Genomic DNA, 57,671 nt, shown 5'->3' with positions numbered 1-57,671 from the left:
CATCGTCGATCGCCTCCTCCCCCGTCGGATCCGCATTGTAGGGATCGTCGGTGATGTCCACTACGTTGCTGAACCGGTCCTCGTAGGCCGCCGGGTCGATCACCGTTGTTACCCCCGTGTCGATGTTCGTCGCTCCAGCGTTGGCTGGGTTCCCTTCACCCATGGAGGACCCACCGTCAAAGGCCATACATCCTGCCAGAGACGCTATCAGCGCCACTGACGTCGCCGTACCACCTCGAAGAAAGTGACGACGCGTATATGAGTCTTTCATAAGACTATAATCATACCTCAAAGTGATGGTTCTTTCGGGATCTCAACCAATTTGTGAACTTGAGGACTGCAACAGCCACTACTGCTCGAGCCAGCGATCGACACCGACCGACCCAGTCAGCACCGCGCCACACCACTACCGACTGGCCGCTCGCACTCCGCTTCGCTCCGTGCTCGCTCTCCATGCTATAGCCAGAGTTGACCCCCAGACACTACCTTCAGATTACCCAGGATCGCATGCCTACACTCGAGGTGAGAGTCCACCTATATACCAGCTCGTTGATAGTCCACTTTGCTGGTGCTCAGTCAGATAGTCTCCCTTGCTCTCGAGGTGATAGTCCACACTGCTATTGCTCGTTGCCCTCCACTCCTTACTGAGCTCCTCGATGTCCATTCTGCTGTTGGCGCTCTACCGCTTTGGTTGAGATTTGACCTGCTATAGCTTAGTCGATGTTTCACTCTCTTCTCGCTTCGTTGATACTCCCTCGAGGCTATAGTCGCGGAGCCTCAACGCGGCCTGCTCGAGATTAGCGTTGTGGGGGTAGCCGGACTATATGTAGTCGGTAACCCGGAATTGTATGTAATCACATGTGGTTTTATAACTAGAGGTATTGATACGTAGGTATGGCACAGAATCATGAGCCGTGGGAAATTGCAAAGAATCTCTCGCCAAAGCGACATAGGATTCTCATGTCGATTCGGACTCGAGGTGGTACCGTCCAGAAGTCACTGATCACCCAGGACACCGAACTCGACTCGAGCCTGATCAACCACCACCTTCGCGAGATGATGGCACAGAATCTGGTCGATCGAACTGACACTGGACCCGACGGAAAAGTTCCACAAGAGGGATACACATACCAGATAGCTGATATAGGGAGAGACGTCCTCAGCGAGGCCCAAGAGAGATACGAACTGACCCCAATCGAGGAGCGAGCAGTCCGACGCAGATTCGACGACCTCGAAGCGCGTGTAGAAAAACTCGAGCAAGAAAACGAGCAGTTGCGAAGTATCCTTTATGACCCTCACGAGAAGTACGACACACTCGATGAATGGGTCGAAGCGATCCGCGACAACGTCCTCCTACTTCAGGAGCAGTGGCAGAATCAAGACCAAGGGTAGAATGAGTTTAGCGACTCACCGTTCGCCTGTCACAGCGATGTCGTGATCGGTGATCTCCTCAGGTCGGCTATGGGGTGCAATCTCGAAACGCCACGTTTCGCCCCCCTCGAGTTCAGGCGTTAGATCGCGGTGACTTCCTAACTCGTCATCGTCTTCGTCGTAGACTCTCACTTCAATCGTCACCGATCCGTACGCTTCGTCACCGACGTTCTTGACCGCTCCCGTATAGCTGACTTGCTCATCATATTCGAATTCCTCAATCTGCTCCTCGTAGTCGATGATCTGGAGAGCGCCGAACTCGAGGACATCTTCACCTGCGTCGCGCTGCTCAACCTCGTCGGGACCCAGTGACTTATCGCCATCCACCTCATCGTTAGCATCGGACTCATCATCCGCTCCAGTGTTCGAATCTACCTCGGAGTCGTCGTTCAGTTCGTCGGTCTGCTGGTCATTTTCGTGATTATCGGCGACCGAATTCTCCTCGATGCCGTTTGAGTCTTGGTCAGTATCCCTATCCGGACGAAGACCAGCGAAATCGAGACAGCCGGAGAGAGGCGTGATGATCGTACCAGCGGTGAACGTCAAAAGTGCATTTCTGCGATCCATTGTCAGTAGTTGGTAAGACCGTTTCTTCCTTCAGTCTTCCTCATGAATATGTTACTTAAGGGTTATTCATGGGTGGGAAGACATCTCCGATCAATGTAGGACCGACAGTACCAGACACGACTATGGAAATTCCATCGAGATCTGAGAACTGTGACCAGATCATTGACTGTTTCAGTAATCCACTCTCAATCGCAGCTCACTTCAATGTCAAAACGACTCGAAATGGGATGCCCAAGACCACTGGGCGACTTGGGTGATACTACTCGAGTAGACCGAGGTCCTCGAGACGTTCGACAATTACATCGATAGCTTGTCTAGCGTCGTCAACCTCCTCCCCACCAGTGACAACCAGTTTTCCGGAGCCAAAGAGGAGAGCAACAACATCAGGCTCGTCAAGTCGATAAACCAGTCCCGGAAACTGCTCTGGTTCGTATTCGATATTCTCGAGACCAAGACCAATCGCGATCGCATTCAAATTGAGGCTTCGCCCGAGATCGGCACTGCTGACGATATTCTGAACGATGATCTCTGGATCCTCTTCAACCTCAATGTGCAGGTCACGAAGTTCCTCGAAAACGATTTCCAGACTCTCGTGGACGTTCTCAACGCTTTTGGCACCAGTACATACGGTCTTCCCGGAACGGAAGATCAGGGCAGCAGATATGGGGTCTGTGGTACGATAAACAAGACCCGGGAACTGTTCAGGATTGTAGTCAGCTCCCTCAAGGTCCATTGCGACGCTCTGGAGGTCGAGTTCTTGCCCAATGCCGGATGATACGACTACGTTTTCAATCTCGATTGAGTCCTGTGGGCCTGTCATGTGTCACCAAGCACGTATGTAGGTACTATAAATGCCAATGTTTCTACTATTTCAGTCTTGCAGCCAAACGTAGTCTCGATAACTCGAGCACGACCGGATCCGTGTTGCCGTGATTTGGGATGTACAGACCGGGCAGTTATCGAGAGCATCACGCTCTCTCTCCGGGAGTTTGTAGAAGCGGTTGTTGAGAAACAGTCGATCCCATCAGTACCGGATCAGACGCAGGATCAGATTCCGGCGATTCACACGCCGCTTTGATCATCGGCAGGATTGCATCGAGCCACGACCACTCCTTGCACAACGCTTCGAGAGCTGACTGTCGATGATCGATAACCCCCTCTGGATCAGGGGGGAGCGAGAACCCCCAATAGAGAACATCATCGGGATCGCCGAATCGAGCAGGCTTATCGACGAGAGACGTTGCAAGTTCGTAGAGAACATCCATCGGTGTCCGGAAATCAAGCGACGGAAGGTGCGGTTGCTCCTTCGGCTCATCAACGAAAAGCCACGGAAGGACGTCCCTTCCGTATCGTTCATCAGCGAACGACAGCGATAGCCGCCATCCTTCGGGGACTTCGCGTAACAAATCGGCGAGGACGAACCCTTTCCGGTTCTGCCGGAAGCTTTCAGAGGAGATCCCTGCTCGACGAGCGATTTCAGCTCCGGAGAGCGGATAATCAGCCCCGAACAATACGCTCAACGCCTTTTGCATAGTGGGAGTCACATCAGTCTCTGATAGCAGCCGATCAGGGTCAAGATGGGCCAGCGAACGCCGAACTTCGTCGATGTGTATCTCCCGCCACCGATCCTCCTGTTCTAGTCCGTAGTACATCGCTCGAGCCACGTCGTAGCCACTTGAGAGAAGCCCGTGAAACAACGACACAGCTTCACGGGTCGGCTCCAGATGCTTTCGGTCGCACATTCGGCGGACAGTTTGAGCGACGATACTCCGCGTGGTGGCTGTCCGAACGGGAATCCGAACCGCGATTTCCGGGGCGTCGTCGTGGAGATTACTTGGAGAGCGGAGTGCCGATCGTAACTCATCCTCGAGACTGGAAACACCAGGGCCAACGACCACGAGCGAACCAACGAGCTCGCCGAGTGGATCGCGAGCATCAACCCGCAGATCCATCGCCGCTTCGCGACGGTTATCACGCTGTTCGTATAGATGCCGATACGCAACGTGATGACCGTACAGCGACTCGATCGCACAGCTGTGTGCGAGGGTTCGACAGAGTGTTCGCCGGCGCTTCGAGCCCGACCAGTTGCGCGAAAACTCGGGAAGGCGAACTTCACGACTCAGCTCAACACCAACGAGATCGAGCAGCTGTACAATCGAGCCAGCGAGTCCTTTAGCGAACTGCGTTATCTCGCTCCGTTTTGCTGACTCGTCCGTATAGTCTCCGGCTGCGAGTTCTCGAGTGAGTTTACACAGCAGTTCCTCCTGCTCTCTGTAGAACTCGATGAACCGCTCGGGATTCTCATAGCGTTCGTCGGTGAGACCGCCGATATTCCGAGCATCACTGAGGATGCGACGGCTGGTGTCCGCGAAGAGTTCCTCCAAGACATCCGCGGTAAGGATTCGATCCCACGTCCAGTGACTCGCTAACGCTCTTGCGATACACGTCGTGTACTGGCAGGGATTGACGTAGGTGGCAGAGACAGTGAGTTCACCAGAGCCATCGTAGCTCCAGCCTATTACTCGAGCGTCTGTTTCTCCGTCCCTCCCTTTCAGACTCTGAGCCGGAGCGTCGACGAGGGCAATTTCACCGGATTCTGCGGCTGCACGAGCGGCCTCGGCAGACGGTGTCTCCACATACACCGGCTGGACGTGCTTCGGGGCGTAGTCGTCGGCCGAAGCGACCGTCGCTGCTTCACCGGCGGGCCGGTCTCCAGTCGGTTGATCGGCCCTGCTGTCCTCCACCCCCTCGTGTGCGCGCAGGGTTACACGGCAATAGTCGGACGACTTTGGGGGTGACGTAACGTCGGCAGCAGTACCCGGAAGAGACTGCTGTCTACCGATCTCTTGATCGAGTGCGTCAAGATACGCGCGGCCAGCCGGTCTGAGCGATAATCCTCGTCCCCCGTCAGGATAGTTGATCCGTTCCGCGAGTTCGAGTTTTTTATCGAGCTTCAGGGCGATCTGTCGCCGGTTTGCTTCGGTAAGACTGAGCTCTCGTGAGAGAGCATTGTAACTGAGCATCTCAGCGTTCTCGAGACGGAGCGCACGCAGAACTGCCGTTGCTGTTCCGTCGGTGTCGAGGGTTTTGCGTGCAGTCTTGACCCGATCTGCAACTGATTGTGGCGTACCGGGAGAGGGTGTGGTACGTGGATCGAACGGCTCTGTAACGCTTACCGGGAGTTGGTTCCGATGGTCCTCCCACAGTATTCTCCCAACTTGACCGGTCACAACAAGATGAACTCGACAGCCTTCGGCTAATGCGAGACAGAGCTCAAGGACATCGCGACGATGTTTGGTCTTCCGGTCGAGAAATCGAGCGTCGAGTCGGATCGCAATCTCAGGCGTAACGCTGCTTGCAGCAAGGATTGGGATTGCCGCTTGCTCAAGGTCACCGCGAGGAGAACGGAGGTCGAGTGACGTTTGGCCGGAGCCGAGCTGTCGACTGATACGAAGGAGTTCCCACAGATCCTCTCTGTCCCCGCTCATCGCCCCGATACAGAGATCGGCGTAGGTTCCATCGAGCGCATGGACACCAATCTCTTCGAGTACGCGATACGGGTCATCCTGATTCTCGAGGACGGTCGCAATTGCATGGATGAGTTGTTGTCCCATCTTGGTGTGGGAATCGAATAACTCACGATGGAGTCGGGGTGCAGTCCAAGCGACATCAGGTCCAATCTGAGCGTCTGCCGAGATCAGGTCACTTTGACGAACAGTGATTCCCGCACTCATCGCGAGACCACCATCTGCTGCAGGTCATCACGACACCGACCTCGTTCCTCCAACACCCGCAATTGGGGTACGACACAGAGTCGGTTGACTGTGCCACAGACCGGGCCCTTGCTTTCACTTACCGAATGGCAGGTAACCTCTCCCTCAACATCAGGAGGGGACGGGAGGTTGCCACTATCCGTTTGCTGGTAATTGTTTGGTTGTTTGGGCTGTTCCGTAGCGGTATCGTCGTCTAATCGGCTGCCTCCTGTAGGGGCAAAGCCTTTGTTCCGTTGATACGAAAGGTTTGATGGCGTCATGATTGCAGGTCTTGGTGACGGACAGTCTCAGACGCAACCGCTGCCGAGCTGTCCGTCGTCGAGCTAATCGGTGTTCGAAATCGGTTCGTCTCAAAGGCGACTGATCGGACATCCACAGACCGAACGACGCCCTCCGTCGGGGGCAGTCACCGCTCAAGGTACCAATTTGAAGCGAGGTGACTGCACCCGAGTCCGGAGTAACGGCGCTTAATATCGAGAGTATTCGACAATATCGAGGATAGTCGCCAGTCAGCTTATCCAGAGAGGCTCCCAACGGCCGCAAGAGCCTTAATGAAGGAATTTGTCTATACATATGTCGTTCCAGGAAATCAACATGGGCGACAAAACCTGGACGTGTGCTTCACTCACACGTCCGATCTCACAGAGATCATTAGCCAGTGCTCTAAACGGACTACTCACTCGAGAAGTCTGAAAGGAAATATACCGAGGGCTGCACCCTCCTCTGGGTATAATTTCTCGATCGTAGGTTGCTGTCTGTCTTTTTCGATCCGTTACTGCCATCGTATCCAATGTCAATTCATACGAAGAGAAGGTGATAATTAGTTACCGGCGTGGACACTGTTCAGTGGCACTCACATCTGAGACAACCCTCTGACACGTAAGCAAATTTTTAGCTGGTTGTCTACGGTGGAAGGTCAAACCCGAGAGACCAGATTGTCCGTAAAATCTGCTGTCTTGGTGGCTTTGATTTTGACATATATGCCGCAAACAACTCGCGAGCCCACTCGATAACCTCCTGATCTTCTGAAAAAAGTGTCCCAGATTCAGAAACCGCACCTAGTGGCTGTCGAGGGTAGAAGACAACATAATCGCGATCGATGAGAGTGCATCCAACTGGGATAGACTCAGAACACAATTGCCAGCTCAGATTAGGTGCTTTGAGCGCATTTCGAACTAACCGTGCTTTGGGCCGTGCAGTAGGTACATTGTAGAGTGCGCTCTGCGGACTAATGATATCGATTTGTACGCCTTCGTCCAGAAATCTATCGAGATATAACTCGGCCATCTCGTGGTCGTAATATGCCGAAAAAAGGCAAATTTGGTCGGTCTCTGTTGGGTCAAGCGATTTCAAAAACGAGACATACTCATTTCGCTCCGCTCGTGGGTACTCTTTTGGTCCTGTAACCAGCCACGTTTCATCGATGGCGTGAACCGGAAAGCTAGCGCACGAAATTGTAGTGTGACGAAAAAACGAGATATTATCAAGAATTGTTTCGATCTGAATTAAGAGACGGCGCTCACATTCGATGGCAGTACGTCCATCATTCGTGAGTTCGTACTGTCGTGACTTATTGAGATGAATTAATCCTTTCTCGTGAAATTGGTCAGTAGCAAGTCGAATTGCAGAATATGAGAGATTCTGACACCAATCATTAAGTTCGCTCTTCGTCGCTGGCCGAGTTGCAAGCAGATCTAAGAGATCCCTCCGAGAAGAAGAAATTGGTAATCGAGCGAGTGCAGATCGTTCCTGTGTATCTAATCGCATAAAGAGACGCAGGACGATTGCACCAGCACCAGTCAGAAGAGACCCATCATTGGTCTGGTCGATGAGTCCAGCATCAACAAGGGGAGCAAGTATATCATAGACTGTACTGCGAGATACGTCACATTCAGTAGTGAGTTCGCCAGCTTTCATCCGTGTTTCTCGGACAGCTTTCAGCAAACGAATAGTCTTAGAGGGAACTTCATCTTGATCGGTTTTTGTCAGGTCTATTAGTAGCTCTCGTGAAATATTAGACATACGATTACAGTAACTAACCCGTAGCTCTTTCTAATTCTTTTTATTATATCCTGGTATAAGGTCTCTTATTAAACAGGTATGTACTTCACGACAATTACAATCGGAAGACTACAATACTAGGGACCAGATGCTCACACATGGAATGTGACGATTTGTCAACTGAAAATCAACTGAAGATTACAGTAGAGGGTATTGATTTTCCTAAAGATGAAGAGAAGCGTGATGCTGTTATCAAGGAGATCTCAGAGACTATTCAACGAACGGTAGAGGAGCAAAAGACATCTGAGCCGAATCGAATTACCGTCAGCGAAGGACATCAGTTCGCTCACCTTCCAGCGGAGTGTCCACGTTGTGGTGAAGAGCCACACATATCACATTTGACAATGATGTCTGAAGACAAGAGCATTGCAAACGCTAAATTCGAATGTCGACATTGTAGCTATACCGGAAGCGCAAAATACCGATTAGTAGATGTTGAGACAAACAAATACAATTCAAAAAAGGGGAGAGAAGAATACAGAAGTATTGTTGCAGATGGCGACGTGAAACCCCAATACCAACCCTATTGAAGCCCATGCTCAGTATATCCGGTTTCGTAGCAACTCATTCTCTTCACGTCTAATAGGCATGGTACAAGTGCGATGAGATCTATCGCTTTGGATCTACTGGCCGAATATATTCTGACTTGATTTTGTCTCCCTCACGCCACTGCCAGTAGTAGTACTGATTCCCGTTGATCTCCTTCGTGGTCAACGTCGCACTGGATGGTGCGTCGTCACGATCGAGATCCTTTGGCCGATCGGCAACCTCCTGTTCCTCGAGTTCTGCCTCGAGCTGGCGCTCTTTTTTATCCGCCATCTCGGTAGCGATTTGGGCGATCTCTCGCAGCGTCTCTGGTGACTGCTTCTCGAGGCCCTCGAGGATATACTTCGGCGGATCGGCCATCTATTGGTTAACCAACGGCGGGGCTTTTCTTAGCCTTGTTGGTTAACTCGCTATACTCTCAAGGATGTCCGACAGGTTCCCAGCCAGATAGATTCAGGTCGACTCCAAAATTACCCTCCAGATCTCAGAGAAAGGCAGATATGGATCATATCGCTGGCTAACCAATAAATACCTACCTACGGATCAATTGTCTACACCTATGAGAACAAGCCAGCACGCTACGGAACAATCTCCTCCAGAGCAGGCAAGCCTCTCAGTCAGTAATATCGGGGGCATCGATGAAACAGAGGTGTCGTTCGAACAGGGAGTGACCGTTCTCTCCGGTCGTAATGCAACAAATCGGACGTCGCTGCTCCAGGGAATTATGGCGGCACTCGGCAGCGACCAAGCGAGCCTCAAAGCGGACAGCAAGGAAGGACAAGCTACTCTCGAGTTCGGTGAGGAAACCTACCAGCAGACGCTTCATCGGCGGAACGGCACGATCGTTACTGAAGGCGACCCGTATCTCGATAATCCGGAGATCGCGGATCTATTCGCGTTCCTGCTCGAATCAAACGAGGCCCGCCAGGCTGTTGCTCGCGGTGACGACCTCCGTGATCTGATCATGCGGCCGGTCGATACCGATGCGATCAAAGCTGAAATCCAGCAGCTCGAGCAGCGGAAAACCCAGATCGACAATGAACTCGACGAACTCGATAACCTCGAGAATTAACTCCCCGACCTCGAGGCCAAGCGAACGCGACTGATTGACGAAGTCGAAGAACTCCGCGACGAACTCGAAACTGCTGAAGAAGAACTCGAAGCTGCGAATACTGACGTCGAAACCCGACGTGAGGAACAATCCGAACTCGATGAGAAACTCAATGAGCTTCGGGACACGCGTTCAGAGCTCGAACGAGTTCGAAACCGGATCGAGACCGAACGCGAGAGTATCGAGGCGCTGGAAAACGAGCACGAGGAAGTCGAAGCCGACCTCGAGGAGCTGCAAGCAGGTGGAGAAGCGAATCTCGGTCGCCTCGAAGCTGAAATCGAGACGCTCCAAACGGAGAAAAACGAACTCAATGAAGAAATTTCGCAGCTTCAGCGGACGATCCAATTCAACGAACAGCTGCTAGAGGATCCTGGAGAGTTCCTTGGTGGCGAGGCGGACAACAATGATGGTCCCGTTACCGACCAGCTACTCTCCGATGCCGATTCGGGGACCGTCACGTGTTGGACCTGTGGTTCCTCGGTCGCCACCGACCAAATCGAAACTACGATCGAACAGCTTCAGTCTGTATACGAGGACCGGCTCAACGAGCGTTCGGAAATCAATGACGACCTCGAGGAGAAACGAGCGACGCTTAACGAAATCGAGGAGAATCGATCCGAGTATCAGCGAGCCAATCGCCGTCTCGAGTCGATCGACGACGAAATCGAGCGCCGGCGTGACCGCGTCGAGGATCTTACGGACGATCGGGAAGCCTTCACAGAAGAGATTACTGAACTCGAGACAGAGATCGATGACCTCGAGACCGACGACTCCGAGGACATTCTCGAGCAACACCGCGAAGTCAACCAGCTCGAGTTCGAGATTGAACGAAAGGAAAGCGAGCGCGATGATGTCGAAGACAAAATCACGTCGATCGAAGAACGGCTTGATGACCGCGAAGGGCTTCAAGATCGGCGTGAGAAGACAACCGAAGAGTTAGCCGATCTTCGAACCCGTATCGATCAAATCGAAGACAGTGCGGTCGAGGAGTTCAACGAGCACATGGAGAGCTTGTTAGAGATCCTCGGGTACAGTAATCTCGATCGGATCTGGATCGATCAGACAACACGCGACGTTCGCGAAGGCCGACGCAAAGTGACGAAATCGTCGTTCGACCTCAAGATCGTCCGCAGTACTGAGGAGGGGACAGCCTACGAAGACTCGATCAACCACCTCAGCGAGAGCGAGCGCGAGGTTACTGGGCTCGTCTTTGCGCTTGCAGGATATTTGGTCCACGACGTTCACGAGACGGTTCCGTTCATGTTGCTCGATTCGCTCGAGGCAATTGATTCCGAACGTATCGCAACCATTGTAGAGTACTTCGAGTCGTACGCCCCGTATCTCACCGTTGCGCTACTTGACGAAGACGCACAAGCACTCGAGGACAGACATGAGATGATAACTGAAATTTGAATTCAAGTAGATAAATTAGCAGCTTCAGACACACCTCTATCGATTTGTTGTGTGAGAAGCTCCCAATCATCGGAGTCACCCCTATCGATTTGTTCCCAGGTTCGAGAGGACAGGGCTTCCACCACACACCCACCTCTATCGATTTGTTCCGAGGGGAGTTATTGCTATAGCTGGGTGTTTACCACTGCACGAAGCTCCTCGTCATGTACGTCATTAAGACGTGAGTCTTCTCGCAGTGTTTCGATAATTGTGTTTGGATTTTCACCAAACGTGAACTCGAGATAACTTCCAGAATGGGGCCCCTGACTCTTCCGCTCTGTCTCAACTAGAGAATACGTTGTGAGCTCTTTCATTTTGTTCACATACGTCTCTTGGTGATACTGGTCAGAACTAAGAGTGCCCGTAAGATACTGATATACTCGATACCCATGCGGACTCTTAGCAGCTCCAGTTCCAGTTTCGCGAGCAACTGCAGCCGTCGCAAAGAGACACAACTTTTTCTGAGTACTGATTCCACGAGTCACTTCTAAAACGCGATTCTTTTCGACCTTGTCCTGAGCCTTCCGAATATGTTCCTCACGAACCTGGTCTGCGCTCGCTTTTTCCGCGATGGATCCGGCTGTTCGCACGAGGTCGATTGCTTTCCGTGCGTCTCCGTTGGTCTGTGCGGCGAAGGCTGCTGCTAGAGGGATTACGTCGTCACTGAGCGCGCCTTCATGAAAGGCGTCCTCCCGGGCACGAAGGATTGCCCGAAGCTGATTGGCATCATAATCACTAAAGTGGACGTCTTCAGGCGTGAAGGAGCTCAGTGCTCGGCTACCTACGTTTTCCATCATTTTTGTGTCGTTAGTGATGGCAGTCACAGACACCTGAGCTGAGATTTCGTTTGTGCTATTGGCGCGAGAAAGCTGGTAGAGAAGGCGAGAAAAAGCAGGTTCATCCTTATCTCGACGACCGACAAGCATATCGAGCTCATCAAGTATGAAGACAACAGTATCATAGTGTTCATTGATCAAACGATAGAGTTCACGCCACTTTTTCTTGTTCGGAATTCCATGCTCTGGGACCTCAACAGTTGCTTCAGCATCGTTTGCAACTTTTCGGGCTAATTCGTAGACAGCAGATCCAAGAGTGCCAATGTTCTGGCAATTCATCTGAATTACACCAAATCTAATATCACGGCTTTCGCAGAGTTCGACGATGTTCGAACAGACTGCATTGATAATAAGTGATTTTCCGGTCCCGGATGGGCCATAGAGAAGGAGATTTGGCGGACGCTCGTTCCTTATAGCGACACGGAGATGCTGAGTGATGTCGGTGAGTTGGGAATCACGGCCGACGATACGCTCTTCGTCAACGATCTCGTTTGGTTCGAGAAGAGATCGGTTCTTGATGAGCGTTGCGGATTCTTCTTGCTCGAGGATTAAATCTTTGATAGAACCCGTAGACTCGGATGTTTCTTTGGGACCGGGATCTGTGGGCATATTCAATGACACTCAATCCCAGTACTAAAATATTCCCCCTGTCGATTTCTTTTCTATAGCTATAGGGCTTAAAGGCTGGAAACTAGGATGATCCAGTTATTGCTCAGTGAACCTCTGACGATTTGTTGTAGGGTGCTTTGTTGTATTGCTCGTAGAGATAACGAGACACTCTCACACCTCTATCGATTTGTTTTCTTCTAAGAGTGGGTAGGGGTGTCGACCTCCTCCTATCGTCTCTCTGCTAATGATTCTATAGTATCGTCGATCTTTGCTACTTACTTCTAGTTCTTTCTAGTTCTAGTTACTAGCCTAGCTAGAAGAACACACCCCTATCGATTTGTTTTAGTGGGACGAAGTCTGCTGGCTTGCCTTCCTTTTCTGATTTAATAGCTATCGAGTCGTGTATCGCCACTGGAGTTGTCGTCGTTTACTACTTCCCTAATGTCTCTCCAGATTCAGACAGACCCCTCTATCGATTTGTTCTATCTCAACGCTTGCTCTGGAAAGATGATGAGTATAGGTATATAAATGGGTACAGCACGAGGTATCAGACCTCTCTCCTCTCTATGAAATTTATTGTTTTCTCACGTCCCCACCTCCTTCATCCAGCGTAGAACAAATCGATAGAGGTGTGGGTGTGGTCTAAATAGTATCTGAAAATCATTTCTATCCTATCTCATCCTACAGCCGTATTGTCTTCCGGGTAGAACAAATCGATAGAGGTGTCTCTGTCTTCGGGGAAGGATCTGTCGCAGCATGATCAGATCATAGAAATCATGATTTCCGAAATCACGATTTCTAAAATCCGGTTTTCCAAAACCAGGATACTATATACTCTACACGAATGAACCCATACTATGGACTCGTTCGTTGATCGAGAACAGGAACTTGAGGAACTAACGAGCCGATACAATTCGGACCGCGCTGAATTCGTTGTCCTATACGGGCGACGTCGACTCGGTAAGAGCGAGCTCGTCCGTCAGTCGATTGCTGACCGGGATGATGCAGTCTACTACCAGGCGATCGAGTCGACTGCACAAAATCAACTCGAGCAGTTTGTTGACGTAGTTACAGACCAATTTCCTTCCCTCGAAAATATTCGCCGAGACTGGGAAGCACTACTCGGTGCATTAGGTGATCAGAATGCAGTCGTCGTTATCGACGAGTTTCCGTTTCTCCTCGAGGAAGATGATTCACTTCCTTCACGGGTTCAGCGAGTCTGGGACACGCAACTTCAGGAGACTGGAATAACGCTCGTACTTGTCGGTTCCTCAATTAGCGTAATGGAGGATGAAGTGCTTGCTGGCAACAGTCCATTGTATGGCCGTCGAACAGCAACTATTGACCTGAAACCTCTCTCTGTCGGGAACACAAAGGAGTTCTACCCACAGTACGACGATGAAGCCGTTGTTATAGCGTGGGCGATCTACGGTGGAACGCCATACTATCTTCAGACCATTGACCCCACTGAGGCACTTGCAGCAAATGTCCAGCAGTCTATTCTCTCAGAACGTGGTCTCCTGTACTCTGAACCGGAATTTCTTCTTCGAACAGAGCTTCGACAACCGAATACCTACTTCAGTATTCTCCGAGCCTTGGCGCATGGCCGCCGAACTCCCAACGAAATCGCTGGAATGGCTGGCGTCGAGTCCCAGTCACTGAGTACGTATCTTCAGAAACTACGTCGGCTTCGGCTTGTTGAACGTCACATCCCGGTAACTGAATCACCGACATCGTCAAAGCGAGGTCGATATCGTCTCTCTGCGCCACTGTTCAGGTTCTGGTTTCGGTTCGTCTATGGGAATCAGGATCGGCTTCGGTTGTTAGGCGACGACGCATACGACGAGCTTGTTGCTCCTGAGCTATCGGATTATGTTAGCCCACTTTTTGAACGACTTTGCCAGCGAGCCCTCCCTAATCTGATCGACCGCCCATTCCATACTGTCGGTCAATGGTGGTTCAAAGAGCACGAATTGGACGTCCTCGGATTGACTGACGACGGACTAGTCGCTGGTGAGTGTAAGTTCACGTCATCTCCTGTCAGTGAGGGTGTTCTTGCAGACCTAGAGCGAACTGCCGGACACGTTCGTTGGTCAGGCGAGCCAGCGGATGCGACGATACAGTATGTTCTGTTTAGCCGATCTGGATATACTGATGATCTTCGCCAGCAGGCCACGACTCGAGATGATGTTGTGCTCTACGACCTTGCTGACGTTGTGGATGCTTCTGCTGAGTGAGATGTTCGGTTTGGTAATTAACCTGGACAACTTCGAGACGATTCGCACAGATTAACCAACGCGCTACGAGATCTCATTGGTCATTTCATTGAGAAAGAGACCGCCACCATCTCGAAAAAGATTGAAACTTCGGTGTGGACGGTCGTTCCGTCGTGCTTGTCTCATTACTGCCTGAAAAGATCAACGCTACTTGGATCCGGTGATCTGACCCCTAATATGGATATTCGCTTCTAGAGGCTGTAACAGATGCCTATTACAGATAACTGTAGCAGATAGAAGGTACGGAGTAAGATAACAGACCTCTGTAACAGACATAAACCACAGACGTATGTTATGTACTATTGGGACAGATATGTATTATGTGTGTCTGTTAGTATTATATGACCCTATAATCTGCCCCAAATGTCTGACACAGATTTAAGTAATGAGTGACTGTACCTGGTACTGATGATAACAGCAGTCGTCTATTCAGAGTCAGGCGGAACGTTCAAAACAACGACGACAGCCAACCTCGCAGTCAGTTTAGAGCGAATGGGGCTGGACGTCTGCGCCATTGACCTCGATCCACAAGAGGGAAATCTCACAACCCTGTTTGACGTTGGCGAACACCGAAGTGATCCGGATGCGGACAATCTCGTAAAGCACGTCCTGGAAATGCCTGATGGGGCATTTGAAGACCTCATTGAAACTTCAGATGAAGGGGTCGATGTAATTCCAAGTCACGATATGCTTGGTGACTTCACGTCTAATCTTGAGCAGAAAATCGCCTATGAGACAGGGATGAAGAACATGACCAAAGAGGAGTTTCCACGGTACGAGTTGCTGTATGATCTGTTATGGAACGAGCAGCAACTTCATGAGCAGTACGATGCTGTTCTCATCGATCCAAACGCTCGAGCGGAAGATCTTCTGTACAATGCGATCTATGCTATGCGGACACTGGTTGCACCAGTCAAACCAGCTGGAAAAGGCAATCTGAGTCTCGACGGGCTCGAGGAACTCGTCACGAACATGGAGACGCAACTGGGAATTGAGGTTGGGCTTTCGTGTGTCGTTCCCTCTGGTGTCGGGCAGACCAACGCTCATCAACAGTACTCTAAGCGGTTCAAAAACACAGATAACTATGCGACTCCCGTTGCGATTCCAGACCGCGAGAGTTTGATGGATACGATGTGGGAAGCGCGTGGTTCTGCATACAAGGTTCTCGAAGAGCGCTGGAAAACCTTCGAAAAAGATGGAGAGATGGTAAGCGAGCCCGGTCAGCGACGAATTCGCGACCGCGAACTTGAGACAGCCCGGGACATCTATGAACTGGCCGCATTTATTGCAAGCGAGACGTTCGACGCTGAAATTGATCCTGAATTAGTACTTGATATCGAGGGGCACGAGAAAAGAACCTTCGATCTTCATGACGACGTTGAAACAGAGGTGACGGTCTAATGAAGGAAGGATCTGGAAATTTGGATTTCAGCCAAACAAGCGATGATGCCGAAACTGAATCAGAGTCCAAATCGCAGGCTAATGGCGAGAGCAGCGCTGAACAAGTGACGCCTCAGTCCCAGCAGGTACAGAGCACCTCAGAAACGACTAGCAGTCAATCCACATCTGTCACTGATTCTCAGCAGGACCCACAAGGGTACCCATACTTTGTCCGTCGGTCTAACGTTGGAGACGAACGAGACAATCGGCTCGAGGTCCATCTGAGGTCGGAAGTAAGCGATCAAGAGTCCGAATTTCGGAGTGCCCTTGCTAGCGCTCTCGAAACAGACGAAGTTCCAAAAACAGATGCGAGAGAATTCGCCCTCAAGTACGCATTTGAGAACCCAGAAGATGTTGCTGAACTAATGCGCGATGAAGGATTTGGATTACTCGACTGACTTTTGATAGCGGGTACATCGATTACCATCTTCTTCGTGATCGAACGCCTTAGCCCTGTTAAACCCTGGTTAGCATCTTCTACAGAGACAGGGAGTTCTATATAGCCACATATGATTTATGGCACTCTGGACATATCCGGCACCTATTCTGTGTATTTTGGTTGTCCAGGTTGCGACAACCAAATACACGATAGTTTTTAGTGAATGCCATGAGTAGCGAACCGTACGAAAATGATACGCTTAGAATTACCACAACACAGAGAAAACGGGTTTCTCGAGGTGATTTCGCGTGAGTAGCGAGCAGATCCGGTGGTCACACAAATCCCTTGAGGAACTCCGCGAGTTCTGGAATACCAAAATCGAATTCGAGCTGCGACGCGCTGGTCACGATCTCGAGGAAAAACCCAGCTACCAGGACCTACTCGACGTCGGCTACGGCGGACTCACCTACACGCTTCGAGAGCACCATGAGATGACCTTCTCCGAGTTTCTCGAGTCTGTGGGTTACCTAGATGAGTCTGAGGAAGGCTATCCGTGGAGTATCGATGATGAAACCACTACTGAGGAGCTCGAGTCGTTCATCCGAACGCTCGAGCGCCGACAAGGGCTCGCCGACACCACAGTTGCGACGAAACGCTCACGACTTGCGACCTACGCGCAACTATACGACGAACTTCACGGCCAAGCCAACCTCGTGGACCGTGTTGTCGATGCTGCCGAACGGGCTGCCGAGATTCGTCGTGTCCTGGCGGTATTTGACGAACTCGACGCCGATCTTGGGACTGATGCTTCGAAACAGCGCTATCTGAGCGACGTCAATCAGTTCTACAGCCACCTCGAGCGTCGAGCGATCGCGGCGTTCAACCCGACCTCGAGAATCAGCGAGGAGTACAACTGGAACCGTGAAGAGAAAGACAACCAGCCGCTCTCAAGTGCGGACGTCCAGCGGCTGTACGGAGCTGTCGAGAGTTCTGAGGAGGAACTGCTCGTGCTTGCGCTGTGTGCGTGGGGCCTTCGACGGAACGAGGTCGCATCATTGCACGTTTCTCAGGTGGTCCTCAAGGGCGAAGATCCACATATCTACTTTGAGGAACGAAAGAACGGCCCGGGGACGGTCGCGCTAGTCTACGGTCGCGAGCAACTGGCGGATAGAATCGACATGCTCGGCGCTCGAGATGATGGGTGGAACGGGTATCTGTTCCCTTCGACGGCGTCCTCAAGTGGCCATATCGTCGGCGAGACAGTCCAATTGCGGTTTCAGCGGCTTGCAAACCGCGCTGGCGTCACCGTCCGTGGCGAGACGCCGACCTCGAAAATGGGTCGACGGTTCTGGTATACGACGTACATGGATGCCCAAAAACAGCTACTCGAGAATCTTGACGTGATCGCGGGCGACCAGGGAAGCTCCGACGCGAGCGTTGTCCTGGAAAACTACCTCTCGGAAACCGAGCGTCGGAAGTATCGCCGGGAGTTTATGCGCGAGCGGTTAGCAGATGCGTTCGAATAGGACCACAACCGGATAAAATCCGAGAAGACACTCCATGCGCACGTTCAATGCCTGATCCGGGGTGAATCATGGTTGTCTCCCGAAGAGGACAACCGGCTTGGTAGGGGCGGATGGTGAACGTTTTAACGGGTCTCCCCCACGGCTGTTCAAGAGCGAGTTCGATGCGATTGTCGACTCGTTGACCAACGGCACGATCGATACTTACCTGTTTGTAACCGATCGGATCTCACTCGAGAATCTCGTTAAAGATGGGATCATGCCGCTGCTTGACCCTGAAACGGAACACATCAAGATTCTCGTCGAATTATAAGCTGAATTCGGGCTTATAACCCGATGCACCGACTGCCGAACCGAACAATAGTGTGTCTCCCCGCCCGATGCCCGACAAGTACAACGGGGTCGTATCAACTACTGTGCGAAAGCGCTAATGATGATACAGGATGTCCGTTAGAGCTCGTGACAACACCGGCTGTTCTCAGGCCTGTACTAAACTACGATGACCAACGGGTGGACAAACGTCTCGAATGTTACGCTGGTCAGTATGGCACCGACTGGATTCGTGGTGTGACTTCAACAGCGACTGATGTCGGTTCGCCTCTTCTGGTTCAGCGTTGTTATCTATTTCGCGGTTTTGTTGAACCAGCACGATACTACTGGTCATAGTTAGTTATTTACGCCCGACTGCTGTCTCTTTCAGCTATATGGACACCAGTTCAGACACCAGTAGTGAAGACAAACCTACACTTGAAACGGCTGTTCTTGCCGTCGGCGGACGTGACGAAGAGCGTGTCGCCGACCTTGTCGATACCGTTAAAGAGGTTGTCACGGATAACTCTCAGGTTATCGTTGTCCACGTTTTCGATACGGAGTCTTACACCGAAACTGTCGAAAACATCGCTAATAAAGGAGGGGAGTACGTCGATCCTGATAAACTGGCAGCCCAAATGTCCGTCATCCAGGCGATCATTGGTCTATTTGAGGAAAACGCGATCAATTACGATGTGCGAGCCACGACCGAGAATAAAGGGGATGGTATCGTCGAAATCGCTACTGAGAGTGACGCTGACCGCGTTATTATCGGCGGTCGGCAACGCAGTCCGACTGGAAAAGCACTCTTCGGAAGCATGGCACAAAACGTACTACTGAACGCGCCCTGTCCCGTCACGTTTGTCCGTGATGCGAAGTGAGAACCGGCGAACCAATTCAGACAAGCGATAGATATTCTCCTACTATCGCAGGCTCTTTGCACAGGTTTTGGATTTCCCTGTAGCAGCGAATCGGGTGCATTCGATCGTTTTCATTGTCAATTTTCGTCTCGGCCAAACCTGCGATTCAGCGAAAAAAGCGACATCAGTGAAAGTGATCCTTCTCAAGCCCACGATGACTATGGATTTTATGGCAGGATACTGTTTGGATCCTTCAAACAGTTCCGCCATCACAATCGCCGTAGTGACTCTTTTCATCGGGGCCTTTACGATTATACGAGTGTAAAAACAGGCCCGCCACGATCGCATGACTCTAACGACCCGGAAAGGGGTAGGCGCTAGAATCACAACCTGATCGGCCGATTACTCTGTGAGATTTGGAGCGTTGCTATCGGTGTCAGCACACGCATGTATTTGAAGCACGCAAACAGATATGACTGAAGCAATAACGGCGAAGTCGTACTGTTGGTAACTTGAAGGGTGCTGTAACGCTCGTACTTTCGAACTACAAGTGTTCTCATCCACCTTCGAGGTGCCTCGTAGGCAAGTCGATTAGCGGTTCGGTTCCGTCCTCATGCCTGATCGGTACTATGGCAAATTCGGGAACAAGGTGGGTAGAACAACTCCTGATCGTTGAGTCACCTACTATTTCTAGTGCGTGATTCGACCGGCTTACTGGGCCTGTCTACTATTCGAGAAGCACAAACACAATCGCGTGATTCGGTTCCAACCGTACCTGAAACAAGCCGTTGGGTAATCGAAGTCTTTATTAATGATATCCCCTTGGTCTGACAACATGGGCCGCCGACTCGCAGCACAAGTATTCAGTAGCGTGTGGAATGTGGGTACGAGTAACGATGTAAGTCTCCTTTCGGGCGATGTAAGTCTCCTTTCGGGAGGTCTAGCCAAACGATGAATTTGATCCAACGGCTCCTGCCGGACGCAGGTGATGAGACCGGGCCGTTCGTTATCATCTTAGCTGCGCTTGCTGCATTGAACGGCTTGTTGTTCGGATTCGATACTGGCGTTATCTCCGGAGCGCTATTGTACATGACCGATACGTTCCCTCAGCTTGAGACGGATTCCTTCTTGCAGGGCACCGTTGTCAGTGGTGCGATGATTGGGGCGATCGTTGGTGCAGCTTTCGGTGGCCGGCTCGCGGACCGGTTGGGACGGCGGCGTCTTATTTTAATGGGAGCCGTTCTCTTCTTCGTCGGATCACTCATCATGGCGATCGCCCCCACGGTTGAAATCCTGATCCTCGGGCGAATCCTTGATGGAGTCGGAATCGGGTTTGCCTCTGTAGTTGGGCCGCTATATATCTCAGAGATTGCGCCAGCGAAGATCCGCGGTTCACTCGTTACCCTCAACAATGTCGCAATTACGGGTGGAATCCTCGTCTCGTACATTACGAACCAGATCATTGCAAGCACAGCTCTCGGTGCCGGTGTCTCATGGAGATTAATGCTCGGACTTGGCATGTTTCCCGCTGTAATCCTCTTCGTTGGGATCGCTTTCATGCCGGAGAGTCCTCGGTGGCTTGTCGAACAGAACCGCGAACAGCGAGCTCGATCCGTTTTAAGCCGGATCAGGAATGGGACGGATATTGAGGATGAAATAAATGATATCGTTCGAATGTCGAAACGCGACGAGGGGCGCTTCCGGGACTTGCTTCAACCATGGCTTCGTCCAGTTCTGGTTGTTGGTCTCGGCCTTGCGGCTCTCCAGCAAATTGTTGGGATCAACGCAGTAGTGTACTACGCCCCAACAATCCTCGAGTCAACTGGATACGGCAACATCGCATCACTCTTCGGAACGATTGGCATCGGTTCGATTAACGTATTGCTCACGATTGCTGCCGTGTTTCTGGTCGATCGAGTCGGCCGCCGACCCTTGTTACTCGTTGGTCTTGTCGGTATGTTCACCTCGTTGAATATCCTCGCCCTGGCGTACTACTTGCCCGGAATGGGAGGGATTATTGGTCCCGTCACGATCGCGAGTCTCATGCTGTTCGTTGCCTTCCACGCAGTTAGCCTCGGTTCGGTCGTCTGGCTGGTCATCTCTGAAATCTTTCCGCTCAACGTTCGGGGAGCTGCAATGGGTGTCACAACACTGGTTCTCTGGTTCTCGAACTTCCTCGTCGCACAATTTTTCCCAATGCTGTTCGATCTTGGCCCCATTGTCGCCTTTGGCGTATTCGCGGTGATCGCAGCGGTCGGATTCGTGTTCGTGTACGCATTCGTCCCTGAGACGAAAGGACGGACCCTCGAGGAAATCGAGGACGACTTGCGTAAAAGTGGCGTCGGTGGCAAAGAGATGGCGATCAGTGAACAGATCGACCAGTCCGACCGTATCGATCGCGTAGACGATTGATCTCTTCTGGGATTACAGTGATGGCCAAGATTTGCGGGCCTCGTTCCAAGAGGTGATGTCGGCGATCCAGCGAGCGGCAATAAGTTTCTTTAGATGCTTGGCAGGAGTGCCACCGAAGGTGTTGACCGGCAATGAGACACCGAATGCGGGCTTGACACCGTGAGCGACGGCCTTTTCGCCAACGGAGATAACGGTCCCTTTATTTTCGAACTCCCAGGTCTTTAGCGGTCGGTTCTCAATAGCACGGGCAATGTTCTCACCGGCAACCTCCGCGGCCTGCCATGCAGCCTGGGCTGTCGGAGGGGCGATCTGGTCGCCCTGATCGATAATTGCTGAGTCGCCAATTGCGAAGACGTGGCTGTCGTCGGTCTGGAAGTTTGACTTCACATCGACGCGGTTGTGTTCGTTCTCGAGGTCGGCGTCATTGAGTGCATCGCGACCTGTAATGCCTCCAGTCCAAACGAGCACATCATGCTTGAGGGGTTTTCCTTCGTCGAATTCGATGACATCTTCTTTGGCCTCGGTAATCGGATTATCCGTGTGAATCTGGACACCGGCGTCCTGGAGCAGGTCGCGTAGCGTCTGCTGAACCTCGGATTCGTTTCCAGGGAAGATTTCCTCAAGCGCTTCGACTAGGTGGATTTCGATCGGCGCGCGGTGGATATCACGGAACTCCGCGATTTCGCCGGCGGTCTGGATACCTGAGAGGCCCGCGCCGCCAATAATGACCTGTGCAGGCTCATCTTGGGTCGCTTCTTGACTGGCTTTCGTAATGGCCTGGTTTATTTCGAGGGCATCGTGGAGGCTCTTCAGCGTCAGAGAGTGCTCTTCGAGGCCGGGAATACCGTAATATGCGGTCTTAGTGCCAAGTCCAATAAGGACGTAGTCATACTCCACGTTATCGCTTTCAGCGAGTTCAACGACTTGCTCGTCAACATCCAGATCGACAACTTCGTCCTGAATGAATCGGGTTGACTGATCTGCGATCTGGTCAACGGGGAACGTGATGTCCGAGCGAACATCAGGGTCACGGATCGCGCGATGGGACTCGTGAAGGACCAGATGGTAGTCCACATCTGAAATCCAAGTTATTTCTACATCATTCCCGACCATCGACTGAAGCGATTTCACTGTACCGGTGCCAGCATATCCAGTGCCGAGCACAACGACATTTTCAGTCATGGACTGCAATTAGAGCCGCTGTATTACAAAGCTATTGAAACACGGGAGCCGCTGTTCTTCCGGTGGCACCGCGCTCTGGCTGTCCCGCACCGAGTACGAAACCTCGAGATAGCCGACGCGGAGCTACGCAAGTGCTTCTTCCGGCCAGCGAGTACTAAAGCAGGCCACTAACTTGGTCGAGACGAGGGGCAGCACAAAACACTCACGGCCGCTGTGGCTACTAATCGGGAGATTCCGTTAGGTGTGAAAATGACCGGATAGGCTAGGTACCGCGCTCTCCACCGAACAACGGAACCATCTTATTCGACCTCCATATGCTCATTCGTTCATACAGGATTCGAGCAGCAGCTTCTGTTCGATGCGTTTGACCTCGTGTTGGACGTCGCGGACGGCGTCGATGTTCGCCGAGATGGAGTGGATTCCCTCGTTGACGAGGAACTGGACCATCTCGGGTTTCGAGCCGGCCTGGCCGCAGATGCTCGTGTCGACGTCGTGTTCGCGACAGGTCTCGATGACGTCGCCGATCAGCCGAAGCACGGAGGGGTGGAGCTCGTCGAAGCGGTCGGCGACGTGCTCGTTGTTGCGATCGACCGCGAGCGTGTACTGGGTGAGGTCGTTGGTCCCGAAGGAGGCGAAGTCGATCCCCGCGTCGGCCATCCCCTTGACGGCCAGCGCCGAGGCGGGGGTCTCGATCATCACGCCCCAGGTGCGCTTCTCGGGGTCGATCCCCGCCTCGGTCATGAGCCGCTTGGTGCGGTAGACGTCCTCGGCGTCGTTGACCAGCGGGAACATGATCTCGACGTTGTCGTAGCCCATCTCGTACAGCCGGCGGAACGCCTCGAGCTCGTGGGCGAAGACGTCGAGTCGATCGAGCGAACGGCGGATGCCCCGGTAGCCCAGCATCGGATTGTGCTCGTGGGGTTCGTCCTCGCCGCCCTCGAGCTGACGGAACTCGTCGGTCGGGGCGTCCAGCGTTCGAACACGGACAGGTCGAGGGTAGAACTCGTCGGCGACGCCGCGGACGCCCTGGACGAGTTCCTGGATGTAGGCGTCCTCGCCGTTCTCTTCGATGAACTTCGCTGGCGTCTGGTTCAGCGAGAGGATCATGTGCTCCGTTCGCAGGAGCCCGACGCCGTCGGCGCCGGTCGCGGCCGCGCGCTCGGCTGCCTCGGGGATGGACACGTTGACCTTGACCTCGGTCGCAGTCATCGGCTTAACTGGCGACTGCGGGCGCACCTCCTCGACGGGTTCGACCTCTTCCTCCGATTCGGTCGTCTGACCCTCGAGGACGGCACCCTTGTCGCCGTCGAGCGTGACGACTTGGCCGTCCTCCAGCGTCGTCGTGGCGTTGGTCGTGCCGACGATTGCGGGGACGCCGAGTTCGCGGGAGACGATGGCTGCGTGGCTGGTCATCCCGCCTTCATCCGTAATAATCCCCGAAGCCCGCTTCATTGCAGGCACCATATCGGGCATCGTCATCTCTGTAACGATGATATCGCCCTCCCCGACCTTGGCCAAGTCGTCGAGCTTTTTCACGATTCGGGCTGCCCCGCTGACCGTCCCTGGACTCGAGCCCAGGCCGTCGACGATGACCTGACCTGTGGAGTCGGTATCAGGTCCGGTATCAGCTATGCCGAAACTGGTACCGTCAGTAGTTTGAACGCTGCCGCTACCATCGGTGATCTCCTCCATAGCGTCGATAGAGCCATCGACCGTGTCGGCGACTTCAACTTCAGTACCGTCCTCCTCGATTGTAGTGATCGGCCGTGATTGGAGCATGTAGACGTCTCCCTCGGCGATAGCCCACTCGACATCTTGAGGTTTATCGTAATGGTCCTCGACGCGTTCGCCGAGTTCGACGAGACCGTCGATCTCTTCGCCGTCTATTACGCGCGCGTTCCGTTTCTTTTCCGGAACCTCACGTTCGACAGTTTTGCCGGTCTTTCCGTCCTTGACGTGCATTACCTTCTTTTCGGCAACAGTGGTGTCAACGTCGCCGTTGTCGCGGTCAACGATATAGTTGTCTGGGGAGACGGCACCGGAGACGACAGCCTCGCCTAATCCCCATGCGGCTTCGATGATCATGGTTGGGTCACCGGTCGAAGGATGGCTTGTAAACATGACACCGGACTTCTCGGCGTCGACCATCTGCTGGACGACAACCGCGATATTCACGGCGGAATGATCGAAACCCTGTTCCTGGCGGTAGTATATTGCCCGTTGTGTGAACAGCGAAGCCCAGCATTCGCGCACGCGATTGAGTAAGTCGTCCTCCGTCACGTTCAGGAACGTCTCTTGCTGGCCTGCAAAGGAGGCATCCGGCAGGTCCTCGGCCGTCGCTGATGACCGAACGGCAACGAATGCCTCGTCTTCGCCGACTTCGTGGTACGACTCGAGGATTTCCTCGCGGAGATCGTTGGGAAACGGAGTATCGAGAATAAGTTCTTGGGCACGGTCAGCGGCGTCGGCCAACGCCGACGTGTTTTCTGCGTCGACATCAACGGCCTCAAACAACTCCTCGTCGATTCCAGCCCCCTCAATGAACGAGCGGTAGGTCCCGGCAGTCACAACGAATCCCGGCGGGACTGGTAGATTTGCGTCCGTCAATTCGCCCAAGGAAGCACCTTTACCACCGACCTTTTCCAGATCGTTGGCATTAACCTCGTCTAACCAGAGTACGGGCATCTCTACTCGATAGAGACGCTCCTGTATGAAGGTTTTTTCGGCTTTTGGGTTCGTCGTAGCTGGAGTGTCACTGTTGCAGACCGATTGCTTACACCCCGTTACTGTCGATAATGTGGTGGACTGCGCCCACCGTGTTAGCGTTGTTCGTCTCATCATGTCGCTCGCTAGTCGTACGATTCTCGATGTGATCGGAAGCTCTCCCTCCAAACTTAATACTCCGCAAAACAACGGTGGGACTATCTAGCGATGTCCGAAACATTACCACCCGTATATGGGGGCGAGATCCTCCACATCCACCTCGATACTGGGGAGACGGAGATCGAAGCGATAGACCCAGACGACGCTCGGCGATTCCTTGGCGGGAACGGATTCGTATCCAAGCAAGTCGCCGCGCATGTTCCCGTCGATGCTGACCCGTTCGACCCCGAAAACGTCCTCGCCATGGCTGTCGGTCCAATGAACGCGACAGCGTTCCAGTCGACGTCGCGTGGCGTTCTCGGGTTTATTAGTCCGTTGACTGATGGCTTCTTTGACTCCACGTTTGGCGGTACGCTACCCAGAGCTCAGAAAACGACCGGTTTCGAGGTGATCGTTCTTCATGGTCGGGCCGAAGAGCTCACGTACGTGTTGATCACCGAGGATGGCGCCGAGGTAAAGTCTGCCGAAAACCTCGCAGGTCAGGAAACTTACGAGACGTGTCAGGCGATTCGCGACCGGGAAGGTACCGGCTACGACACACACGTCCTCGCGGCGGGGCCGGCTGGAGAAAATCGAGTCCGGTATGCCTGTTTGCTTCACGAGTCTAAACTTCGGGAGGGTGTTGCCGGTCGTGGCGGAAGTGGCGCCGTCCTTGGATCGAAGAACGTGAAAGCCATCGCCGTTCAGGAGGGAGATTTCCAGCCGGATCCCGAGGGCGACTTACGCCAGCGGGCGGTCCAGCAGATGGGTCGGCTGATGGCCGATACCGAGATGCTCCAAAACTACGGAACCGCAGGCCTGGTCAATCCCGTCAATGAGATGGGCAAACTCGGCCAGCGTAATTTGCAGTACGAACAGACCGATCGCGAGAACGCAGAAGCCATCAGCGGCGAAACCCTCCGGGAGGAGTACGTCACCGACGATACGACCTGCGCCAACTGTGCCGTCAAATGTGGTAAGCACGTCTCGATAGAGGCGGAAGGGCTCACTGAGGCGAAGATTCCGGAGTTCGAAACGCTGTTCGGGACAGCCACGATGCAAGAGGTCTACGACCCCGAGTACGCGATCAAGGTGAACGACCAGTGCGATCGCTTAGGTCTTGATACGATCTCTTTCGGTGTCACGGTCGCGTTCGCTCGAGAGTGCTACGAGAAGGGTTTGCTTGAGAAGGACATCTCACCGCATCTCGAGTTCGGCGATGCTAATGGATTGATCGAACTCACCGAGCGAGTGGCCCGTCGCGAAGGGTTCGGTAACGAACTTGCAGAGGGGTCGTTCCGGCTCGCAGCGTCACTGGCCGACGAAGCCGAGCAGTATCTTTACGGCTGTAAGGGCCTGGAATTCCCGGCTCACTCCGCCCGCGGCCTAAAGGGCATGAGCATCGGCTACGCTACTGCGACCCGAGGTGGCTCCCATCACGATACTCGTCCGACGCTCCAGTACGATGGTGAACACGACGAGACCATCGAGGGAACGGCCGAATTCGCGGCTCGAATCCAGCACTTCACCGCCTTGGGCGACTCATTAACGCAGTGCCGATTCGTCAGCGAGGGTGGGTGGGGCGGCCGGGTTAACGAGAACTACGCCGAGGCGGTCAGTCTCGCAACCGGATGGGACCTCTCGGTCGAGGACGTCGAGCGTATTGGCGAACGTGTCTATAATCTCGAACGGCTTATCAACACCGCTCGTGGTATTGCTGATCGCGACACGGATACGCTGCCCTATCGCGTGATGAACGAACCGATTCCGGCTGGCCCGTCAGAAGGAATGTACTGTCCGCCCGAGGAACTCGAGGACATGCTCACGGAATATTATGAATTCCGCGGGTGGAACGACAACGGTCACCCGACAACTGAGACGGTCGAGCGACTCGAGTTAGAAGACATGGCCGAAGTCCTTTCCCATCAATGAACCTTGAACTCCGCTTTTTCGCCACGGTCCAAGAGGTGATTGGTACAGAGACGATGACCCGCGAGTTCGAACCCGGGACGACAGTCGAGGACGTTCTCGACGGACTGGAAGCGGAGTATCCCGATCTCAAAGCAGTGCTCCGTAACGAAGACGGGGATTTCGCGCACCACATCACCATCCTCCGAAACGGAGAGCAGGTTACGAATCTCGATGGCTTTGACACCGAACTAGCCGACGGTGACGAGATCGCCATCACACCGCCGAGAACCGGTCCGTGAGACGAGCGCAAATGAACATCGAACTTCGGTTTTTCGCCACGGTTCGCGAGGCGGTCGGTGAGCGAGCGATAACACGTAAATTCGAGGCGGATACTACGGTCAGAGACGTCCTTTCCGTGTTGGAGGGTGAATACTCCGCGCTCGACGGTATGCTCCTCGATGACGGTGAGGTTGCATCGAGCATTACAGTGTTACATAACGGTGTCCACGTAACTCACCTCGACGGTAGTGGCACCGAACTTGTCGACGGCGATCGCCTCGCGATCACGCCGCCAGTGACTGGCGGATAGCGAAGCGGTCTCGTCGTGAAGCCGCTGCTCGTCACGGCGGATCGAACCGGACACTCGCGGCGCCGATCGTCCGTCCCTGCTGATCACACCACCCGATGCGAGTTCGCTCGAGCGCGTTCCCGGCACTATCGGGTCGGACGGTAACCGGCTATGGAGATCCCGATTGTTCAGCGCTTCGCCGAGTGCCCGGGGATCTCGAGAACCTCCGCTTTGACGGTATCTGCGAACTGTACGACGGATTCATTAGTGGATTTCTGCTCCGGAACTCAGACGTCGACTAGGACCTTCCCCTCAACACGCTCGGCTGCCCGCTCGATAGCCTGATCCGCCTGCGAAAGAGGGTACGTGGAGGTGACGATAGGTAGATTATCGATCTTGCCGGCCCCCATCAGCCGGATAACGCGGGGGTATACTTCATTGCTAGTATGCCCTTCCGATCCGTACACTTGGGCGCTCGATCCCTGGTACTTCCGCGTCCCGAACTCTGGCTTACTGGCAGCATTGCTGATATGGACGACATTAGCTTCCTCGGCCAGCGAGTTTTCGATCACGGGATAGGTTGCTTGGACAGCGCCGGCCGTCTCGAGGTGGACATCTGCACCTCGCCCGTCGGTGGCCTCATAAATAGCTTCGACAGGGTCGACCTCACGAGGATCGTACACGTGCTCAAACCCGAGATCTTTAGCGATCTCGCGACGTTCTTCGCCTAGTTCGAAACCAATAACATCTGCCGCACCGGAAGCTCGCGAGACGTTCATTCCAGTGAGGCCGATAGGCCCCAACCCGTGGTAGACGTGATAGTCGCCCGGCTGAATGCCCTCGGCTCGCCCAAACATCCCGTAGAACGTGATGGTACTGGGCTCGATGGTCGCGGCCGCTCTAAGGAGTTCGTCCTCGTCTTCGTATGCCTCCTCAAGCGACGCAACGCTCCAGACGATTTTCTCGGGGACGGTGACGTATTCAGCAAACGCGCCAGGAACGGTGAATCCCACTTGCTCAAAGTTCTCACAGTGGCCATGGTGACCTCGTCGGCACTGTTGACAGCGACCGCAGTAGTCGACTACCTCGGAGGTTACCGGTTCTCCTTCTTCGAAGAGATTCGCGTCGTCGCCGGTCTCAACGACAACGCCGGAGAACTCGTGGCCGGTAATATTTGGGAACTGTGTATATGCCGAATAGTGCATGTACCCCTCTTCGTCCGTCTCGATCATCGAACAGTCGCTTCCGCAGATACCGACGTACTCGACTTTGATGAGGACCTCGTCGTCATCGGGTTCAGGTTGATCAGTCTCCTCAACTGATAGATTTGGGTGTTGCCATACCTGTGCGCTATTGTGTACTTTCTGCGTCTCTCGTTCGTTATCCGTGAGATCGTACTCCGGCTTCGGATTCCACTCCGCATCAATCACTAAGGCTTTCATGGCCGTATATAGCAGTATTAGTAGCATCACGTAAAAATCTATGGTATGTTCCTACGAACCCTAACGACTCGTCTCTGGTCGCCTTCGAAACACGGGACTGGCAACAGATCAAGATAGCCAAAGTTTTAGTAAGTAGTTGCTGATGGTCTGATCATGGGTATTGGGTATGCCACACTCACATACGATCCGGAGAGTATCGTTACGGAGGGTATCGGCGACCTCGCCGCATGCGGCTACGACGGTGTCGAAATCGGCCTTCCGAAGATAAGAGAAATCGGTCGCGACCGCCTTGTGACAGTCCTCGATGAGCACGACATCGATCTGTACTGCGTGATGGCTGGCTGGCTAAACGAGGAGGCGGACGTACGCGAGGCGGTAGATGGCATCAACGTTGCGGCAGATCTGGGGGCGAACTTTCTCGGTATCCTCCCTCCGCCGCGTGGCGTCGTCGATGATGCGACGTTCGGAGAGTGGCTCGACGATATCGGGAGGGCTGCCGCGGATAATAATGTGACGCCAGTTATCCACCATCACGCTGGAGCGCACGTCGAACAACCGGATGAGATCCAGCGGTGGCTTGACGATGGACCGACCGAACTCCAATTGTTGTTTGATACCGGCCACTACTACGCTTACGGTGACGTCACAGACGGTATTGAACGGTTCGCTGACAACATTGCCTACGTTCACTACAAAGACATCGCCCCGCCATCGGACTTCGATATCCACGTCGAGAACCTGAGTTCGGGCAAGGTCGATTACGATAGCATCATGACGTACTTTGGAGCGTTCACCGACCTCGGCAACGGCGTTCTGGATTTCTCCCGTATTACGAGGGCGCTCGACGAAATTAATTACGACGGCCATCGAACGGTTGAAGTCGACACGGTTGACGGACCAACACTCGTCCATGCGAAACGAAATCTCGACTCTCTGCGAGACGCAGCCGAGCGATCAGCTATGTCTCGATAAACATTGCCAGCACTCCAAATGCGGGACAGAGACGTGAGTGATTTTCAACACAATCTATTTACACGTGTAGCTCGGCATTCTATGCGAAGTATGGGTATCGGCTACACTACCATCATGTATGACGAAGGATCGTTCGAGGAAGGGCTCCAGGAAATCGCGGCTTGCCGCTACGACGGCCTCGAGATGAGTCTCGGAGAGGTGAACGCTTACGGAGCAAATTATGTCGGCGAAAAGTTGGACGAACACGATTTGGACCTCTACATGCTAATGGGTGGCTGGCTCGAGTCCGAGGATGAAGCTAAGACCATTGCCGAGGGTGCGTACACGGCGGCTGACCTTGGTGCAGAGTTCATCGGGATGCTCCCGCCACAGCGCGGCCTAGTCGAGGACGATTCAGTTGAAAAATGGATTACGCGTGTTTGTGACGCTGCAGCGGACGCGGGTATTACGCCGGTGTTGCACCACCACAGTGCGACCCACATCGAGCGTCCCGAGGAAACGGAGTCTTGGCTGGCACGGTGTCCGGACAATCTCGGACTCCTCTGGGATACGGCCCACCAGTATCCGTACAGCGAACACTACCCAGAGGGAGATGTAACCGATGGCATCGAACGGTTTGCCGACAGCATCGAATACGTTCACCTGAAAGATGTTGAACCGACGCCCGGGTACAAAGACCACATTGAGGCGCTCACGTCTGGGAATTTCAACCTCGCGAACGTGGCACTTTTGTACTACTCCTATACCGACCTCGGAGAGGGACGTATCGACTTCGCTGGTGTCGCGGACGCTCTCGACGCTATCGGATACGACGGCCACATTACCATTGAAATGGAAAAGCAAACGATGGATACACTAGTCCACGCCAAACAGAATATCGATTATTGGCGGAGGGCAAGCGATAGTCGATAGTCGTCGATGCACCGGTAGGGACGAGAACTCACGTCAATACCTTGTACGTGTAATTCACTAAAATCGGGTACCAGAAATGAAGGCTATTGAGATGCTCTGACGCTGTTATTCAGCGATCAGCCGATAGCGACCATCCACATCGACGAATTGCCATTTCTCACTGGTATTCACGGAATAAGTTGGCAATGAATTTCAGATCCTTGCGAGCGTCTGCGAACGTTGTCAGCGGTTCGTCGTTCTCCTCGATACACCGGATGAATTCGGCCAACTCGCGTTTGAACGGCGTCTCGTGGGCGTACGTCGATCGGGTCTCGTCGATAGGTGCTTTTCCTTCTTTGATGCGAACCTCATAGTTCCCATCCCTAATGAACGGGTTCGTGAAGGAAATTTCTAGCATAGACTCGGGTGTATCGGCGCGAATCGTCTCGTCGTACCAGCCGCGGTCCGTTGCGGCCGACTCAAGGACACCAAGTTCACCGTTAGCAAATGTGAACTGTGTCGTCAGGAAGTCGCCGTCCTCGCGAAGTGCGACGTGGTCAATCTCCTCGATCTCGCCGAACAGTCCTCGGAGCGCGTTCACGTCGTGGCAGATACTCTCGAGGTGGAAATCGAATGCTTTGATGAGAGTATCATCATCGGTATCTAGCGCCTGTGCAGCGTCGTCGCGGCGCTGTTTGTTAGACTGTTCAATGAACTCCTCAGAGAGGTTGGGGTGAATGATATCATACGTCTCGTTGACCATCGTGCCGACATCAGGTGCGAACACGAAGTTGTTGACCAGCGTCACATCCATATCAGTGACGCGGTCCGCTGCTGCCTGGAACCCTTGCTCGTAGCGTTTCATGTATCCGACCATCGCCGTCGCATCACTGTCCTTCGCCGCCTCGACCATCCGATCAGCGTCCTCGAGCGAGAGTGCGATTGGCTTCTCCACGAACGTATTGATGTCTGCTTCCAAGGCTTGGACGGCTACGTCTGCATGCGTGTGCATCGGCGTGCAGATAACGATAGCGTCGAGTTCGTCACCGATCTCTTCGATGAGAACGCTACCATCCTGGTACTGGTGGTCAATATTATATCGGTCACCGAGCTCGTCGGTCACATTTTCTCCGGGATCAGCGAGTGCGTGAACCTCTGCTGCTGGCAGTTCAGCCAGCGACGGGAGGTGCATAATCTGTGCGATCAAACCGCCACCAATGACTCCGAACCTCATATGAGAAAGAATCGCAGTAGGGTATCATAAACATTTGGTTGAATTGGTCGTCGTTGACATATTGTTTCACGAGATCGATATACTACGGAGAGTCGTCTCGCAAGGGTGCCAGTTCGGTGAAATCTGTACTTTTACTCCAAATACGCCTTGGTGGCTGACTTGTGATATAGGCAGTTCTATAGAAACCCATAGCTATTTGTAAGACGGTTTCAACCCTTCATACGCCTATGGGAGATGTAAACTTCGACTTCAGCGATGAAGCTGTCATTGTTACCGGTGGTAGTTCGGGTATCGGTCGTGCGATCGCTCTCGAATTTGGGAAAGCTGGCGCGACTGTTCTGAACGCAGATATTCGATCGGAACCGAAGGACACCGACGCTGAATTACCTACCCACGAACGTATCGAGGCTGACGGAGGGGAGGGGGTCTTCGTTGAAACGGACGTTTCCGAACCGAACGCATTCGAAGCAGTCATCGCAAAAGCACGCGAGTTTGGCGGTGTGGATGTGATGGTAAACAATGCCGGCTGGTTCACACGAGGCCCCATTGAATCGGTGTCTCCCGATGAATTCGACCGAATTCTCGATATCAACGCAGGTGGCGTGTTCTTCGGTAGCAAAGCTGTGGCGGCTGATATGCGCGAACGTGACAACGGCGGTGTTATTGTCAATACCGCCTCGATCAGCTCGACCCACGCCCAAGCTGACCAGATCCCCTACGACGCGACGAAAGGAGCAATCAAGATGATCACTCAGGGTGCGGCACTGGAACTTGCTGACGATGATATTCGTGTTAACGCTGTTGCCCCTGGTCATATCGCTACTGAGTTCGGGGCAGGTGCCGAACAGAAAGAGGAGTCCGTAGCTGAGGGTGACTTAGCTAAGCCGATTCCGCTTTCCCGGCCTGGATACCCCGAAGATATCGCGCCGGCCGTCCTCTATCTAGCAAGCGATGCTGCAGACTATATTACCGGCGAGATGTTGTATGTTGATGGCGGCTGGCAAACGTTCTGAATACAACGTTATTAGAAAAAGGACGACTCGAGAGGATAGATTCCGTGTGTCTTGACTCGGTGTGCCAGATATTCCCGTGTCTGTGCCAAGGTAAGTAGGGGAAAAGAGCACCCGAAGGGGTGTAGGACCTACGCATCAACTTTCGGAATCAGTAGGGCTTTCCGAACGGATCAGGAAAGAAAAAGAGATGAGTTGGTGGAACTATCGATCGACGGTTCTCACATTATGCACACTTGCGTTCTTTGCGACAATGGTTGCCCGTCTTGTGATCAGTCCAGTAATTCCCGCGATTGAGACGGAGTTTGGGGTCTCCTCGTCGGTCACGGGACTAGCGCTCACAGGACTCTGGATGTCTTACTCTCTTTCGCAGTTTCCGTCCGGTATTCTTGCCGATCGTTACGGGGAGAGAGAGGTTATTCTGACGTCTATTAGCTTCACAGCGGTTGTGGGTGGATTGCTCGCTCTCTCTCCATCAATCTGGATATTCTTTGTGTTAACACTCCTACTGGGAGCGGTTGCTGGATTGCACTATAGCGTTGCTACTACGCTATTGACCAAGCAATTCGAAAATATTGGTCTGGCAATCGGCATTCATAGTTCGGGCGCTCCCCTTGCAGGTCTTCTTACACCGGTCGCTGCCGCTGCAGTTGCCAGCTGGATGGGATGGCGCTATTCTATCGCTCTCACCACTCTAGTAGCTGTACCGGTTTCTGTAGCGTTTACCTGGAAGGTCCGAAAAGTACGACCTGAACGGCCGAACCAGCCAGTACGTGAGCGGGTTGCTTTCGAACCTATTAAACGACTACTGCTTCGCCCGCAAATCGCCTTCACTGCTTTACTCGCGATCTGTTTCGAATTCGTCTGGCAAGCGACGGCGTCGTTTCTTCCCGCATTTCTAATCGCGCATCATGACTATTCTATTGGTTTGGCGAGTGTATTGTTTTCGGCCTATTTTGTGGTTCAGGGAATCACCCAGCCGATAATCGGCTCTTCATCTGATCGATTCGGACGTGAGGTCGTCGCGGCGGCGTGTGCGTTATTGGGAATTTTTGGGTACGGCCTCCTCATCGTTAGTTCAGAGATGGTTCTCATTGGAATTGCGATCCTTCTCATCGGAACCTCTATGAGCTGGGGGGCGGCGATCCTTCCTCGCTTTATGGATTATCTCTCTGACGACGAACGGGGGACAGGATTCGGCCTCGTGCGAACAACGTATATGATAGTGAGCGCGACCGGTAGTGCTGTCGTTGGGACTGTCGCAACGATCTCATCGTGGGGTATCGCTTTTTCGCTATTTCTCCTTCTGTTAACAGCCGTCCTCATCGCTCTTGGAGTGAACCGGATATTCGAACTTGGACTATAGAATCGGTAGCGAGACCGACCGACTAACGCGTTTTGTGTCGTCGTGTTCGAACTCCCGTTTCTATATGCGGACTTCTAACCATGTTTGAGAGATACAAATATACATCATAGTTATGATCGTGAGGTAACTATCGGAGAGGATCGTGGTCGATTCATGAAAACAGATTTTCAAAATACACCAGTACTATTGTAATCTTGTGCCCGACGAACTCGCAGGACTTACTAAATAGACGTTTGAACCTCTCAAACTATCAAGAAAACTTTGTGTTTATCTCGATCACGTTTGCAGAGCGGGTGACTTTGTCCGGAAGTTCTTCGCGATAGCGTTCTCCAGTCATTCGGCTCGAGGGACCGGAGATACTTACGGCACCGAGAACCTCGTCCTTGCTAGCTTTGACGGGGGCTGCGACACAACGAAGTCCCTCTATTTTCTCTTCGTCGTCGAACGCGTATCCGCGCTCACGAATCGTCTCGAGTTGGTCGAAGAGTTCCTCCCGATTGGTGATCGTTTGGTCCGTGTACCCGGGGAGCCCGTATTCGTCGATGATCTCTTCAACCCGCTCGCGGGGATAGTATGCCAGGATGGCTTTTCCGAGCGAGATACAGTGAAGGTACTCCCGCTTCCCAACCGACGAAGCCGTCTGAACTGCGCGTTCTCCTCCCTTCTTGTAGAGATAGACCGCACGTCCATGTTCTTCCGTTGCAAACTGAACCAGCTCATCACACTCTTCGGCCAGATCGTCCAGTTCGTCGGTAACGACGTCGTAGACCCCAAGTCGCTCTTTGACGCTTTCTCCAAGCTCGAGATACCGGAGTCCAAGCTTGTAGTGTTCACCGTCTCTGACCACGTATTCGTTCTCGAGTAGTGTGGCAAGGTGGCAGTGTATCGTACCCTTGGTCCACTCCAGCTCATTCGCAATCTCGGTAATTCGGGCACGCTCGTGTTCATGGAGGAAGTTGATGATATTGAGATTGATCTCGACCGCTTGGATCGTCCGTGGCGAGTCTGGCTTTGCCATACTTCTTGCTCCGTCTGCACCCCCAAAATTGTTTGCATCTTCCAAACAATCACGGCTGAGATGATCGACGGTCCCATGCGGCTTGTACCACCGACTCCCGCTGAGCTCGATGGAAGCCTCAGCCAGTCTCCTCTCCATTACTGCTATTACGAGTTCGCTTGTCAGTCTCGCAGTGAGCGTAATATATTTATATGGGTGCCACAATCGGCTATATGTATGTCCGAGCAACAAGAGCAGTTTGCCTTGCCAATAGCAACGGATAGCGTCGACAACTATGTCGGCGGAGAATGGGTTACCCCAAGTGGTGGTGAGTCACAGCCCGTTGTTGATCCCGCGACTAACGAGGAACTGACGACAGTCCCGTTTTCGACGGAAGATGCGGTCGATGAGGCGGTCCGGACAGCCGACGAAGCGTTCAAGAGCTGGCGTCAGACTCCGGTTACCAAGCGAATTCAACCCCTCTTTGACCTCAAGACGGAACTCGAGGATCGAATCGACGAGATCGCGGTCGCACTCTCCCATGAGCACGGAAAGACTGTGGAGGAGGCACGAGGGGAAGTCCGTCGTGGTATCGAAAACGTTGAAGTGGCGTGCGGAATGCCCAATATGTTCCGCGAGGGGAGTGGAAACGTTGAGGATGTCGCACCCGAGATGGACGAATACGCTGTTCGGCAGCCACTGGGTGTCTTCACCGCTATCACCCCGTTCAACTTCCCAGCAATGATTCCGCTGTGGTTCCTGCCGTACGCGGTTGCGACCGGAAACACGTTCGTACTCAAACCGAGCGAAAAGGTACCTCTTAGTTCACAGCTTATCTTCGAAGCCGTTGATGCGGCCGGATTCCCTGACGGCGTCGTTAATCTTGTCAATGGTGGCGCCGATACGGTCAACACCCTGCTCGAGCACCCCGACGTCGCTGGTGTCTCATTCGTCGGTAGTTCACCCATCGCCAAACACGTATATGAAACAGCCGCCCAGAACGGTAAACGTGTTCAAGCTCAGGGTGGAGCGAAGAACTACGCTGTCGTTACCGAGAATGCGGAAGTCGAAGCGTCCGTTCCGAACATTATCGGCTCGGTCTACGGAAACGCCGGTCAGCGTTGCCTCGCCAACGACGTCGTCGTTGGAGTTGGCGACGCTTACGATCCCCTTCGCGAGCAGCTGATCGAAGCCGCCGAAGATCTGACTGTGGGTGCCGGCGTCGATGAAGAGACCGATGTCGGACCACTGATTACTGCTGATTCGCGGAATCGAGTTCTCGACCTGATCGATAACGCGCTCGACGAAGGCGCAGAACTGGTCCTCGACGGCCGTGATTTCGATCATCCCGACGCCGAACTGGACGGCCACTTCCTCGGACCGACGTTGCTCGAGGGAGTCACGACCGACATGGAGATCGCCCAAGAAGAAATTTTCGGGCCGGTTCTCTGTCTCGCGTCTGCCGACGATCTCGACGAAGCGATCGAGATGGTCAACTCCACCAAGTATGGGAACGCCTCGTCGCTCTACACGGAATCCGGAAGCGAGGCACGCCAGTATAAATACGAGGTCGACGCCGGAAATATCGGGATCAACGTCGGTGTCTGTGCACCAATGGGCTTTTTCCACTTCGGCGGTCGGAAGGAGTCGTTCTTCGGCGATCTTCACGCCCAGGGGGAAGACGCGGTCAACTTCTACACGGAGAAAACGATTCAGATCGAGCGCTGGTACAGCTAAGCTGCTACCCGTCTATTGATAGCTGTCCTGATTTTTACGTAACCTTCGGTCGGATTTCCGTCAGATACGCTTGGCCACGTAGTCAGGGACTCTAAAAGAGGCCAAATCCGCTACTCGTTTTCAACGACCGGTCCGGTATGTTCTGCGACAGCCTTCTCGTAGCGCTCCTTCGCACTACGGCTCCCGTCGGCGAGATATGACGTATCCTTGCCTACGATAAGAAAATCGAAGCCAGATTCGACGCGGCCCTCGATCTGTTCTTGCGAGACAGTAAGGGTCCCGACCGGTGTATTGTGTTGATTCCCAGCCTTCAAAACGCGGTCGATCGCATCCTGGAGCTCGGCTGCCCCCCACTCAGCAAAGACGCCCAGTGCACCGGATAAGTCGGCCGGGCCGACGAACAGTGCGTCAATCCCGTCGACGGCGGCGATTTCCTCAACGTTTGCCAAGCCGGTCTTGGATTCGATCTGTGCGATCGTAACGATCGAGCCGTTGGCTTCAGAGACGTAATCGACGAACTCCATACCGTACTCTGTTGCTCTACCGCTCGCAATGCCCCGATTCCCTTCTGGCGGATAATTAACAGCTTCGACCAATTGTTCGGCTTCATCGGCTGATTCGACCATCGGAACCATCACGCCAGCGATGCCGATATCGAGTACGCGCTTAATCCGTGCCTGATCGTTGCAAGGAACCCTGACGATCGCTTCAGTTGGTGCATCTCGTGCGTCGATCGCTCGAGAAATATTCTCGACCGTCTCGAGACTCATCGTCGTATGTTCCGTATCAACGAGAATGAAATCGAACCCGAGAACGGCACTCACCTCTGCAACGGCGGGGTCTCCGATCGAAAGCCAGTTGCCGACGGGATAGTCGCCCGTTTCAAGAGCTTCTTTCAAATGACTCATTTTGTACCTCCAAGAGGGATCTCAGCAGTTGTTCGGGGACAGTACGCTCCACTGGTCCAGCGGAGGTTTTCCAAGTAGGGGTGTTGTGCAGTCCCCCCTTCGCCGGGGTAGACGGTCGTCGTCATCGTTGAATCGTATACTCCTGTCCTTTCTCGACACGTATAAAAATATCGGCGGCATGATTAGTACGTGTTTCTATCGGAGTGAATCCGATCTTTTGAATAAAGCAACTCCCACCGAACACTACTTCACCGGAAACTATAACATCCCCCTTCTCAATTGCTATGATAGTGCGACACGCGATCACAGAACGATCGTGATAGTCGTAAACGGATCCAACCGAACTACCACGATACAATCCATGTACGAAGATTTCGCATCCACGCTCGCAGCGACGATGTGGTCTGATCTCGACGAGACGCCGAATCGAGACGGACCAACGGCGGAGATAACTGATATCGAAACGCTCGTCATCGACGGGAATTTTCCGTGGACGATCGTTCTTCTCAAGACCGATGAGGGCGTTACGGGTATCGGCGAAGCGTATCCTTCACCCGGTGTTCACGAGATTATCACGGACTATCTCCGTCCGGTTCTCGTTGGCGAGAACCCGCTTGACGTTGAGCGGCTGTATCACCTCATGCGAGAGAGCCTCTCCGGACGGGGATCCCAGTGGGGTGTTGGAACGATCGCGATCAGTGGTGTAGAGCTCGCACTTTGGGACGCTGCCGGAAAATTGCTTGACCAACCGGTGTACCAACTGCTGGGTGGCAAACTACGTGAGGAAGTCCGTGTTTATGCTGACTGCCACGCTGGGGAGGCGATGGTCGCCTCTGCTGAAGAGGGACAGGAAGAAGCCACCTACGAGCCCGAGGCGTATGCTCAGGCTGCTCGAATGGCAGTTGACGATGGGTTCGACATTGTCAAGTTCGATCTCGACGTTCCCTCTGGCCGAGAAATCGATACTCTCTCCAGACATTTCGACCCGCCCGAAGTCGAGCACAAGCGACGGATCGTCGAGGAGGTCACCGAGGAGATCGGGCATGACGCGGAGGTTGCAGTCGACCTCCACTGGAACTTTAGTCCGTCGACGGCACGTCGCCTCTGTCGCGCCATCGAACCCTACGATCTCGCTTGGGTTGAGGACCCGCTCCCGCCCGAAAATACCGATGCAATGCGGGAACTAAAGCGTTGTACAGACGCGGCACTTCTAACTGGAGAGAACCGATATGGTCGCCACGGCTTTCGCGACCTCATTGAGGAGCAAGCGGTAGACTTCCTTGCACCTGACGTTCCCAAAACGGGAGGAATTGCCGAAACGAAGAAAATTGCAGATATGGCGGAAGGGTACTACCAAGCCCTTATTCCGCACAATATCGGGAGTCCAGTTGCGACAGTCGCGACTGCACACGTCGGTGCCACAGTGCCGAACTTCGTTGCTCTCGAGTATCACGCCCGCGAAGTTCCATGGTGGGATGATCTCGTCGCACAGGATGAACCACTTATCCAAAACGGCCGTCTCGCAGTTCCCGATTCGCCTGGTCTCGGAATCGAACTCGACTGGGATGTAGTCGAGGAACACCGGAAGCACGCCGATCGATAGGCACCAACGATTGCCTTTCGAGGAGTCATTCGGACAACAACGATTTTGGTGGTGCGATCCATTAGAGAAAACGTATCAATGGTCAGTATCGATTACATGGCCCATCAAGAGCAGTACAGTCCTCCTGAACTCCTCGAATACGGTGCTGCTGCCGAACGCAACGGCTTTGATTTCGTCTGGACGTCGGATCATTTCCATCCATGGTTCCACACCGACGCCGAAGCTGGATTCGCCTGGTCGTGGCTCGGTGCCGCGACAGAACGGTTCGATGTTCCGGTCGGGACCTGCGTAACACCGACAGCCGGTCGATATCATCCAGCGGATATCGCACAAGCGTTCGCGACGCTTCAGACGATGCACGATGAGCGTGTAGTACTCGGTCTGAGCACCGGTGAAGCGATGAATGAGACCCCCTTAGGATTCGATTGGCCGGAGTACACCGAACGGCGCGACCGACTCGAGGAGTCGCTCAAGTGTATTCGCGCCCTGTGGGGCGATGAGGAGTGGGTCGACGCTGCTCTTATCGGCGAAGACGGGTTCGTGAGTTTCGATGGAGATCGATTCGAACTGAACGAGGCGAAATTGTACACGCTTCCCGAGCAATCTCCCGAGATTCATGTCGCGGCAAACGGACCGAGTACGGCGCGACTCGCCGCCCGGTACGCCGACGGCTTCATCACCGTCAAAAAGGGCGAAGAGTACACTGAGAGACTATATCCTGCGGTCCGAAGATACGCTGAGGAAGAAGGGAATGATCCGGATGCTATCGAGACGACACTGCTTGTGATCGCGTCTTACAACGAGGACTACGAACGCGCCGTTGAGTCAACTCGCCCTTGGTGGGCGACTACGCAGAACGTCTTCGACCGCGCGATGGACAACCCAAAGCGAATAGAACAGGAAGGTCAAAAGGCCACCCGCGAACAGATCGAAGAGAAATTCCTAATCGCCGATGATCCCGCAACGATCGCGAGCCAACTCGAAGAGTACGCCGAAATGGGATTCGATCGGATTGCCATCGGGAACACGAGTCCGAATCCGAAGGAGTTCTTCGAGATTATGGGCGACGAGGTAATTTCGTCACTGTAAGCGGAATTTTGCTAGATCGGAGCAACCAGGAGAATTCAGGAACAACGACTGCGCAGGAAGCTAACGACCGAATGGGGAACTCCCGGCTCTTTATTTTGGTGGACTTTCGCGCTTGAATTGTATTAGACGCGATGTTGTCTCTGACGAAAGTACACCAAGTTAATCGGCACTTCTTTATCGTCCAATATCAACTGTACTCTGACTGAGGCGAGACTCGATTAGGGGTAGAATCGACTCACTGCCTCTCTTCTGGGCGGTGTTTAGCAGAACAATATCGCTGCTCGATGGACCCTATATTATTTACTAAAGGAGCACCTCTAATAACTCGTAATGCCAATCAACACGATTCTCGTAGCACTGAAACCAGACGGTGATCACGAGATACTGGTGGATAGCGCGCTTGATGTTGCCGTGCCTTCGGATGCGACCATCGTTATCGGCGTAGCACACACCGAAACCTCCTATGATGCGGCTCTCGCTGATTTCGATGGGCAGGCCTCACCTGACGAACTTGCTGAACGTAACAAGGAAGTTCGTAACATAAGTAAACGACTTGATGAGAAATCCATCGACTATGAGATACGTGGTGCTGTCGGCGAAACCGGCGATCCGTACGTTTCGTTAGCCGAGGACGTTGATGCTGATATCCTGTTTGTTCAGGGTCAGAAACGGAGCCCGACCGGAAAAGCCCTGTTCGGCAGTACAGCACAAGATCTCTTACTTAATGCCCCATGCCCGGTTACCTTTGTTCGGCAGCAGTCTAAGTGAGCTTGACCATCGAAAATTCGCTAATCGACATTGTCCTTCACCCGTAACTGTCGGCCCCGATCAAATACGCTTTGAGAATCCATCTGACCTAGTTACGGATCCTTCGTGGGTGCGTCGGTGATCAGAGACAGAAGGGGTACGCACAATCCTCATTGATTCCGCCTGTTCGACGATCTGCGAGGGCAAATATTTATGAGCTACCGTATCAACCTATCAATAGAGACGATGCCAAGACTTACTGGTGGCGAAATCATCGCCAAGTATCTGGAGAAGGAAGGTGTAGAGTACCTCGTTGGAATTCCCGGGCACGGAAGCACGAACCTCCTGGACGCTTTCAACGACTCGGCTGTCGAGGTCATTCAGCCTCGCCATGAGGAGGGAGCGACCCACTTGGCCGACGGCTACGCGCGTGCGAGCGGTGACCCGCTCGCAGTGTTTACCTCGATCGGTCCCGGAGCAACGAACACGGTAACCGGTGTGGCGACCGCCTACGTTGATTCCATCCCGATGGTTGTCTTCACAGGCGCACCTCAGACACATGAGTACGGGCAGGGGATTCTGCAGGAGATCGAACGCCAGAAACCCGGCGACTTCCCGAGCGTGATGGAGCCGGTTACGAAAAAGAGCTTCGTCGTTAACGATGTCGAGCAACTCCCCCGAGTGCTCCGCCGAGCCTTCCAAGTCGCAACGACAGGTCGGCCAGGGCCAGTTCACGTCGATCTCCCGATGGACGTGCAGGGTGCCGCTGCGGACGTTGAGATCCCTGAACCAGCGGAGACACGTACCCACAGCCGCCCCGGCGGCGATCCTGAATCCGTCTCGGAAGCCGCCGATCTGCTTGCCGAGGCCGATCGACCAGTTATCGTTCCTGGCGGCGGCTGTATGCTCGGTGAAGCTTGGGACGAAGTGCAGGATCTCGCCGAGCACCTCAAAGCGCCGGTTATCCCGACGTTCCAGGCTAAGGGAATTATTCCCGAAGATCATGATCTCTTCGTTGGTTATGCGGGGTGGATTGGATCAACCGCCGGGAACGAACTCGCAAGTAGCGCGGATGTCGTTCTCGCGATCGGCTGTCGGTTCTCCGACCTCCATACGTCGTCGTTCGAAGACGGCGTGAGTTTTGACATTCCACCGAGTAAACTGATTCACGTCGACATCGATAATGAGGAGATCGGCAAGAACTATCCGGTTGAAGTCGGTATCCTCGGCGATGCGAAGGTCGTTACGCGGCAGCTCCACGAGGGTATTGCCGACCGGACCGATCCAGTAGACACCGAAGATAATGAGTACTACGACGAGATCCAGCAGTTGTGGGCTGAGTGGCGCGAGCTCGTAGAAGAGCGCCATACCGACGAGGTGCCAATGGGGATCTCCCGCGCGCTCGCGAGCCTGCGAGAGGCGCTCGATCGGGACGGAATTGTCGTCACGAGCGCCGGTCAGCCCCAGGAGGTGACGAATCCGGAGTTCCCCGTGTACGAACCCCGAACGAACATCTCCTGTGGTGGATTCTCGACCATGGGATTCGGCGTATCTGCTGCAATCGGCGCAAAGCTAGCCCAGCCCGATAAACAGGTCGTCGACGTTGAAGGTGACGGGAGTTTCCTAATGTGTAACCAGGAGGTCGACTGTGCGGTCGAGCACGATGTCGATGTTACCTGGCTCGTCCTCAACAATGACGGTTGGAAGTCGATTCGGAACCTACAGGTTAATAAATATGGCTGGGATCGCGTTCTGAACACCCCGTTCGAGGAAGGGACCGACTTCGTACAAATGGCCGATGCCTTCGGCGTTGAGTTCACCGAGCGCGTCGTCAAACCTGAGAACCTTACCGAGACGCTATCCGATGCGCTCGAGTACGACGGGCCCGCCCTGGTCGAGGCAGTCGTTGAGCCGGATAACCCTGATTCCGGAGCGATCATCACCGGCGAATGGGACCTCGCCGATCTCGAGCGAGACGAGTAACGCACCTTCGACTTTTTGGCTCTCGGTTTAGCAGCAGTTCGAGTATCGATTACTGTTGACCACAGGGATCGTCTTCGGTACGTTCATCTCGGTTCTAGCCTATCGTACTGCTTCTCTTCCGAATAGTTCGATGATCAACCGCTATGGTCGGTCTTCTTGAGGTCGATTAGGAACTCAGCAAGCAGCCGTACGCCCAATGGGAAGGCTCTCGGCAAAATAGACGTTGAAGCCATCGGTAACTGCATTGTGTACTGTGTGCTCTCGCGCCAAACCAAATGTTTATATTGCATGGTGGGGATTGTTGTTCCATGGCAAGCGAGGGAGCGACTGTCCCCGTAGAGCGGAGACTAGCATCCATAACCAACCTCTTCCAATACCGCGAATTCGGCGCGTTACTCGCGGTGATCGTGCTTATCGCGGTTGGTGGACTCGTTCGATCCGATGTGTTCTTCACCTCAGACAATATCCTTGGGATCGTACGAAACGCCGCAGTGGTGTCCATCATCGCGTACGGTATGACGCTGTTGATGGTCTCCGGGGAGTTTGACCTGTCCGTTGGTTCGTTGATGGGGGTCGCCGGTGCACTTGTAGTGACGATGTACACAGATGGATACCCGTTTCTGTTGGCTGTCCTCCTGGTTTTGTTCGGTGCAGCAATATACGGTATCTTCCAGGGCCTGTTGGTCACGAAGTTTGGACTTCCATCGCTGATCGTTACGATTGGTACGCTCACACTTCTACAGGGGGTTCTGTTAGTGATCCTCGGCAATATGACTCAATCTATTCCGTCAGCTGATTATCCACAATTACTGTTCTACTTTGGGGGTGTTTGGGAAGCAGGTTGGATACCTGTTATCAACCAGTTCCCCGTACAGATTGTCTGGGTCGGTATCTTTCTAATTGCTGGTTGGTACATCTTGAATCGAACTCCATTCGGTTACCGCTCCCAGTTTACCGGCGGCAATCCTGACAGTGCGAGTCGAACCGGGATCGATACAGATCGAGTCAAGATCGCGAACTTCATGATTGTCGCTGTACTGGCGGCGTTCGCCGGTATTTCGCAGGTTGGGTTTACGCAGGCTGTCTCGCCGACAACCGGACAGGGAATTGAACTAATCGTTATCGCTGCGGTCGTCATCGGTGGCACGAACCTCTTCGGTGGTGAAGGTTCCATGCTTGGCGCTCTTCTTGGCGCTCTCGTGTTCGCCTTAACGGAGAACATTCTGGTATTAGCTGGACTCGGTACTCAACTATTCGAGATCTTTACGGGGGTCTTCATCATCGCTGCTGTCTTCATTGAGGCAGCCAGCCAACGGACGCGACTCTCAGTGGTGAAGCAACAATACGTCGACCCAGTAGGATCGATCGTCACCTCCCCCGTTTCGTTCTTTAAAAAGGTCCGGACCGACGTTCGGGGAGTCGAGATGCCGCTGACTTTCCTCGCAATCAATACATTGGTTCTTACGGCTCTTGCGCTGGTTGCAGTCGGTGTCACCTCCCTTATGACCGGATGGGAATTCTCCTTAGCGTTTGTCGATGCAGGCCCAGGAATGATTGGCACGATGCCTGTCCTAATGTTCGGAATTGTCTCGGGGCTCACATTTCTCACGGCTGTCTTCGTTCACACGGTCGGTAACACTCTGGAATCGATCGAAGACTTCGATATTACGCTCCAAGCAGTTATGTTCAGTTTTGCACCTGCAGTGTTATTGTTCGTTCCAGTCGTGCTCGCTGGCTTTGCCTTCCTGCTGGAGGTCGTCTTTGCGGCGTTCGTAGTTGCTTCCTTACCTGCACTCTACTTGCTCTACAGGGCAGCAGAATCGCTCTTCGGATTCTCGAGCCAAAACGCTCTGTTCACCGTTGCTGGCACGGTCGTCTGCTGGGGAATTGTTGGCGGCTTCGTAATCATCCAGCTTCTGCTAACCTGAGATCCTTCTTTTATTGATTAGTTTTGCTGAATTCGATTCGTGTCGGTGTCTGGTGCCGCTCACCATCACCTTGAGATAACACTTGGCTGATTCTCTACTTTGCAGATGGTACTCTACGCGCTCATCCCGAAGGCTCAATTCGGCCGTTTCCTCTGATGGTGTATTGGGCACGAATGAACCCAGTCAATGTATTAAGAAACCCTTCGGTGTTTGTACTAATATTAGAATTAAAGAAACAATGAATGTACAGTATACATCTTTAGACGCAGATTCGAACATAACTTCAGATGCTTTTCCGATCTACCAGAGGCAAGAACCCGAACACAATAGGAAAACCGTGATGCGAACCTACAGCATTTCATTTTACGCTTAACGACAAACGAATAACCGTGCACCTCTTCTCGACACGACGGCACATTTAATATGATGGACCACGCGTGCTAGACCATGTCGAAGGCCGAAGATAGCGACTCAGACGAGACAGTTACCGGTTCGGACTCAATTAGTACCGCCAGGACGATTAACAACGAGGACGTGCTCATCAGGGCTAACGATATGACGAAACATTACGGGGGTATCGTCGCACTTGATGGGATTGACATAGAGATACAAGAGAACGAAATTCTCTCGATCGTCGGTGATAATGGTGCTGGGAAATCGACGTTTATTAAGCTCCTTTCGGGGGTCATCCCGGCTACGCGTGGTGACTTTTTCGTCAAAGGAGGCAATGGTGAACTCGAAAAAGTCATTCTGGGATCAGCAGCTGATGCACAAGATGCGGGTATCGAGACCGTCTTTCAGGACATGTCGCTTTCAAAACAACACGATGTTGCTGCAAACGTCTTTATGGGTCGCGAGCCCCTCGAAGACGGACCCACAGGGAAACTTTTGCGACGTATTAATCGCGAATATATGAACGAAAAGTCGGTAGAAGCACTTGAGGAAATTGGATTCGAGATTGATCCAACTGCTACGACCGGCGACCTTTCAGGTGGACAGCAACAGGCGGTTGCTGTTGCTCGTGCTCTAATCTCTGACCCCGATCTCGTGATTCTTGACGAACCGACCGCTGAGGTCTCGGTTGATGGCTCCCAGAAGATTTTGGATCTTATCAATAGTCTTCAAGAATCTGGAAAGACTGTTCTTTTTGTCACCCACAATATGGAGGAGGTCCTGGATGTAGCCGATCGGATCGCGATCCTTCGGCAAGGTAACCTCGTCACTATACTAGATAATGACGGTAATGTTGATCGTGAGGATCTTGTTGCCTACATGACGGGAGCGTTGACACCAGACGATCATTGATGCTTGTTGTGGGATCGGGGCTGACCTCGTAAATTTTGACGAATAGCTCCGTTTTATATACAATGGGTATTCGGACAGCGGTCAGCAACAAACTGGGATGGTACTCGACAACTAAAATGCAAAACATGGACTCGAGTCTCAATGGATGTGCGTGTGCTTCAGGAATCAAATGAAGAGACAACAAATTAGTTCGTGTTTTCCCTCCTACTCCCACTCCATCCACGATGGGTCTTCGTATCGTTTCTGCTGGTCGAGGCTGTCAATACGTTCAATGTCTTCGTCGTCAAGTTCGAGATCAAGCGCACCAAGATTACTCCGAATGTGTTCGGATGATTTCGACCGAGGGATGGGGATTACACTGTCTTTCGATAGGAGCCAGGCAAGACTGACTGTCGCTGCGTTGGTGCTGTGTTTCTTGGCGACTTCCGTTATTTCCGGGACGTCAAAAACTTCGCCCTGAGCAATTGGGGAGTAAGCAACAAAATGTGCATTGCGATCCTGCACAGCCTCGCGGAGGTTTTGTTGAGGCAGAAGAGGATGCATTTCGGCTTGGAGAGCAGATAGTGGCACGTCCAGTAGGTCATCGGCTAAGTCCAGATCGTTCGGCGTATAATTGCTTACACCGACCTGACTGGCAATGTCTTGGTTGACAAGCTCGTTGAATACGGGTAGCACCGTCTTGATATCGTCTTGACCGCGAGGCCAATGGTGATAAAGTAAATCGATCGTCTCGATACCGAGTTTGTCGAGACTCTCTTGCACGCCGGATCGAATGTAGTCAGGAGTCTTTTCGGGTTCTTCAAAGTGGGCGATCTTTGTAGCGACGAATAGTTCGCTGCGCTCAACATTCGCACGACGTATTGCCTCACCCACTTCCTCCTCATTTCCGTACAGACGAGCAGTGTCAAGATGTCTATAGCCGGCGTTGATTGCGGCTGTGATTGCATTGATTCCCTCTTTGTCTGTCAGACTATACGTTCCGAAACCGAGCCTGTAGGAGTCTTGATCGAGCACATACGACAATTTGAATGCACCTTCTTAAGTCTAGCTATCTTAGAGGGTAATTCGTTCTACTCCTCACTTGCGAACCGTTGTTTGAACCTCTCAAACGAACACTGTATATTGATTTGCAATCTTCCTTTTACCATTTTAGAACTTTACAATAGTACCTTTGTATACAAAGGCCGTTTGCCTCCATCCTATCTGTATACATAAGTACTATTGTAAAAGGATTCAGCGTGGGGCTCAAACACGACCGTGGCCCGTCGAAGTAGTGGTTTCCACTGCGTCCAGATATCATCTCACCTCTGATACAGCTATACGGGGGTAGAAACTGTTAACACTAATCATTTTGTCTGAATCTTTGATGATTCAAAACCTTCTGAAGGGGTACTAAAGTCTCTAACCGAATTGGATATATTATGGAAGGGTAAGCAGCTGCAATATTGTCTATTTGAGACCTACAAACTGAATACGGTTTATCGCTCGAGTTGATAACACGTGATCCCCGTCCGTACTTCTTAGAAGGCCGCTTCGACGGATCGTTTGGCCTTATTACTACTATGCTCGCTCAGGTGTTTGAGGGCCTCAAACAAATTCCAATCCTGTAATCACTGTCCTAGTATCGAGCCAATACCGTTTTGGAAGCCGTCAAATGTGAACATTTATTATGCCCGAGTCTGTTTAGGGAGATAGAGTATGCCAGAGGATGTCAAGCCTAGGCAAGAAGACGGAATTGTGTCGATAGAGCTAGGGGTTTCGCGACGAAAACTCATGAAGCAGCTCGGGGCAGCTGGGATGATTGCCGGGTTAGCTGGCTGTAGTGACCTTCGTGCAGAAGCAGAGGCAGAAGGCGACACCGGTGGTGATCCGGTCGACGATAGTGGTGAACTGCCGGAAGCATTGCGAATTCCATTCGTTCCCCCACCAACTGAAGATGATATCGACTTTGAGAATCCGCTCGATGAAGAACGAGAGATGGTGTTCGTTAGCCATGTAGTCGACGAATTCTTCACTTCAGTGATCGCTGGGGTCAATGATGGACTGAATCAGATTGGTTGGACAGGTGAATTCCTTGGTCCAAGCAGTCACGATAACGAGGAGCAGGTCGAAATGCTGAACACTACGGTTGATCGTCTTGAGGCAGGCGAGTCTGTTCTAGCGACGAGTGTTCAGGATGGACCAATGTATGAATCTCCAGTCATGCGAGCAGTCGACAATGATATCCCGGTTATTCATTTCAATACGACTGTCGATGACTGGGACTTTGATTTCATGGTAGAAGAGTTCGGATACGTCCAACCTTATGTTGGACAAGATATGGTCTCAGCGGGGATGGCTGTTGGATTGGAAGCCCATGAACGAGCAGAGGAAAAAATAGGTGATGAGCAGCTGGTGGTTCAACCAACTATTGGTGTACCAGGTCATCCAGCGCTTGAAGCGCGCGCTGAAGGGATTCGGGCGGCACTTGAAGACCAAGATGGTATTGAAGTTCTCGAAACACTTAACGTAAGTGAGGATCTTTCCGATGCAACGAATCGGATTGACGACGCTTACCGTTCCAATCCAGATATCAACGTTATTGCTGGGACTGGTCAGTGGGGTGGAATCGCAGGTGCCACACTTGTCGAAAACGAGGGTCTTGAGGATGAGATGGTCGTTGGTGGCTTTGATCTTAACAATGCTACGCTCGGAGCTATTGAACAAGGTTATCTCGACTTCTCATCCGGTCAAGATGGGTATAGCCAGGGATATATCCCAACTCAATTAGCATGGATGTATATGGAACGCGGTATCCCAATGAAAAACTTCGATACTGGAGTCACAGTCGTTGACGAAGAAAACGTTGACTTCGCAATGAGGCGCGACGGTATGTGGGACGATCTTATTGATTATCAGGATTCTGAGTACGATGTTTAGGGAAAAGCAATTCACCCCTAAGGTAGTGTTAGCTAAGCCGGCTTGAGAAAGCAACAGGCAGCAAAGCAACCCTCATCACGTTAAGGAACTCGAGACCTATTATGAGAAGGAGATCCACCACGGTCGTCTGTATCCAAACCTAGATACAGTCATTGACAAAGGATTGATCGATAAAGGATAGTTTGATCGGCGAACGAACGTCTACTACCTCACCCGGCGTGGACGTTGTGAAATCAAAGCTCACCGAGAGCGGGAGAACCAGTACGTTGCTGATCTGTTCGACTGAGGTCTCTTCTAGTAGAAAACTCAAGAGCTCGGATTGCACGAACCGTATTGGCCGTATATCTGCTATTGATAAAACAGGGGTTTAAGACTCTCTGGACATAGATTCTTTCGTATGGAGCGTGCTACGCGTCAGCGCGAATCAAGATCGGTCGAAAAAGATCGGGAGTCGGCGAATGAGCAAACGTGCGATGAGTGCGGTTCAAGCGCGCTTACGACGAGTGATGATCAAATTGAACTGGTCTGTGAGAACTGTGGGTTAGTTGTTGAGACGAGAAACATCGATCACGGACCGGAGTGGCGGGCTTTCAATCACTCGGAACGAAACAATAAATCTCGAGTCGGAGCGCCAACGACACAAACAATGCATGATAAGGGCCTCACGACAAAGATCGACTGGAAAGACAAAGACGCCTATGGCCGCTCGTTGTCCTCGGAAAAGCGCACCCAGATGGGACGCTTGCGCAAATGGCAGGAACGGATTCGAACAAAAGACGCTGGTGAGCGCAATCTGCAGTTCGCACTCAGTGAGATTGATCGGATGTCTTCGGCGCTTGGCGTACCACGGTCGACTCGTGAGGTCGCCAGCGTTGTCTATCGGCGGGCGCTGAACGAAGATCTCATTCGTGGGCGTTCAATCGAAGGCGTTGCGACAGGCTGCCTGTATGCTGCCTGCCGACAGGAAGGTATCCCACGTAGTTTAGAAGAAGTTGCCGACGTCTCACGAGTGGGCAAGAAAGAAATCGGACGAACGTATCGCTATATCGCGCAGGAACTCTCTCTCGAGATGCAACCAGTGGATCCGAAAGAATACATCCCAAGGTTTTGCTCTCAGATTGGTTCAGGTGAGGAAGTCCAGTCGAAAGCCAGAGAGATTATCGATACCACCGCAGAGCAAGGGTTGCTCTCCGGAAAGTCTCCGCCTGGGTACGCCGCTGCTGCGATCTACGCCGCCAGTCTTCTATGCAACGAAAAGAAAACACAACGTGAAATCGCCGAGGTCGCGCAGGTGACTGAAGTAACGATTCGGAATCGATACCAGGAGCAGATCGAAGCAATGGAGCTTCACTAACTGTCTTTTGAGATCGTAACTGTTGCTCTGTACTCTGACTGTTGGTGCCGTGCTCATCCTCTCTCACAAATCTATGTGGTTGAGGAAACGGTGATATCACCGTTTTCACTGATGGTAACAGTATAGCCATCGTACTGGAAAGTAATCGACTCAAGTGTAGAGTCACAGCTGTCCGCGATGAGCGCGTTCAGGGCATCGGGATCAATTGCATTATAGAGCGGTGGCAGATCAATTGGATCCGTATTCGAAACTCTGGCGACTTCGTAGACAACATCGGTTGTGAGCTCGTTTCTCGGAGTAGTTCCTGTCGGCTTGCTCCTGTCGGTAGGCGGTGTCTCAATCATTGTCCTTTCACACGCTTCCCCCACTGATATTCTTTGGCCATGGTGTCATTGCTTGTGTTTTTGATCGTTGCGGTATACTCACTACAAGACGAGACGGATAGGCTACAGGCAGTTCAATGAGCTAGTTTTCCGTTGGTGTCTCCATATTGTCAATTTGGAGAATAAGCACGTTGTTCGTGTCGTCCTTGCCGTCGATGGTTCCTTCGAGGGTAAGATTCGAAAGTGGAGTCGGACCGACGGTAACCATCTCTCCCTCGTGAAAGTCCTCGATCGAGTCCTGGATGTGGATTTCTGCCCGACAAAGCTCGGGATGGTGAACACTCGAGAGATTGATCTCTTCGATGACAACGTCCTCGAGGGACTCGCCATCATGCTCGAGCGGAACTGATGCAGGTTCGTCCATCTGCTGGATCTCGAGGGCTTCGTAGGCTGCTGCGGTCGGTTTGTAACCCCCTTTCGGTCCAGGTACTCCCTCAACCAGCTGAAGCGCCTTCAGACTCTGCATTTGGTTGCGAATCGTTCCTGGATTGCGATTAATCTGCTCGGCGATATCCTCACCTTTGACTGCACCTTCGGACTCATTATGAAGGTTCATCTACTACTATCGGTAGTTCCGGTACTGTAGTAATCGTTAGAACTTTCCGCCCAAAAACGTTGAGTAGTCAAATGGACCATCTTGACGAGATATCTGTCGATGAACTCCAGGATGCTCTCGACATGTCGAGGGAAACAAGCCGACACAACGGTTGTTAGAAGCAATTGCGTACAAAACGGCGTCACACAGACCGAACTTGCTGAGTGGCACGGTACCGGTCGAAGAACAGGCTGTGACCGATGTACATTGGTCTGGGAGAAAACGAAAGCTCTCAGGGCACTGTCTAGTTCTGCACCTCCTCGATCGGCGTCTTTTCGTCGAGAGTTTGGTGCGGTCTCTGGCGGTTATAGTAGTGCATGAATTGTTCAAACCATTCGCGTGCACTCGCCCGACTGCCCACCCACGAGTTGTGGAAGCGGTCGATGCGCATTTTGAGGGTGTGAAACCACTTTTCGATGAGGTTTCGCTCGGTATAGTTGACCCGACCGCACAACCCTAATCGAGCAAGGGCAGTCCGATAGCCGAATTGATCGACGAGAAATACGGTGTCGGAGAGATCGTATTTCTCGTCGAGTCGATGCAGAAACGCAGCTGCCGGATCGGTTCCGTGCCGACCAAACAACGCGACATCGAGAATCAGCTTCGTTTCGGTGTCTATTGCAGCGTACAACCAAGACCACTCGCCATTGATCTTGATAGCGGTCTCGTCAACCGCGACCCGCTTCGGCTGGGCCTCAGGCGGGTCGTGCCCGCTGTCAGCCAACCGATGTACCCAGTTCCAGACCGCTCCGTGAGAGCGCTCAACGCCTAATTCAGCGAGAATCGTTGTTGTCTCCCGAAGAGAACAACCGGTCTGATGGAGACGGACGGCGAATACCCTGACGGGCGTCGCCGTCCGCTCGTTCTCCCAAGATTCTTCTAAATCCGCATCGTAGCTCTCGCTGAGCAGGTCTGCGAGCATTAATCCAAATCAACTCAACGGCCTGCTCACTTCTCAAACTGGCTCAACTAGACAGTGCCGGTTCTTTGATTCGCTTGCTGAACTGACAACAGCGATCGATACCGCTCTTGGTCAATCCTCTATTTCAGAAATGAGCAACCATTTCTAATGTCTACGATGGGTGTGAGACCAAACGGTTCCTCGGGTTGCTCACCGACAACGAGAAAGATCGTTCAGCGAACGACTAGCGATTTGGAACGTATTACCTGTTAGTTCGGTAGCGTCTGGATAGCGAAGAACAGTCCACTAATTCGCGTTAACATTCTCTAATTTGGCTCCACAATCTATGCGTTCAATATCCCTTCAGGCCATGATATCGAGTGCCCGCAAGGGCATAGGTGCAATCTCCAGTTGCCAGTCAGCTGAAGGAACGTCTCCCCCCTTCCTTCGCTGCTGAGTCGTTGCACCAGCATCCCACCTACTGTTCCCCCACCCTGTCGTTTTGTGATTTGAGCGGGAGAATATCTCGAGATGACTTTCGTTCTGAGCACGCTACGCATCTCGAGCTATAGGGACTCATCTCTGGGCAGTAAAGATGGGAGCATCACTGCTTCTTAACCAACACACGAGGGGGAGTCGTCACCCTTTGTTGGTTAAGGGCTTTCGCTAATTCGATCAGTAAATTGCTACCTGAGTAGCAACGTTGTCGAGACTCTCGAGTATCTTGCTTCGGACTCCTCGAGGAGCCACACGGCCTGGCAATCAAAGACGAGCTTGAGGACTACTATGAGAAGGAAATCCATCACGGCCGGCTCTAACCGAATTTTGACACGCTCGTCGACAAAGGATTAGTCGAGAAAGGCGAGGCCGACCGCCGCACCAACATCTACTCGATAACGCAGCGCGGAGCGCGAGATATCGAGGCCCGCCGCGACTGGGAAGACCAGTACGTGGACGACCTCATCTCTGAATAACCGTTATGTGCTATTCCAGCTGGCCGACTGCCGGAGAACCACTCGGTGATCGAACGATAACCTGGCGACGGTCCGTGGAAAGGTAGCACCCCATGACTTACCTGTGTGGCGGCCCGCGGATACACGATGGCATCACCTGATGTCCAGCAGTCGCTGTCGGCTATCGGATGTAAGGCGTGCCAGTCTGCCGTCCAATCTGGCGGGGGGCAAGAGGTGTCGTTTCTCCTCCTGGATCAGCTTACGATCCCTGTCCTCAGCTGCGATGAGCACCTCGAGCAGTTCTCATCGGTCTGTGGGTTGACGTCCGAGGACACTGCCGATCTCCTGCATCATCGACCGGCCGGCGGAGTGTCGTGCCCTAGCTGCCGTCTCGCTCCGTACAATGTGCCGCATCCTCTGGTCCAGGTTCAGGACGGGGTTATCCTCCCGATGGCGTGTCCGAAGCACCAGTCCGAGATCGTGCAGCGATTCTATACTGGGATTCAGACACAGCACCAGTTGACAGTCGGACTCGATACTAGCACATCCCTCTGAAGAGGACAGCGGGTGGACTGCAGACCTGGAAGAATCGGAAAGTCAGGTTTCGGGGTGGTCATACCGGTTCCACCGGTACTTGCCTGTCCGCATCACCCAGTACCGGCCGTCTGCCTTGAGAAGATCGTCATTGCTGACCGCCGTCGAGACGAGGTCCGGGACACTGGTGCTGGTGATACTGCGGTCACGTGCGAGGTCCGTGATTTCCTCGAGAGTGGCACCTGGATTCTCCGCGACAACCTCCAAGAGCCGGTCGTAGTCCTCAGTCATGGATCAGGATATCCGGTACATAGCGATTGCGTCTGATCCGCAGGTAGGACAGGCTTCGGTGTCCTCACTCACGGAGGTTCCGCAGTGGCGACATTCGTACACGACTTCTGGCTGCTGTGTCCAGGACAGCACTCGGTCTACACGTTCAAATAGCATAGAGAGGGAGTCACTCCGGGTTTACGACGTCCCGGCATTTGGGGCACTCGGCGTATACTGCTGGTCCTGTTTCTGTTTCGTATTCAACGATTACGTTGGCCGTCGTGATCTCGGCTTGGCAGAACGGGCATGTACCGAGAGATGGTGGGTTCGCCGTGGACATGAGTTGGTAGAGGCAGTGTGTGGAAAGGAGGGAGCGCGTGTGACTTGCAACAGGGTGGTGGTGTGTCCGCTCCCCCTATTGCCAGTATCGTAGCCGGATTTGTATATAGGCGAGCCAACCACAGTGAAACTGAAACTCGAGGTTGGGGACTGGTCTGTCAGCGAACGATCTGGTGTGATAGGCACTATCTCGTTGAGTGCCTCGTCAGCTAACGTTTGTCCGCCGGGCGATCGATTCTCAGCTACCTACGGGCAGGTTAGATCAGAGGCTGAGAAGTACGCTTGATAGTTAGCAACTGACTGGCTGCCTGAGGCTAATCACAAACTCGAAGAGACGAGTGACGACTACCAACACTTGATGGAATCAACACGGATGTTGATCGAAAATACCAATAAATGACGTACAATAAGACGACGAGTTCAAACGCAGCGAGGCAATAAGTCGACATACGACATCCAATCCGAACAAAAGTATGGCTTCAAACGATCTGCTTGTTGACAAGTGTTCCGTCTGTGAAACGTATTTTGTTGTCCACTCAAGTGCCGATCTTCAGCGGCGGCTCAACGCCCACGAGTTCGAAGAGCACGGGAAGATCCAGCCCTCCCGGGTTGATCATGGCGCAACTGACTACCGATAGAGCATAACCTGTTTTCTCCGTTGTGTCCTCGGGCGTCCTAACCCGACTGCTGAAGACGTCGCTCCTTGTGCAGAAATCCTCGAGTATTCCCACACTGAGGACGCTGTCGAGTACCAGCGCGTCAACTGGCCAGATACCGAGGCTGGACGGCAAGCTCGATGTGGAGTGAGGAAACAGACGAGGAATGACTGGCCGCTCGAGGAGAGCGAACTGAACTAGGCGGATGGGGTTCAGGTCGGTCTCATGTCCAAAGCAGAGACCACCTGGATAGAATTGTCCGATATTCGAATCACTGTATTTATTCAGACGTCTAAATCGACGGGTGTATTTCATAAATGGAGCATAGCTAGAGCGATCTTGAACGCATCTGGAGGAAACCTTTCCTCGAAATATGATGTTCTCAGACTCGGAGGAAGAGTGTCGGTCCACCAGCTGGCGATGACAGCAGTCCTGCTTCGATTAACTGTCTAGCCCTTGAATTTCTTCAAACTTGGCTGACCTACCGAGTCGATCTCAGCAGGCCAGAACATAGCCCAATCGGAACTCTCGGAGTTTCGAATCGAGTTTTCGTTGACGTATTACGGATCCTCGCGCTCGAGGATTTCGGCGAAGGCTACGTTCTCCCGAACGTCGGTGACTTCGACCTTGACACGATCTCCCCGCTTCGTACTGGGAACGATGATCACGTATCCACATTCGACACGAGCAATGCCGTCGCCCTGTTCCCCGATGTCCTCGATTTCGAGGGTCCGTGTTTCGCCTTCCGTGGCCGGCGGCTCAGGATGGGAGGTTTTAGGTGACTCCTGGTTTTGCTCTGATCGGTTGTCTGAATCTGTAGTCGATGAGTGAGTTTGAGAGAGGACTGTTCGGTACACTTTGTCTAATTCCACATCACCATCCCTGAGTTCGCGTTTCGGGACTTCGATTACGTATGAGTCGCCTTGCTCTTCGACCCCGGCACTAAATACACACAGTAGTTTTTCAGAAATTTCCATTATACTGGGTCTTCTCTAATAGAGAGACAGGCAGCACCTTCAGTCCGGCGGATGAAGCAGTGGAGAGTTCCAACTGGCCTGAAGTGCTGAACTAGCCAGCAACAATTGAGCGTCCCGTGAATCGCACGGACTGCTAGTCAGGATTCAAAAACCACTGTCGGATCCGACGATAAATGCCCTCTCATCGAGAACGCACAACTCGAGGTCGGGTGGGAAACCTCGAGTGATTGTTCGGCGTTGCGGTGGTTCTGTGCTGGGATAGATTCTGCGGCGTCGGTGAGTTGGTTAACTTCGGCTCGACAAGATGTTCACTTCGACGCTGCAAACGACTGCAGCATGGTTAGGTGGTTATCACCCTATCATCGGTATGTCGCTACAGAGCGTTTTACCCCACGATCGCGTCTGTGGCGATGTTTCCACCCTCTCCCCCACTTCCATAACGGCTAAGAGACGGTGCAGTTCGCTTTCCT

At 52.9% G+C, this 57,671-nt stretch carries 43 protein-coding genes and 5 pseudogenes (1 of these 48 running past the window's edge); 28 read left to right on the top strand and 20 right to left on the bottom strand.

What is annotated here, in order from left to right; genetic code table 11:
- Positions 1-217, bottom strand: a pseudogene (locus QA600_RS20395) (hypothetical protein); its annotated part reaches 462 nt to the left of the window's first position; the annotation flags it as partial.
- 677 nt (positions 218-894) lie between these two features.
- Here QA600_RS20395 and QA600_RS20390 point away from each other — a divergent pair.
- Complete coding sequence (locus QA600_RS20390; RefSeq protein ID WP_278293766.1) at positions 895-1,392, top strand: hypothetical protein; 498 nt, start codon at positions 895-897, stop codon at positions 1,390-1,392.
- Between the two features lie 15 nt (positions 1,393-1,407).
- Here QA600_RS20390 and QA600_RS20385 read toward each other — a convergent pair whose 3' ends face one another.
- The 4 genes from QA600_RS20385 to QA600_RS20370 form a co-directional block, all read right to left on the bottom strand.
- Positions 1,408-1,998 (bottom strand): FxLYD domain-containing protein, encoded by a 591-nt coding sequence (locus QA600_RS20385; RefSeq protein WP_278293765.1) that lies wholly within the window; start codon positions 1,996-1,998, stop codon positions 1,408-1,410.
- A 259-nt stretch (positions 1,999-2,257) separates the two neighbouring features.
- A complete protein-coding gene (locus QA600_RS20380) occupies positions 2,258-2,818 on the bottom strand; it encodes a TATA-box-binding protein (RefSeq protein WP_278293764.1) in 561 nt (186 codons plus the stop codon).
- A 148-nt stretch (positions 2,819-2,966) separates the two neighbouring features.
- A complete protein-coding gene (locus tag QA600_RS20375) occupies positions 2,967-5,612 on the bottom strand; it encodes a hypothetical protein (RefSeq protein ID WP_278293763.1) in 2,646 nt (881 codons plus the stop codon).
- A 1,062-nt stretch (positions 5,613-6,674) separates the two neighbouring features.
- Complete coding sequence (locus tag QA600_RS20370; protein ID WP_278293762.1) at positions 6,675-7,793, bottom strand: hypothetical protein; 1,119 nt, start codon at positions 7,791-7,793, stop codon at positions 6,675-6,677.
- Between the two features lie 137 nt (positions 7,794-7,930).
- On the opposite strand from QA600_RS20370, the gene QA600_RS20365 reads away from it, so the two are divergent.
- Complete coding sequence (locus QA600_RS20365; protein WP_278293761.1) at positions 7,931-8,362, top strand: hypothetical protein; 432 nt, start codon at positions 7,931-7,933, stop codon at positions 8,360-8,362.
- Positions 8,363-8,441: 79 nt separating this feature from the next.
- On the opposite strand, the gene QA600_RS20360 is transcribed toward QA600_RS20365, so the two are convergent.
- On the bottom strand, positions 8,442-8,738 hold the full coding sequence (locus QA600_RS20360; RefSeq protein ID WP_278293760.1) for a hypothetical protein: 297 nt from the start codon (positions 8,736-8,738) through the stop codon (positions 8,442-8,444).
- 199 nt (positions 8,739-8,937) lie between these two features.
- Here QA600_RS20360 and QA600_RS20355 point away from each other — a divergent pair.
- A pseudogene (locus QA600_RS20355) lies at positions 8,938-10,902 on the top strand (archaea-specific SMC-related protein).
- 164 nt (positions 10,903-11,066) lie between these two features.
- On the opposite strand, the gene QA600_RS20350 reads toward QA600_RS20355, so the two are convergent.
- The gene (locus tag QA600_RS20350) at positions 11,067-12,386 is read right to left on the bottom strand and encodes an orc1/cdc6 family replication initiation protein (RefSeq protein ID WP_278293759.1); all 1,320 of its coding nucleotides are present in this window, start codon (positions 12,384-12,386) and stop codon (positions 11,067-11,069) included.
- Between the two features lie 857 nt (positions 12,387-13,243).
- Between QA600_RS20350 and QA600_RS20345 the strand changes: the two genes are divergently transcribed.
- From QA600_RS20345 to QA600_RS20320, 6 genes are all read left to right on the top strand, one after another.
- Positions 13,244-14,623, top strand: a complete 1,380-nt coding sequence (locus QA600_RS20345; protein WP_278293758.1) for an ATP-binding protein — start codon at positions 13,244-13,246, stop codon at positions 14,621-14,623.
- Positions 14,624-15,070: 447 nt separating this feature from the next.
- Positions 15,071-16,063, top strand: a complete 993-nt coding sequence (locus QA600_RS20340; RefSeq protein ID WP_278293757.1) for a ParA family protein — start codon at positions 15,071-15,073, stop codon at positions 16,061-16,063.
- The gene (locus QA600_RS20335) at positions 16,063-16,500 is read left to right on the top strand and encodes an acyl-CoA dehydrogenase (RefSeq protein ID WP_278293756.1); all 438 of its coding nucleotides are present in this window, start codon (positions 16,063-16,065) and stop codon (positions 16,498-16,500) included. Before QA600_RS20340 ends, QA600_RS20335 begins: the two co-directional genes overlap by 1 nt.
- Positions 16,501-16,789: 289 nt before the next feature.
- Entirely contained in the window at positions 16,790-18,007 is a 1,218-nt protein-coding gene (locus QA600_RS20330) for a tyrosine-type recombinase/integrase (protein WP_278293754.1), read from the top strand.
- A gap of 701 nt (positions 18,008-18,708) precedes the next feature.
- On the top strand, positions 18,709-19,194 hold the full coding sequence (locus QA600_RS20325; RefSeq protein WP_278293753.1) for a universal stress protein: 486 nt from the start codon (positions 18,709-18,711) through the stop codon (positions 19,192-19,194).
- A 930-nt stretch (positions 19,195-20,124) separates the two neighbouring features.
- Positions 20,125-21,585, top strand: coding sequence for a sugar porter family MFS transporter (locus QA600_RS20320; protein WP_278293752.1), 1,461 nt, complete (start codon positions 20,125-20,127; stop codon positions 21,583-21,585).
- 12 nt (positions 21,586-21,597) lie between these two features.
- Here QA600_RS20320 and QA600_RS20315 read toward each other — a convergent pair whose 3' ends face one another.
- Positions 21,598-22,767 (bottom strand): NAD(P)/FAD-dependent oxidoreductase, encoded by a 1,170-nt coding sequence (locus tag QA600_RS20315; RefSeq protein WP_278293751.1) that lies wholly within the window; start codon positions 22,765-22,767, stop codon positions 21,598-21,600.
- A gap of 318 nt (positions 22,768-23,085) precedes the next feature.
- Positions 23,086-25,452, bottom strand: a complete 2,367-nt coding sequence (gene ppsA, locus QA600_RS20310; RefSeq protein WP_278293750.1) for a phosphoenolpyruvate synthase — start codon at positions 25,450-25,452, stop codon at positions 23,086-23,088.
- A 246-nt stretch (positions 25,453-25,698) separates the two neighbouring features.
- Between ppsA and QA600_RS20305 the strand changes: the two genes are divergently transcribed.
- The 3 genes from QA600_RS20305 to QA600_RS20295 are packed head-to-tail and all read left to right on the top strand — an operon-like array spanning position 25,699 to position 28,129.
- Positions 25,699-27,561 carry an aldehyde ferredoxin oxidoreductase family protein gene (locus QA600_RS20305; protein WP_278293749.1) on the top strand — a complete coding sequence of 621 codons (1,863 nt, stop codon included), beginning with the start codon at positions 25,699-25,701 and terminating at the stop codon, positions 27,559-27,561.
- Positions 27,558-27,839 carry a ubiquitin-like small modifier protein 1 gene (locus QA600_RS20300; RefSeq protein WP_278293748.1) on the top strand — a complete coding sequence of 94 codons (282 nt, stop codon included), beginning with the start codon at positions 27,558-27,560 and terminating at the stop codon, positions 27,837-27,839. Before QA600_RS20305 ends, QA600_RS20300 begins: the two co-directional genes overlap by 4 nt.
- A gap of 11 nt (positions 27,840-27,850) precedes the next feature.
- A complete protein-coding gene (locus QA600_RS20295) occupies positions 27,851-28,129 on the top strand; it encodes a ubiquitin-like small modifier protein 1 (protein WP_278293747.1) in 279 nt (92 codons plus the stop codon).
- A gap of 266 nt (positions 28,130-28,395) precedes the next feature.
- On the opposite strand, the gene iolM is transcribed toward QA600_RS20295, so the two are convergent.
- Complete coding sequence (iolM, locus tag QA600_RS20290) at positions 28,396-29,550, bottom strand: scyllo-inosose 3-dehydrogenase (RefSeq protein WP_278293746.1); 1,155 nt, start codon at positions 29,548-29,550, stop codon at positions 28,396-28,398.
- Positions 29,551-29,703: 153 nt separating this feature from the next.
- Here iolM and QA600_RS20285 point away from each other — a divergent pair, with 153 nt between their 5' ends.
- On the top strand, positions 29,704-30,522 hold the full coding sequence (locus tag QA600_RS20285) for a sugar phosphate isomerase/epimerase family protein (RefSeq protein ID WP_278293745.1): 819 nt from the start codon (positions 29,704-29,706) through the stop codon (positions 30,520-30,522).
- A 90-nt stretch (positions 30,523-30,612) separates the two neighbouring features.
- Positions 30,613-31,434 (top strand): sugar phosphate isomerase/epimerase, encoded by an 822-nt coding sequence (locus QA600_RS20280; protein ID WP_278293744.1) that lies wholly within the window; start codon positions 30,613-30,615, stop codon positions 31,432-31,434.
- A 157-nt stretch (positions 31,435-31,591) separates the two neighbouring features.
- Here QA600_RS20280 and QA600_RS20275 read toward each other — a convergent pair whose 3' ends face one another.
- On the bottom strand, positions 31,592-32,647 hold the full coding sequence (locus tag QA600_RS20275; protein ID WP_278293743.1) for a Gfo/Idh/MocA family oxidoreductase: 1,056 nt from the start codon (positions 32,645-32,647) through the stop codon (positions 31,592-31,594).
- Between the two features lie 227 nt (positions 32,648-32,874).
- On the opposite strand from QA600_RS20275, the gene QA600_RS20270 reads away from it, so the two are divergent.
- Both QA600_RS20270 and QA600_RS20265 read left to right on the top strand, forming a co-directional pair.
- Positions 32,875-33,660 carry an SDR family oxidoreductase gene (locus tag QA600_RS20270; protein WP_278293742.1) on the top strand — a complete coding sequence of 262 codons (786 nt, stop codon included), beginning with the start codon at positions 32,875-32,877 and terminating at the stop codon, positions 33,658-33,660.
- A gap of 187 nt (positions 33,661-33,847) precedes the next feature.
- A complete protein-coding gene (locus QA600_RS20265) occupies positions 33,848-35,023 on the top strand; it encodes an MFS transporter (RefSeq protein WP_278293741.1) in 1,176 nt (391 codons plus the stop codon).
- Between the two features lie 250 nt (positions 35,024-35,273).
- On the opposite strand, the gene QA600_RS20260 is transcribed toward QA600_RS20265, so the two are convergent.
- Positions 35,274-36,041 (bottom strand): IclR family transcriptional regulator, encoded by a 768-nt coding sequence (locus tag QA600_RS20260; protein ID WP_278293740.1) that lies wholly within the window; start codon positions 36,039-36,041, stop codon positions 35,274-35,276.
- A gap of 216 nt (positions 36,042-36,257) precedes the next feature.
- Here QA600_RS20260 and QA600_RS20255 point away from each other — a divergent pair, with 216 nt between their 5' ends.
- On the top strand, positions 36,258-37,757 hold the full coding sequence (locus tag QA600_RS20255) for a CoA-acylating methylmalonate-semialdehyde dehydrogenase (RefSeq protein WP_278293739.1): 1,500 nt from the start codon (positions 36,258-36,260) through the stop codon (positions 37,755-37,757).
- 110 nt (positions 37,758-37,867) lie between these two features.
- On the opposite strand, the gene QA600_RS20250 is transcribed toward QA600_RS20255, so the two are convergent.
- On the bottom strand, positions 37,868-38,665 hold the full coding sequence (locus tag QA600_RS20250; RefSeq protein WP_278293738.1) for an aldolase/citrate lyase family protein: 798 nt from the start codon (positions 38,663-38,665) through the stop codon (positions 37,868-37,870).
- A 361-nt stretch (positions 38,666-39,026) separates the two neighbouring features.
- On the opposite strand from QA600_RS20250, the gene QA600_RS20245 reads away from it, so the two are divergent.
- From QA600_RS20245 to QA600_RS20220, 6 genes are all read left to right on the top strand, one after another.
- Positions 39,027-40,268, top strand: a complete 1,242-nt coding sequence (locus QA600_RS20245) for a mandelate racemase/muconate lactonizing enzyme family protein (RefSeq protein WP_278293737.1) — start codon at positions 39,027-39,029, stop codon at positions 40,266-40,268.
- A gap of 78 nt (positions 40,269-40,346) precedes the next feature.
- The gene (locus QA600_RS20240; protein ID WP_278293736.1) at positions 40,347-41,357 is read left to right on the top strand and encodes a TIGR03557 family F420-dependent LLM class oxidoreductase; all 1,011 of its coding nucleotides are present in this window, start codon (positions 40,347-40,349) and stop codon (positions 41,355-41,357) included.
- A 330-nt stretch (positions 41,358-41,687) separates the two neighbouring features.
- The gene (locus QA600_RS20235) at positions 41,688-42,125 is read left to right on the top strand and encodes a universal stress protein (protein WP_278293735.1); all 438 of its coding nucleotides are present in this window, start codon (positions 41,688-41,690) and stop codon (positions 42,123-42,125) included.
- A 225-nt stretch (positions 42,126-42,350) separates the two neighbouring features.
- Entirely contained in the window at positions 42,351-44,087 is a 1,737-nt protein-coding gene (locus tag QA600_RS20230) for a thiamine pyrophosphate-binding protein (RefSeq protein WP_278293734.1), read from the top strand.
- A 308-nt stretch (positions 44,088-44,395) separates the two neighbouring features.
- A complete protein-coding gene (locus QA600_RS20225; protein ID WP_278293733.1) occupies positions 44,396-46,015 on the top strand; it encodes an ABC transporter permease in 1,620 nt (539 codons plus the stop codon).
- 447 nt (positions 46,016-46,462) lie between these two features.
- Positions 46,463-47,320 carry an ATP-binding cassette domain-containing protein gene (locus tag QA600_RS20220; protein WP_278293732.1) on the top strand — a complete coding sequence of 286 codons (858 nt, stop codon included), beginning with the start codon at positions 46,463-46,465 and terminating at the stop codon, positions 47,318-47,320.
- A 204-nt stretch (positions 47,321-47,524) separates the two neighbouring features.
- Here the strand turns inward: QA600_RS20220 and QA600_RS20215 are convergent, their stop codons facing one another.
- Positions 47,525-48,334, bottom strand: a complete 810-nt coding sequence (locus tag QA600_RS20215; protein WP_278293731.1) for an aldo/keto reductase — start codon at positions 48,332-48,334, stop codon at positions 47,525-47,527.
- 684 nt (positions 48,335-49,018) lie between these two features.
- Here QA600_RS20215 and QA600_RS20210 point away from each other — a divergent pair.
- From QA600_RS20210 to QA600_RS20200, 3 genes and pseudogenes are all read left to right on the top strand, one after another.
- On the top strand, positions 49,019-50,239 hold the full coding sequence (locus QA600_RS20210) for a substrate-binding domain-containing protein (protein ID WP_278293730.1): 1,221 nt from the start codon (positions 49,019-49,021) through the stop codon (positions 50,237-50,239).
- Positions 50,240-50,321: 82 nt separating this feature from the next.
- Positions 50,322-50,525: pseudogene (locus QA600_RS20205) on the top strand (helix-turn-helix transcriptional regulator); the annotation flags it as partial.
- Between the two features lie 111 nt (positions 50,526-50,636).
- Positions 50,637-51,593, top strand: coding sequence for a transcription initiation factor IIB (locus QA600_RS20200; RefSeq protein WP_278293729.1), 957 nt, complete (start codon positions 50,637-50,639; stop codon positions 51,591-51,593).
- A 71-nt stretch (positions 51,594-51,664) separates the two neighbouring features.
- Here the strand turns inward: QA600_RS20200 and QA600_RS20195 are convergent, their stop codons facing one another.
- Positions 51,665-51,937, bottom strand: a complete 273-nt coding sequence (locus QA600_RS20195) for a HalOD1 output domain-containing protein (RefSeq protein WP_278293728.1) — start codon at positions 51,935-51,937, stop codon at positions 51,665-51,667.
- A gap of 121 nt (positions 51,938-52,058) precedes the next feature.
- A complete protein-coding gene (locus QA600_RS20190) occupies positions 52,059-52,532 on the bottom strand; it encodes an HTH domain-containing protein (protein WP_278293727.1) in 474 nt (157 codons plus the stop codon).
- 71 nt (positions 52,533-52,603) lie between these two features.
- Here QA600_RS20190 and QA600_RS20185 point away from each other — a divergent pair.
- Positions 52,604-52,806, top strand: a pseudogene (locus QA600_RS20185) (IS630 family transposase); the annotation flags it as partial.
- Positions 52,807-52,815: 9 nt separating this feature from the next.
- Here the strand turns inward: QA600_RS20185 and QA600_RS20180 are convergent.
- Positions 52,816-53,493, bottom strand: coding sequence for an IS6 family transposase (locus QA600_RS20180; RefSeq protein WP_278293726.1), 678 nt, complete (start codon positions 53,491-53,493; stop codon positions 52,816-52,818).
- Positions 53,494-54,209: 716 nt separating this feature from the next.
- On the opposite strand from QA600_RS20180, the pseudogene QA600_RS20175 reads away from it, so the two are divergent.
- A pseudogene (locus QA600_RS20175) lies at positions 54,210-54,446 on the top strand (helix-turn-helix transcriptional regulator); the annotation flags it as partial.
- Between the two features lie 576 nt (positions 54,447-55,022).
- Here QA600_RS20175 and QA600_RS20170 read toward each other — a convergent pair.
- From QA600_RS20170 to QA600_RS20160, 3 genes are all read right to left on the bottom strand, one after another.
- Positions 55,023-55,250, bottom strand: a complete 228-nt coding sequence (locus QA600_RS20170; protein WP_278293725.1) for a hypothetical protein — start codon at positions 55,248-55,250, stop codon at positions 55,023-55,025.
- Positions 55,251-56,104: 854 nt separating this feature from the next.
- Complete coding sequence (locus QA600_RS20165; RefSeq protein WP_278293724.1) at positions 56,105-56,299, bottom strand: hypothetical protein; 195 nt, start codon at positions 56,297-56,299, stop codon at positions 56,105-56,107.
- Between the two features lie 485 nt (positions 56,300-56,784).
- Positions 56,785-57,201, bottom strand: coding sequence for a TRAM domain-containing protein (locus tag QA600_RS20160; protein ID WP_278293723.1), 417 nt, complete (start codon positions 57,199-57,201; stop codon positions 56,785-56,787).
- Positions 57,202-57,671 lie beyond the last annotated feature (470 nt).

This window comes from Natronococcus sp. A-GB1 (assembly GCF_029688845.1).
In the GTDB taxonomy this organism is placed as follows: Archaea; Halobacteriota; Halobacteria; order Halobacteriales; family Natrialbaceae; genus Natronococcus.
This window is presented reverse-complemented; position numbering and strand designations above follow the sequence as displayed.

Bases quoted from the DNA above. Each gene is read 5' to 3' on its own strand.
- QA600_RS20390 (WP_278293766.1), top strand. From the start codon at position 895: ATGGCACAGAATCATGAGCCGTGGGAAATTGCAAAGAATCTCTCGCCA.
- QA600_RS20385 (WP_278293765.1), bottom strand. From the start codon at position 1,998: ATGGATCGCAGAAATGCACTTTTGACGTTCACCGCTGGTACGATCATC.
- QA600_RS20380 (WP_278293764.1), bottom strand. From the start codon at position 2,818: ATGACAGGCCCACAGGACTCAATCGAGATTGAAAACGTAGTCGTATCA.
- QA600_RS20375 (WP_278293763.1), bottom strand. From the start codon at position 5,612: ATGGGACAACAACTCATCCATGCAATTGCGACCGTCCTCGAGAATCAG.
- QA600_RS20370 (WP_278293762.1), bottom strand. From the start codon at position 7,793: ATGTCTAATATTTCACGAGAGCTACTAATAGACCTGACAAAAACCGAT.
- QA600_RS20365 (WP_278293761.1), top strand. From the start codon at position 7,931: ATGGAATGTGACGATTTGTCAACTGAAAATCAACTGAAGATTACAGTA.
- QA600_RS20360 (WP_278293760.1), bottom strand. From the start codon at position 8,738: ATGGCCGATCCGCCGAAGTATATCCTCGAGGGCCTCGAGAAGCAGTCA.
- QA600_RS20350 (WP_278293759.1), bottom strand. From the start codon at position 12,386: ATGCCCACAGATCCCGGTCCCAAAGAAACATCCGAGTCTACGGGTTCT.
- QA600_RS20345 (WP_278293758.1), top strand. From the start codon at position 13,244: ATGGACTCGTTCGTTGATCGAGAACAGGAACTTGAGGAACTAACGAGC.
- QA600_RS20340 (WP_278293757.1), top strand. From the start codon at position 15,071: ATGATAACAGCAGTCGTCTATTCAGAGTCAGGCGGAACGTTCAAAACA.
- QA600_RS20335 (WP_278293756.1), top strand. From the start codon at position 16,063: ATGAAGGAAGGATCTGGAAATTTGGATTTCAGCCAAACAAGCGATGAT.
- QA600_RS20325 (WP_278293753.1), top strand. From the start codon at position 18,709: ATGGACACCAGTTCAGACACCAGTAGTGAAGACAAACCTACACTTGAA.
- QA600_RS20320 (WP_278293752.1), top strand. From the start codon at position 20,125: ATGAATTTGATCCAACGGCTCCTGCCGGACGCAGGTGATGAGACCGGG.
- QA600_RS20315 (WP_278293751.1), bottom strand. From the start codon at position 22,767: ATGACTGAAAATGTCGTTGTGCTCGGCACTGGATATGCTGGCACCGGT.
- ppsA (WP_278293750.1), bottom strand. From the start codon at position 25,452: ATGCCCGTACTCTGGTTAGACGAGGTTAATGCCAACGATCTGGAAAAG.
- QA600_RS20305 (WP_278293749.1), top strand. From the start codon at position 25,699: ATGTCCGAAACATTACCACCCGTATATGGGGGCGAGATCCTCCACATC.
- QA600_RS20300 (WP_278293748.1), top strand. From the start codon at position 27,558: ATGAACCTTGAACTCCGCTTTTTCGCCACGGTCCAAGAGGTGATTGGT.
- QA600_RS20295 (WP_278293747.1), top strand. From the start codon at position 27,851: ATGAACATCGAACTTCGGTTTTTCGCCACGGTTCGCGAGGCGGTCGGT.
- iolM (WP_278293746.1), bottom strand. From the start codon at position 29,550: ATGAAAGCCTTAGTGATTGATGCGGAGTGGAATCCGAAGCCGGAGTAC.
- QA600_RS20285 (WP_278293745.1), top strand. From the start codon at position 29,704: ATGGGTATTGGGTATGCCACACTCACATACGATCCGGAGAGTATCGTT.
- QA600_RS20280 (WP_278293744.1), top strand. From the start codon at position 30,613: ATGGGTATCGGCTACACTACCATCATGTATGACGAAGGATCGTTCGAG.
- QA600_RS20275 (WP_278293743.1), bottom strand. From the start codon at position 32,647: ATGAGGTTCGGAGTCATTGGTGGCGGTTTGATCGCACAGATTATGCAC.
- QA600_RS20270 (WP_278293742.1), top strand. From the start codon at position 32,875: ATGGGAGATGTAAACTTCGACTTCAGCGATGAAGCTGTCATTGTTACC.
- QA600_RS20265 (WP_278293741.1), top strand. From the start codon at position 33,848: ATGAGTTGGTGGAACTATCGATCGACGGTTCTCACATTATGCACACTT.
- QA600_RS20260 (WP_278293740.1), bottom strand. From the start codon at position 36,041: ATGGCAAAGCCAGACTCGCCACGGACGATCCAAGCGGTCGAGATCAAT.
- QA600_RS20255 (WP_278293739.1), top strand. From the start codon at position 36,258: ATGTCCGAGCAACAAGAGCAGTTTGCCTTGCCAATAGCAACGGATAGC.
- QA600_RS20250 (WP_278293738.1), bottom strand. From the start codon at position 38,665: ATGAGTCATTTGAAAGAAGCTCTTGAAACGGGCGACTATCCCGTCGGC.
- QA600_RS20245 (WP_278293737.1), top strand. From the start codon at position 39,027: ATGTACGAAGATTTCGCATCCACGCTCGCAGCGACGATGTGGTCTGAT.
- QA600_RS20240 (WP_278293736.1), top strand. From the start codon at position 40,347: ATGGTCAGTATCGATTACATGGCCCATCAAGAGCAGTACAGTCCTCCT.
- QA600_RS20235 (WP_278293735.1), top strand. From the start codon at position 41,688: ATGCCAATCAACACGATTCTCGTAGCACTGAAACCAGACGGTGATCAC.
- QA600_RS20230 (WP_278293734.1), top strand. From the start codon at position 42,351: ATGCCAAGACTTACTGGTGGCGAAATCATCGCCAAGTATCTGGAGAAG.
- QA600_RS20225 (WP_278293733.1), top strand. From the start codon at position 44,396: ATGGCAAGCGAGGGAGCGACTGTCCCCGTAGAGCGGAGACTAGCATCC.
- QA600_RS20220 (WP_278293732.1), top strand. From the start codon at position 46,463: ATGTCGAAGGCCGAAGATAGCGACTCAGACGAGACAGTTACCGGTTCG.
- QA600_RS20210 (WP_278293730.1), top strand. From the start codon at position 49,019: ATGCCAGAGGATGTCAAGCCTAGGCAAGAAGACGGAATTGTGTCGATA.
- QA600_RS20200 (WP_278293729.1), top strand. From the start codon at position 50,637: ATGGAGCGTGCTACGCGTCAGCGCGAATCAAGATCGGTCGAAAAAGAT.
- QA600_RS20195 (WP_278293728.1), bottom strand. From the start codon at position 51,937: ATGATTGAGACACCGCCTACCGACAGGAGCAAGCCGACAGGAACTACT.
- QA600_RS20190 (WP_278293727.1), bottom strand. From the start codon at position 52,532: ATGAACCTTCATAATGAGTCCGAAGGTGCAGTCAAAGGTGAGGATATC.
- QA600_RS20180 (WP_278293726.1), bottom strand. From the start codon at position 53,493: ATGCTCGCAGACCTGCTCAGCGAGAGCTACGATGCGGATTTAGAAGAA.
- QA600_RS20170 (WP_278293725.1), bottom strand. From the start codon at position 55,250: ATGACTGAGGACTACGACCGGCTCTTGGAGGTTGTCGCGGAGAATCCA.
- QA600_RS20160 (WP_278293723.1), bottom strand. From the start codon at position 57,201: ATGGAAATTTCTGAAAAACTACTGTGTGTATTTAGTGCCGGGGTCGAA.